General features: G+C 71.7%; 39 protein-coding genes and 1 tRNA gene. 15 read left to right on the top strand and 25 right to left on the bottom strand.

Features of this window, described 5'->3' with window-relative positions; genetic code table 11:
- A partial coding sequence (locus tag J1M38_RS05235; protein WP_241246489.1) for an enoyl-CoA hydratase/isomerase family protein occupies nucleotides 1–786 on the top strand: 786 nt, incomplete at its 5' end.
- Between the two features lie 90 nt (nucleotides 787–876).
- Here the strand turns inward: J1M38_RS05235 and J1M38_RS05230 are convergent.
- From J1M38_RS05230 to J1M38_RS05200, 7 genes are all read right to left on the bottom strand, one after another.
- A complete protein-coding gene (locus tag J1M38_RS05230) occupies nucleotides 877–1,086 on the bottom strand; it encodes a hypothetical protein (RefSeq protein WP_002857973.1) in 210 nt (69 codons plus the stop codon).
- Nucleotides 1,087–1,131: 45 nt separating this feature from the next.
- The gene (locus J1M38_RS05225; RefSeq protein ID WP_060973628.1) at nucleotides 1,132–3,189 is read right to left on the bottom strand and encodes a DUF262 domain-containing protein; all 2,058 of its coding nucleotides are present in this window, start codon (nucleotides 3,187–3,189) and stop codon (nucleotides 1,132–1,134) included.
- Nucleotides 3,179–4,624 (bottom strand): DUF262 domain-containing protein, encoded by a 1,446-nt coding sequence (locus J1M38_RS05220; protein WP_170748087.1) that lies wholly within the window; start codon nucleotides 4,622–4,624, stop codon nucleotides 3,179–3,181. Before J1M38_RS05220 ends, J1M38_RS05225 begins: the two co-directional genes overlap by 11 nt.
- A 95-nt stretch (nucleotides 4,625–4,719) precedes the next feature.
- Nucleotides 4,720–5,646, bottom strand: a complete 927-nt coding sequence (locus J1M38_RS05215; RefSeq protein ID WP_060973626.1) for a GIY-YIG nuclease family protein — start codon at nucleotides 5,644–5,646, stop codon at nucleotides 4,720–4,722.
- A 1-nt stretch (nucleotide 5,647) separates the two neighbouring features.
- Complete coding sequence (locus J1M38_RS05210; protein WP_206481733.1) at nucleotides 5,648–8,914, bottom strand: type I restriction endonuclease subunit R; 3,267 nt, start codon at nucleotides 8,912–8,914, stop codon at nucleotides 5,648–5,650.
- 5 nt (nucleotides 8,915–8,919) lie between these two features.
- A complete protein-coding gene (locus J1M38_RS12230; protein WP_196296755.1) occupies nucleotides 8,920–10,038 on the bottom strand; it encodes a restriction endonuclease subunit S in 1,119 nt (372 codons plus the stop codon).
- Nucleotides 10,039–10,157: 119 nt separating this feature from the next.
- A complete protein-coding gene (locus J1M38_RS05200) occupies nucleotides 10,158–12,158 on the bottom strand; it encodes a class I SAM-dependent DNA methyltransferase (protein WP_052520008.1) in 2,001 nt (666 codons plus the stop codon).
- Between the two features lie 237 nt (nucleotides 12,159–12,395).
- Between J1M38_RS05200 and J1M38_RS05195 the strand changes: the two genes are divergently transcribed.
- Entirely contained in the window at nucleotides 12,396–13,298 is a 903-nt protein-coding gene (locus J1M38_RS05195) for a DUF3800 domain-containing protein (RefSeq protein ID WP_206481731.1), read from the top strand.
- Nucleotides 13,299–13,469: 171 nt separating this feature from the next.
- Here J1M38_RS05195 and J1M38_RS05190 read toward each other — a convergent pair whose 3' ends face one another.
- On the bottom strand, nucleotides 13,470–14,342 hold the full coding sequence (locus tag J1M38_RS05190; RefSeq protein WP_230278086.1) for an Ltp family lipoprotein: 873 nt from the start codon (nucleotides 14,340–14,342) through the stop codon (nucleotides 13,470–13,472).
- Between the two features lie 367 nt (nucleotides 14,343–14,709).
- Nucleotides 14,710–15,036: a type I restriction-modification system subunit M N-terminal domain-containing protein gene (locus tag J1M38_RS05185; protein ID WP_041102640.1), complete on the bottom strand. Its 327-nt coding sequence runs from the start codon at nucleotides 15,034–15,036 to the stop codon at nucleotides 14,710–14,712.
- A 259-nt stretch (nucleotides 15,037–15,295) separates the two neighbouring features.
- On the opposite strand from J1M38_RS05185, the gene J1M38_RS05180 reads away from it, so the two are divergent.
- Entirely contained in the window at nucleotides 15,296–15,523 is a 228-nt protein-coding gene (locus tag J1M38_RS05180; protein ID WP_223247472.1) for a helix-turn-helix domain-containing protein, read from the top strand.
- 90 nt (nucleotides 15,524–15,613) lie between these two features.
- Here J1M38_RS05180 and J1M38_RS05175 read toward each other — a convergent pair whose 3' ends face one another.
- The gene (locus J1M38_RS05175; protein WP_041102639.1) at nucleotides 15,614–16,471 is read right to left on the bottom strand and encodes a transporter substrate-binding domain-containing protein; all 858 of its coding nucleotides are present in this window, start codon (nucleotides 16,469–16,471) and stop codon (nucleotides 15,614–15,616) included.
- Between the two features lie 160 nt (nucleotides 16,472–16,631).
- Between J1M38_RS05175 and J1M38_RS05170 the strand changes: the two genes are divergently transcribed.
- Nucleotides 16,632–17,459 carry a hypothetical protein gene (locus J1M38_RS05170; RefSeq protein WP_206481729.1) on the top strand — a complete coding sequence of 276 codons (828 nt, stop codon included), beginning with the start codon at nucleotides 16,632–16,634 and terminating at the stop codon, nucleotides 17,457–17,459.
- Between the two features lie 9 nt (nucleotides 17,460–17,468).
- Here the strand turns inward: J1M38_RS05170 and J1M38_RS05165 are convergent, their stop codons facing one another.
- Nucleotides 17,469–17,744 (bottom strand): DUF1540 domain-containing protein, encoded by a 276-nt coding sequence (locus J1M38_RS05165; RefSeq protein ID WP_041102637.1) that lies wholly within the window; start codon nucleotides 17,742–17,744, stop codon nucleotides 17,469–17,471.
- 345 nt (nucleotides 17,745–18,089) lie between these two features.
- Here J1M38_RS05165 and J1M38_RS05160 point away from each other — a divergent pair, with 345 nt between their 5' ends.
- A complete protein-coding gene (locus J1M38_RS05160) occupies nucleotides 18,090–18,851 on the top strand; it encodes an OBAP family protein (protein WP_036383211.1) in 762 nt (253 codons plus the stop codon).
- A 170-nt stretch (nucleotides 18,852–19,021) separates the two neighbouring features.
- Here J1M38_RS05160 and J1M38_RS05155 read toward each other — a convergent pair whose 3' ends face one another.
- From J1M38_RS05155 to J1M38_RS05140, 3 genes are all read right to left on the bottom strand, one after another.
- Nucleotides 19,022–20,203 (bottom strand): FAD/NAD(P)-binding oxidoreductase, encoded by a 1,182-nt coding sequence (locus J1M38_RS05155; RefSeq protein WP_206481727.1) that lies wholly within the window; start codon nucleotides 20,201–20,203, stop codon nucleotides 19,022–19,024.
- A 112-nt stretch (nucleotides 20,204–20,315) separates the two neighbouring features.
- Nucleotides 20,316–22,661 (bottom strand): WcbI family polysaccharide biosynthesis putative acetyltransferase, encoded by a 2,346-nt coding sequence (locus J1M38_RS11990; protein ID WP_342356207.1) that lies wholly within the window; start codon nucleotides 22,659–22,661, stop codon nucleotides 20,316–20,318.
- Entirely contained in the window at nucleotides 22,658–23,770 is a 1,113-nt protein-coding gene (locus J1M38_RS05140) for a glycosyltransferase family 4 protein (RefSeq protein WP_144825180.1), read from the bottom strand. The genes J1M38_RS11990 and J1M38_RS05140 overlap by 4 nt, the downstream gene beginning before the upstream one ends.
- Before the next feature lie 165 nt (nucleotides 23,771–23,935).
- Here J1M38_RS05140 and J1M38_RS05135 point away from each other — a divergent pair, with 165 nt between their 5' ends.
- Nucleotides 23,936–25,930 carry a glycosyltransferase gene (locus J1M38_RS05135; protein WP_206481723.1) on the top strand — a complete coding sequence of 665 codons (1,995 nt, stop codon included), beginning with the start codon at nucleotides 23,936–23,938 and terminating at the stop codon, nucleotides 25,928–25,930.
- A gap of 28 nt (nucleotides 25,931–25,958) precedes the next feature.
- Here the strand turns inward: J1M38_RS05135 and J1M38_RS05130 are convergent, their stop codons facing one another.
- From J1M38_RS05130 to J1M38_RS05115, 4 genes are all read right to left on the bottom strand, one after another.
- Nucleotides 25,959–27,047 (bottom strand): glycosyl transferase, encoded by a 1,089-nt coding sequence (locus J1M38_RS05130; RefSeq protein ID WP_206481721.1) that lies wholly within the window; start codon nucleotides 27,045–27,047, stop codon nucleotides 25,959–25,961.
- A complete protein-coding gene (locus J1M38_RS05125; RefSeq protein ID WP_206481719.1) occupies nucleotides 27,047–28,174 on the bottom strand; it encodes a glycosyltransferase in 1,128 nt (375 codons plus the stop codon). The genes J1M38_RS05130 and J1M38_RS05125 overlap by 1 nt, the downstream gene beginning before the upstream one ends.
- A gap of 246 nt (nucleotides 28,175–28,420) precedes the next feature.
- Nucleotides 28,421–28,493 (bottom strand) — tRNA-Ala (locus J1M38_RS05120).
- Between the two features lie 34 nt (nucleotides 28,494–28,527).
- Nucleotides 28,528–28,938, bottom strand: a complete 411-nt coding sequence (locus tag J1M38_RS05115) for a VanZ family protein (RefSeq protein WP_206481717.1) — start codon at nucleotides 28,936–28,938, stop codon at nucleotides 28,528–28,530.
- Nucleotides 28,939–29,290: 352 nt separating this feature from the next.
- On the opposite strand from J1M38_RS05115, the gene J1M38_RS05110 reads away from it, so the two are divergent.
- The 3 genes from J1M38_RS05110 to J1M38_RS05105 are packed head-to-tail and all read left to right on the top strand — an operon-like array spanning nucleotide 29,291 to nucleotide 31,381.
- The gene (locus J1M38_RS05110) at nucleotides 29,291–30,988 is read left to right on the top strand and encodes a sodium:solute symporter family protein (protein WP_060974162.1); all 1,698 of its coding nucleotides are present in this window, start codon (nucleotides 29,291–29,293) and stop codon (nucleotides 30,986–30,988) included.
- A gap of 33 nt (nucleotides 30,989–31,021) precedes the next feature.
- Complete coding sequence (locus J1M38_RS11985) at nucleotides 31,022–31,150, top strand: putative transporter small subunit (protein ID WP_036339645.1); 129 nt, start codon at nucleotides 31,022–31,024, stop codon at nucleotides 31,148–31,150.
- A gap of 21 nt (nucleotides 31,151–31,171) precedes the next feature.
- Entirely contained in the window at nucleotides 31,172–31,381 is a 210-nt protein-coding gene (locus J1M38_RS05105; protein WP_020624127.1) for a hypothetical protein, read from the top strand.
- Between the two features lie 32 nt (nucleotides 31,382–31,413).
- Here J1M38_RS05105 and J1M38_RS05100 read toward each other — a convergent pair whose 3' ends face one another.
- From J1M38_RS05100 to J1M38_RS05090, 3 genes are read right to left on the bottom strand one after another with little or no spacing between them, the layout of a single operon-like run.
- Nucleotides 31,414–32,109: an LUD domain-containing protein gene (locus tag J1M38_RS05100; protein ID WP_206481715.1), complete on the bottom strand. Its 696-nt coding sequence runs from the start codon at nucleotides 32,107–32,109 to the stop codon at nucleotides 31,414–31,416.
- Nucleotides 32,106–33,746 (bottom strand): LutB/LldF family L-lactate oxidation iron-sulfur protein, encoded by a 1,641-nt coding sequence (locus J1M38_RS05095; RefSeq protein WP_206481712.1) that lies wholly within the window; start codon nucleotides 33,744–33,746, stop codon nucleotides 32,106–32,108. The genes J1M38_RS05100 and J1M38_RS05095 overlap by 4 nt, the downstream gene beginning before the upstream one ends.
- Nucleotides 33,743–34,606, bottom strand: a complete 864-nt coding sequence (locus tag J1M38_RS05090; protein WP_036313467.1) for a (Fe-S)-binding protein — start codon at nucleotides 34,604–34,606, stop codon at nucleotides 33,743–33,745. The genes J1M38_RS05095 and J1M38_RS05090 overlap by 4 nt, the downstream gene beginning before the upstream one ends.
- Nucleotides 34,607–34,827: 221 nt before the next feature.
- Here J1M38_RS05090 and J1M38_RS05085 point away from each other — a divergent pair, with 221 nt between their 5' ends.
- The 3 genes from J1M38_RS05085 to J1M38_RS05075 all read left to right on the top strand — a co-directional run bounded on the left by J1M38_RS05085 (nucleotide 34,828) and on the right by J1M38_RS05075 (nucleotide 38,340).
- Complete coding sequence (locus J1M38_RS05085; RefSeq protein ID WP_152744311.1) at nucleotides 34,828–35,787, top strand: ornithine cyclodeaminase family protein; 960 nt, start codon at nucleotides 34,828–34,830, stop codon at nucleotides 35,785–35,787.
- A 41-nt stretch (nucleotides 35,788–35,828) separates the two neighbouring features.
- Nucleotides 35,829–37,172: a tRNA guanosine(34) transglycosylase Tgt gene (gene tgt / locus J1M38_RS05080; RefSeq protein WP_127435580.1), complete on the top strand. Its 1,344-nt coding sequence runs from the start codon at nucleotides 35,829–35,831 to the stop codon at nucleotides 37,170–37,172.
- A gap of 226 nt (nucleotides 37,173–37,398) precedes the next feature.
- Nucleotides 37,399–38,340 carry an endonuclease domain-containing protein gene (locus J1M38_RS05075; RefSeq protein ID WP_036341124.1) on the top strand — a complete coding sequence of 314 codons (942 nt, stop codon included), beginning with the start codon at nucleotides 37,399–37,401 and terminating at the stop codon, nucleotides 38,338–38,340.
- Nucleotides 38,341–38,437: 97 nt separating this feature from the next.
- On the opposite strand, the gene J1M38_RS05070 is transcribed toward J1M38_RS05075, so the two are convergent.
- Nucleotides 38,438–39,652, bottom strand: coding sequence for an acyl-CoA dehydrogenase family protein (locus J1M38_RS05070; RefSeq protein ID WP_036341128.1), 1,215 nt, complete (start codon nucleotides 39,650–39,652; stop codon nucleotides 38,438–38,440).
- Nucleotides 39,653–39,778: 126 nt separating this feature from the next.
- Between J1M38_RS05070 and J1M38_RS05065 the strand changes: the two genes are divergently transcribed.
- A complete protein-coding gene (locus J1M38_RS05065) occupies nucleotides 39,779–40,384 on the top strand; it encodes a TetR/AcrR family transcriptional regulator (RefSeq protein WP_036341145.1) in 606 nt (201 codons plus the stop codon).
- Nucleotides 40,385–40,394: 10 nt separating this feature from the next.
- Here J1M38_RS05065 and J1M38_RS05060 read toward each other — a convergent pair whose 3' ends face one another.
- From J1M38_RS05060 to J1M38_RS05050, 3 genes are all read right to left on the bottom strand, one after another.
- Nucleotides 40,395–41,030 (bottom strand): GNAT family N-acetyltransferase, encoded by a 636-nt coding sequence (locus J1M38_RS05060; RefSeq protein WP_036341130.1) that lies wholly within the window; start codon nucleotides 41,028–41,030, stop codon nucleotides 40,395–40,397.
- 99 nt (nucleotides 41,031–41,129) lie between these two features.
- Nucleotides 41,130–41,453, bottom strand: a complete 324-nt coding sequence (locus J1M38_RS05055) for a putative quinol monooxygenase (RefSeq protein ID WP_010079505.1) — start codon at nucleotides 41,451–41,453, stop codon at nucleotides 41,130–41,132.
- Nucleotides 41,450–41,914 (bottom strand): DUF4126 domain-containing protein, encoded by a 465-nt coding sequence (locus J1M38_RS05050; protein WP_036341133.1) that lies wholly within the window; start codon nucleotides 41,912–41,914, stop codon nucleotides 41,450–41,452. Before J1M38_RS05050 ends, J1M38_RS05055 begins: the two co-directional genes overlap by 4 nt.
- Nucleotides 41,915–42,045: 131 nt before the next feature.
- Between J1M38_RS05050 and J1M38_RS05045 the strand changes: the two genes are divergently transcribed.
- Both J1M38_RS05045 and J1M38_RS05040 read left to right on the top strand, forming a co-directional pair.
- Entirely contained in the window at nucleotides 42,046–42,891 is an 846-nt protein-coding gene (locus J1M38_RS05045; protein WP_036341136.1) for a hydroxymethylpyrimidine/phosphomethylpyrimidine kinase, read from the top strand.
- A gap of 56 nt (nucleotides 42,892–42,947) precedes the next feature.
- On the top strand, nucleotides 42,948–44,003 hold the full coding sequence (locus J1M38_RS05040) for a hypothetical protein (protein WP_036341139.1): 1,056 nt from the start codon (nucleotides 42,948–42,950) through the stop codon (nucleotides 44,001–44,003).
- Nucleotides 44,004–44,094 lie beyond the last annotated feature (91 nt).

Raw genomic sequence — 44,094 nt, 5'->3', positions numbered from 1 at the left:
AAGAGACAGCCCCACGACGACGCCCCCGCCGTCCTCGTCGAGACGCGGCCCGGCGTCGTGCGGCTGACGCTGAACCGGCCCGCGAAGGGCAACGCGCTCGGACTGACGATGGCGCGCGAGGTGCTCGCGGCGATCGCCGCGGCCGAGGCGGACGAGTCCGTGCACGTGCTCACGCTGACCGGCGCGGGGCGGATCTTCTGCGGCGGCGGGGACGTCCAGGCGATGGCCGCCGCGCCTGCCGGGCCGGAGCGGCGCGCGATGATCCAGGAGCTCGGCGAGGCGGCGGGCGAGGTCGCGGTGGCGCTGACGGGCTCTCGCCTGCTGGTGCTGGCCGGCGTCAATGGGACGGCCGCCGGGGCGGGGCTCGGGCTCCTGCTGGGCGGCGACGTCGTGCTGGTGCGCGAGGACGCGCAGCTGGTGACGGCGTTCTCCGCGCTCGGGATGACACCGGACACGGGCGTGTCCTACTGGCTGCCGCGGGTGCTCGGGCCGGTGCGCGCGACGCAGCTGCTCCTCGGCGGGCGGCGCCTGAACGGGACCGAGGCCGTCGAGTGGGGCCTGGCGACCGAGGCGGTGGCCGGCGGCGCGTTCGCGGTACGCCTGGCGGAGCTCGAGGACGATCTGGTGGCCGGTCCGGCGCACACCTATGGGCCGACGAAGGCGCTGGCGCGCGGGGCCGACGTCGAGGCGCTGCGCGCACATGTGCGGCAGGAGGCGGCGTCGATCGCGGCGGCGTCCGAGCACCCGGAGGCCGTGCGGCGGGTGGAGGCGTTCGCGGGCCGGTGAGAGGTGGGCGGCGGCGCGGGCCGTGAGTGGCCAGGCCGGCGGCGCGTGTTCAGCGGGCCGACCCCGGCCGGGTCCGCGAGGGCATGGAGGTCACTTGAACATCTTCAGGACGTCACCCAGGCCGACCGTGGTGCGCCGGTAGACGGCGTTGTAGGCGGCGCGCTTCGGATCGCGCAGCCAGCCCATCCCCTTGCGGCCGTAGCCGGGGATGACCTTGCGCTTGATCGCACGCTTGGCGCGGCCCGTGGTGCGGGCCTTGATGGACTTCTTCAGGCTGGGCTTGCGGAGACCGATCTTCATGGGGCGAGCGTAACGGGGGCCCTGAGGCCAGATCGTCCCGAGGTGTCAGGGCCGCTTGCCCTGCCACTCCTGGATCACCCGCCGCATGCTGTTCCCGTGTTCCTTGATCTGAGGGACGTCCCAGTCGCCCTCGGCGTGAAGGATGCCGGCCATGAGCTGGAACTTGAGGCTCTGCTCGTCCGAAGAGTACTGCTTCACCTTCGATACGGGCATCAGGTTGTTCCGCTGGGAGTTCTCGCGTCGGCCCATGATGCACAGGTTCCCGAAACGGTTGACGTCCTCCGCGGTCAAGGCCTCCTGCTCCTCACCCGGAACCACGGGGTAGAAGTGCTCCACCGAGGTTCGGTACCGGAACCGGAAGGCGTCGGCGCGCCTGCGGAGCACCTCCTGTTCGACATCGCTGAGGGGCTCCCGCAGATGTTCCCGTTCCATGGGCGATGTCCGGCCTGCGTCCCAGAGGATGTAGTCCAGGGCGTTGAAGACGAAGTTGGGGACGTTGACGCCGGCATCCCAGGTCTTGTCCGCCTCATAGGCGCGGAGGCGCTCCCGCGCCAGATCTTCCAGCATGTGCTGGAACGCCACGCCGTCCACACCGTCCTCCGGCTGCGCATCCAGCCATCGCAGGATGCGGTACAGGAAGTACTTGGACGTGCGGCGCGTGTCGGTGACCTGGAACATGGCCTGAAGGTTCCGGACGGCGTCCTGGACCTGCGGATCCTGGAAGGTGTTCTTCACACCCAGCCGCCGGCGCGGAGAGCGCTCGCCGGACTCCGTCTCGAGCTTCTGAGCTCGGCTGAGCACCCAGTTCTCCTCGTCCGCCTGTGTTCCCGTCGTCGCCAGAGTCCTGATCACATAGGTGTCCAGCAGAAGGCGCATACGGAGCAGCGTCACGAGGAACCGCTGAGACCAGGCCGCGTCGCCTTGGCCGTGCTGGGCGAACTGCTCCAGCAGGGAGCCGTCCTCGAGCCGCACGGCCCCCGTCGAGTCCTGGCCCCACCGTGGCAGGCCTGGCTCGGCCCCCTCACCCTTCTCCTGCATCACGCGCAGCACATGCAGCAGCAAGTTCGGGAAGTCGACGATGGTCCCGTAGGCGCCAGTATCGGCGTCGTCCTGGCATTGGTCGGACGAGGGCCCGGACTCCACGGCGGTCTGCCCGGCGGCCAGCAGAACCCCAATGATGGTGCGGGCGCCCGACGCCATCGCGGTCTGGCTCGGCGCGAGAGCTGCCCGCAGCGACGCGAAATCCCGCGTGAGGAGGGCCGACCAGGACCCGCCGAAGACGGCGTCTCTTGCCGCCTCACCGCCATCCTTCGGCCGCTCCGTCGAGAACTGGAGCTGGATGTGGCGGTCCAGAACGGCGCAGGCGTCCCAGACGTGCGCGAACACCTTCCGGTCCGTGGCGTCCTGGAGAGGCCGCATCAATGTGGCCTTCAGGATCTCGTGCTTGGCGAGCTGCTCACCGCGGGTGTTCATCACCTCGAAATAGTGGTTGAGGTCCGTGCCCTTCGGAAGTTCGGTGCGCAGCAACCGGACATGCTTCCAGAGGTACGCGAGGTCGTCGCCGTCGAACATCACCTCCTGATCGTCTGCCGGGGTTTGCCGTTCCAAGGCCCGCCGGCAGGCCGCAGCGATCGTCTCGACGGCCACCCCGATGGCGTCCACCTGGAACGACGTCCCGGCGGGGGCGCCCCGACGACGGAGGGTCGCGAGGTCCTCCCCGGCCTCGGGGCGCCCTTCGTAATCCAGGACGGCCAACGCCCGGGGGTCGAGGACACCGGCACGGATGACACGCTCCGCGACGGCTGCCAGCACCGTCAGCGTGGTCAGGCGCTGCTGCCCGTCGACCACCTCGTCGATCGGCACGCCCTCGGGAGTCGTGGCTCGGTTCACCACCAGCGAGCCGAGGTAGTAGTCGGACGAGGCTCCCTGCGTATCCGGCTTTTCCGAGCGGAGGCGAGCGCGGCGCACGTCCTCGAGGAGTGTCGCGATCTCGACCTGCGTCCAGGCGTAGGCCCGCTGGTAGACCGGCACCCGGTAGTGCCGGGCGGCGGTGAAGACCTCCTCGATCGTCAGCGCCTCAGGCGAGTGCTTCTCAGTCTGCATCGTGGGCTTCCTCCGTGTCCCAGGGCGTGTCCGAGTAGAGACGCTCCACCGGGGAGGCATCGTCCACGTACGGCCCGGGGAGGGCCGCCACGCGCCCGGTGACGGCGGCGGGGTCCAGGCTGCTCCTCATCAGGCGGAACAGGTTGACCCGGTCCTCCAGGTCCGGCGCCCCGTGCTGGCCCAGCGCGTGAAGTTCCACGGAGCGCGGGTAGACCCGCGTCAACCGCGTTCTCAATGCGAAGGCATGCCGTGCGAGCACGAGAGCGGCGCGCTCGATGTCGTGGTCGCCGAACCGGTCCGCGTAGGCCAGCAGCAGCGCTCCGTAGAGCTCCTGTGTGTAGCGGTAGCCAGCGCCGGTACCGGTGGCCCGGACGAGCCGGGTGATCGTCTGGAATCGCCTGTTCTCCCTCCCACGACGGGCGTCGTCCTCGGCGGTCTGCTCCGCGTCCGTCGCGGAGACGCCGAGGTCCCTCGCGAGCCGGGTGTAGTGGCGCACGAGGCGGAAGAACATCTCACCGTCGATGACGGGCTGGGTCAGCTGGAACGGGAATTCCAGCGGAGGAAGGGCACCGTGCGCGATCAGCGTGGCGTTTCGCCCGTTGTAGTCGTCCACGTGGGCCTTGGCCATGAGAAGCCCGTGCGCCCAGGGCAGTCGGCCGAGGCCCGTCGGCCCCGCGGAGATCCCCTTGAACGCTCCGATCCGGGACGCGGTGAAGCCGTCGCGCGGCAGGGACTCACCGGCGCTCCAGCGGAGGATCGGATAGAGCAGACGCGAGAAGAGATGGTGGATCTCGAACGGCGGGGTAGCTTCCCACTCCCGCACGGCCGCGAGGATCGCCGCCCGGTCCGATGTGGCCTCTGCATAGGCGCGGAGGTGGTATGCCTTCAGTAGGTCGGTGGGCAGGAGCGCCCGGCCGCGGGTGTTCTGCGAGTCGAACATCTGGAAGGCCGCGTCGAGGTCGCTGACGATCAGGCGCACCAGCGTGCAACGGTCCAGGAAGTAGTCCGCGAAGTCCTCGACCTCGGTGCTGTCCCAGGACCGGAATGTCTGCAGGATGAGGCGGTGGTTCTCGACGATGTGGCGCTCCGACACGTCCCGGCGGCCCGGCGGCAGCTCGATGGCCGCCGCGCGGTCCAGGGCCGCACGCTGGTGCTCGGCGCGCTCGGCGGTGTCGCCCAGGACCTCCTGCAGTGCGAGCGCGATCAGGGCGAAGGTCATGTACCGCTGCTGGCCGTCGACGATGTCCAGCCAGCCGTCCTCGAGGTGCACGATCATGGTGCCGATCCGGTAGGACGCGGCCGCACGGAAGCGACGGATGTCCTCGACGAGCTGCCCCGTGTTCGTCGTGGACCACGTATAGGGCCGCTGGTACTCGGGGATACGGAGACGAGGGTCGCGCAGTGCGTCCGCGACGGTCAGGACGTTCGCGGTCAACGACCCGGAGCGCCCCGTCCCCGGTCCTTGGGCGTCGCTCTGGGCACCCCGCGGATGGTCGACGGCGGCATCCAAAGCGGTCGGCCGCGTCCTCATCAGGCGTCGTCTTCCATGGGCTCCGGCGCGGCCGAGGCGGCCTCGACCTCGCCGAGGGTGCGCCCATCCGGCGCCCGCCATGAGGACGGCCCGCTCATGCTCCCGCCGGCCACGAATCCGGCCGCGGCCGAGGAGCTGGTGAAGGAGACGTCCTCGGTCAGCACCCCATCGGCACCGATGTGGTCGGCGAAGCGCTCCCGGCCCGCCCGGACACCGGGGGGTGCGCTGGGCCGCAACCCCTCCATGAGGCCGCTGCCCCGCAGGACGACGAACCCGTCCGGCGTGGGGTGTCCCTGGGCTCTGACGCCGTTGACCGTCATGGTGAACAGGGTGCGCTTCGGCGCCGCTTCGGGCGCCTGGGTGGCCCGGCCCGCCGCGGCCGCGGCATGTGAGCCGTCGGCGCTCTCGAAGACGCGGTGCCCCAGGGCGCTGATCAGGAGCTTGGCCTTGTCGGCGTACTCCTCCAGCTCCGCCTTCTTCTCCTGCGTGACGTTGCCCTGGGAGGGTGCCACCGCATTGTCCACGGTGAAGCGCCCGGCCGTGGTGGCCGCCTGGTGGAAGTAGTGCTCCAGGTAGGTCACCTCCGTGGGGCCGAAGGTGTCCCCGAGGGTGGAGAGGAGTATGGCCCGGTTCCAGAAGTCGTGCGCCTCTTTCCGGACGTGCTCCCGGATCCTGCCCACCATGCCGTTGCCGTTGGCCCGCCCGACGGCCTGCCCGACGTAGACGACGTCGTCGCCGGAATCGGCGTCCTGCCCCAGCAGCAGGTACACACCGGTGCCTTCGAACGCCTCGGGGTGCCCGTCCGCGTTGAGACTGGTGCGTGGCACCACGTACACGAGGCCCGTCCAGTTGTCGAGGGTGCACTTCAGCCGACCGGTGGGTGCACCGTCCATCAGGAAGACCTGCAGTGTCTTGGGATGTGCCATCTCAGCTCCCCTTCCGAACGCGCGACGGCGTCGCACTCGCCCTCTCATCGACGGAAGTGCCCTGCGAAGGGGCCGTTTCGTCAGCGAAAACGGCGGACCGTCCATGAGCAACGTCCACCGGCCCGGCCCCCTCGCTCCGCACCTTCCAGTACAGGTACTCCCCGATCGCCGCGACGATCATCTTGGACGGGTCCCCGCCCCTGCCCACGATGTCCGTCATCTTCGCGAAGGCGTCCTCGTTCGCGTACACGGCTCCCATCGCCGACCGTTCCAGGTTCGGGCTCGCGAGGAACTGCTCCAGCGAGTTCGCTCCGGCCTGGCCCAGCAGCTTCTCGTCCTCCATGAGCGGCGCCACGAGGGCACTGACCCATGCCTCCTGCTGGGACGGGGAGGCATCCACGCCTTCGCCGGCGAAGATCTCGTTGATCTTCTCGATCACTTCCTCCAACGGCCCGCGCTGCTTCTCACGCGCCTGCCCGCCTCCCACGGCGGTGGTCCCCTTCAGCGCGGCCCCACCGGTCAGCCCGATGTCCCCCGAGGACGTCTTCTTCTGCCGGATGCTCACCAGTTGCACATCGCTCAGGTCGATCAGCTCCTCACCGCCGGGCTGATCGCCCACGAGCTGCACCAGGTGCCGCAGGAACAGTGCCCGCTTGTAGTGCTCGGTGTCCCCGAACTCGTAGATCTGGGAGAGGAAGTCGTAGAGGCTGACGAAGGACCGCATGTCCTTGCGCGTCAGCACGAGCTCAGTCACGCGCGTCTCGTCCTGGTTCATCCGCGCATGCGCCAGCTCCTTGCGGAACCGGTAGGCCACGGGCTCCAGCGCAGCCTGCAGGCCCTCCTGCCCGCTCCCCGGCTTCCACGCGACCCACACCTCGACGAACGCGTCGACCTCGTCCCAGTCGTACACACCCGCGGCGTCGAGCTTCGTCCCCAGGTCGTGGATCAGGTTCGGGTCCGTCACCGTCTCCAGCTTCGCGCCGGCGTAGTACGGCTCGAAGGCGGCCTGGATGTCGTCTTCGGAGTTCACGAAGTCCAGCACGTAGGTGGTGTCCTTGCCGGGCGCCGCGCGGTTCAGGCGCGACAGCGTCTGCACGGCGAGCACGCCGGAGAGCTTCTTGTCCACGTACAGGGCACAGAGCTTCGGCTGGTCGAAGCCGGTCTGGTACTTGTTGGCCACGATCATCACCTGGTAGCCGTCCCCGTCGAACGCCTTCGCCAGGTTGCCGGTCACGGACGGGTTCATGGACCGTTCGGTGACCTTCTCGAGCCCGAATTCGTCGTCGGTGATCTCGCCGGAGAAGGCCACCAACGTGTCCACGTCCGTGTACCCCATGTCCTGGATGTACTGGTCCATCTGGCGCTTGTACCGGACGGCGGCGGCGCGGGAGTCGGTGACCACCATGGCCTTGGCCTGCCCGTCGAGCAGTCCGGCCACGTTGGCGCGGAAGTGCTCCACGATGATCTTGACCTTCTGGGCGATGTTCGTGGGGTGCAGCTTGACCCACCTCATGAGCTTCTTGCTCGCCTCGGTCTGGTCCACTTCGGTGGTCGGCTTCCCGACGGCGGCCCGGTCGCCTTCCGGGCGGAACTCGCCCTGCTGTCCGGCCAGGGCCAGCTTGAAGGCGGTGCCGTAGTTGGTGAAGTTCTTCAGCACGTCGAGGATGAACTCCTCCTCGATGGCCTGCTGCATGGTGTACCGGTGGAAGGAGGCCGGGATCTCCTGGCCCTTCTCGTCGTACTCGCCGGAGGGGCGGCCGAACATCTGCAGGGTCTTGTCCTTCGGGGTGGCGGTGAAGGCGAAGAAGCTGATGTTCTCCGGGCGTCCGGTGGCGGCGACCTCGGCGGCGAGGATGGACTCGGTGTCCGCCTCTCCCCCGTCGTCGAGGTCGGCCTGCTCGTCCGGGGTGAGCACGCGCTTGAGCTTGGCGGCGGCGGAGCCGGTCTGGGAGGAGTGCGCCTCGTCCGCGATCACCGCGTAGGTGCGGCCGGCGAGCGTCGAGTCACCTTTGAGGAGCTCAAGCACGGCGGGGAAGGTCTGCAGCGTCACCACGATGATCCGATTGCCCTGCAGCAGGGTCTGCTTCACCAGGGCGGACTTGCTGGTGGCCTCTCCCCCGAGGTTCTTGCGGTCCACCGCCACCACGGTGCCGGAGGTCCGCTCGATCTGCCGGACAGCCTCCTGAAGCTGGTCGTCCAACACGGTGCGGTCGGTGACCACGATGACCGAGTCGAACACCCGCTGCTCGTCCACCCCGTAGGTGGAGAGCAGCCGGTGGGCGCTCCAGGCGATGGTGTTGGTCTTGCCGGAGCCCGCGGAGTGCTCGATCAGGTAGGACTTGCCGGCGCCCTCCTCACGGACGGCGGCGAGCATTTGCGTGACGGCTTCCCACTGGTGGAAGCGCGGGAAGATCAGCGTGGACTTCCGGCGCGAGCGGCCGTGCTCGTCCTCCACGGTCTCCCTCTTGAGAAAGACGAACTTCTGGAGGATCTCGAGCCAGGTGTCCCTCTGGAGAATCCGCTCCCACAGGTAGGCGGTGGAGGACCCGCCGTTCGGGTTGAGGGGGTTGCCGGCGTGGCCGTCGTCGCCCTGGTTGAAGGGCAGGAAGAAGGTGTCCTTCCCGGCCAGCTTGGTGGTCATCCAGACCTCGCGGTTGGAGACGGCGAAGTGGACCACGGCGCGGGTGCCGAACCCGAACAGCGGTGTGGCCTTCGGGTTGCGCTCGCGGTACTGCTTCTTCGCGTGGCCGATGGACTGGGTGGAGTCGGTCTTCAGCTCGATCGTCGCCACGGGCAGGCCGTTGACGAACAGCACCAGGTCCACGGACTGGTTGGTGGCCGGATTGAAGTGCACCTGACGCATCACGCGCAGCCGCATGCGTTCGTAGGAGGCGACGGCGGCCGGGTTCAGGTTCGTGGCCGGCCGCGGCTCGGCCATGCGCAGGGTGGCGGAGGTGCCGACCTTGAAGCCCTTGCGGAGCACGTTGAGGGTGCCGCCGACGCCGGTGTCCTGCGGCTTGTTCAGCACGTCGATCAGGCGGGTGGTGATCTGGTCCCGCTGTGCCTGCTGGGCAGAGGCCGGGGCATCGGCCTTCACGAGGCGCCCGTAGTCCTCCGGCTGGTTCTCGGCCAGCCAGGCGTGAACGTCCTCCGGGAAGATCGCGTTCTTGCGGTCGTAACCGTCATCGTTGGGCGAGTAGAGCCAGCCGTGCTGCTCCAGGTACTCGCAGATGAAGGTCTCGAGCTCGCTCTCGTTGTGGATGGCCATGGCGGTCAGTCCTCCGTGGGGATCTCGATCTGGCCGGTGACGGCGGCAGTGATCAGCGCGGCCCGGCGCTCCTGGGCGAGCTCAATGAACCGTTCCGCCTTGGCGATGAGCGCGTCGATCTTTGCGGTCTCGCGGTCGAGGTGGTCGGCGATTTCTCGTTGCTCGTCGAGGGGAGGGACAGGGAATAGTTCTGACATGAATGACGCCATGTCGAGGTTCTGGATCCCCGTGGTCTGGTTCACTGACTTCCAGGTCAGCCCAGACGTGTATGCCCCGTTGAGTGCGTAAAGCCAAAAGCGTGCGTGTTGATCGGGACGAGGCCGCAGCCGAACGATGAAATTGGCGAAGATCGACTCCTCATCCGATTCGTAGCTGACCACGAAGCCCACCGGGTTGATACCGGTGCCGCCAGACTTCTCCATCAGGAGATCGCCACGCCGAAGCGCGGCTTTGGCCCTCTCCGACGGAGTGACGCTCCGAATCGTCGGTGCCGTTCCGACGCTGAGGGTGGGGCGGTCAAAGTCCGCAACCCGGACGACTCGCACGTCGGTGCCATCGCCGACCTCATCGGAGCCCCAATAGCCGGATTGCACATCGGTCAAGATGCGCTTGATCGGCAACTCCGACCAGTGTGCCGGCATATACTTGAGCCACGAGGATGCGGACTCTCCACGGTCTCCATTCGCCTGCATCCCTGAGGTGGCCGCGACGATGGCGGCTACACGCCGACGGCGCAGGCCCGCGACGAGGGCACGCTGTTTCTCGATCAGGGCGTCGATCCTGGCGGTCTCGCGGTCGAGGTAGTCCGCGATGCGCCGCTGCGTGTCGAAGTCAGGCGCCCAGACTTCGATGGTCTTGATGAAGTCCCAGTTTGCCCTCGGCATCTTGGTTCCATACGTGGACGCGTTCACCTGTTCCAGGAAGAAGGAACTCAGCACTAGGTACCCGAGGTAGCGAGAACACATTTCATCGACCGGACGGTACACATGGATGTCCCCGAGGGCCTCACCGTCACGATTAGCAACCCACGACTTCGCCAAGTACGGGCGCAGCTTGCTGAAGAGGAGATCACCGGCTCGGAACGAAGTGCCGCGCCCCTCCGAGTCGATTTGATGATCGGTCACGAGCCGACCGGTATGCCCGACCATTGATTCAGCTGCGACGCGGAACTCCGACTCCTCGGGCGCATTGTCTGAAACGAGGTCAACGCACCACCCGAACTTCCTGGATGAGGATCGAGCTGTCACCGCTCCACCTCCTGCAGCAGCTCGATGATCTCGGCCGTGAGCTGCTTGAGCTCGGCGTCGATCTCCTCGAGGGGGCGCGGCGGCACGTACGTGTAGAACAGCCGGGTGAAGGGGATCTCGTAGCCGATCTTCGTCTTCGCTTCGTCGATCCAGGCGCCGGGCACGTGCGGGGCCACCTCGGCCTCAAAGTACTCGTGAATGTCCCGGCCGAAGGGCACCAGTTCGGTGTCCCGCAGCGAGGTGTCCGGCTCCGGCTCGCCCTTCTTGTTCTTCACCACCTCCGCCTCGGGATCGTGCACGCCGATCGCCCCGGTCAGGGCCTTCACCAGCGGGGCACCGGCGGTCACGCCGTGCTCCTTCAACGCCTTCTTCAGCTCCAGTACGAAGGTGGGCTGGTGGTCCCAGACCCGGCCACGCAGGGAAGCGAGGGCGGCCTCGAGAGCCGAGCGGCCGTCGTCGGGAAGCTTGTCCACCGGCTTGGTGGCGAGCGCCGCCGCGATGGTGGCGTCCTCCACCTCGAAACGCAGCTGCAGCGGGCGCTCCACGGTGATCTCCCGGTAGCCGAAATCCTGCGGGGTGAGGACCTTGGAGAACTCGGCATTGTCCTCGGACTGGGCGTCGAAGTCCCGGTAGATGTCCAGCACGCGCTGGCGGTCCGCCTTGGACAGCTCCTTGTTCTTCGAGCCCACGTTGCGGCGCAGCTTGGTGAAGAACGTGCGGGCGTCGATCAGCTGCACCGTGCCGCGGCGGTCTGCCGGCTTGTTGTTGTCCAACACCCACACATAGGTGGCAATGCCGGTGTTGTAGAACATGTCCGTGGGCAGCGCGACGATCGCGTCCACCAGGTCCGACTCCAGCAGCCAGCGGCGGATCTCGGACGGGCCCGAGCCGGCCCCGCCCGTGAACAGCGGGGAGCCGTTGAGAACGATGCCGGCCCGGCCGCCACCCTCCGAGACCGGGCGGAGCTTCGAGGCGACGAGCTGCAGGAACAGCATCTGGCCATCGCTGATGGCGGGGGTGCCGCCGGGGAAGCGGTTCGTGGCGCCGCCAGCGGCGATCTCCTTCTCCACCGCGGTGCGGGAGGCCTTCCAGTCGCCGCCGTAGGGCGGGTTGGAGAGGACGTAGTCGAAGCGCTCGGTCAGGTGGGCGTCGTTCTTGAGGGTGTCCCCGCGGGCGATGCCGTCCGCGTCCTGGCCCTTGCCGAGCAGCTCGGACTTGCAGATCGCATAGGACTGGTCGTTGAGCTCCTGCCCGAAGAGGCGGACCTCCGCGTTCGGGTTCATGCGGCGCAGGCGCTCGTCCAGCAGGGACAGCATGCCGCCGGTGCCGGCCGTGGGGTCATAGACGGTGCGGACCGGGTAGCCGGTGAGGACGTCGTCGTCGTTGGCGGTGAGCAGGTCCACGAGGAGCTTCACCGCGTCGCGCGGGGTGAAGTGCTCACCGGCGGTCTCGTTGGAGGCGGCGGCGAAGCGGCGGATCAGGTCCTCGAAGAGGGTCCCCATCTCCGCGTTGGAGACGGTGTCCGGGGAGAGGTCGATGGAGGCGAACTGCTGCAGGACCAGGAAGAGGCGGTCGTGCTCGTCCAGCTTGGCGACCGTCTTGTCGAACTCGTAGTAGGTGAACAGGTCCGCCACGTTCTGGGAGAACCCGTCCACGTAGGCCAGCAGGTTCGTGCGGAGCAGGTCCGGCTCCTGCAGGATGCGGTCCAGGGTGAAGGGGCTGAGGTTGTAGAACGTCAGGCCCGTGCGGGACTCCACCAGGTTGTCCAGGACGAAGTCCGGATGACCCTTGGCCGCCAGGTCCGCGAAGAACTCCCGGTGCGGGGCCATGACCGCCTCCATGCGGCGCAGGATGGTGAGCGGAAGGACGAGCGTGCCGTACTGGTTCGGCTTGAACACGCCCCGGAGCTGATCCGCGATCCCCCACACGAAGTTCGAGAGGTTCTGGGGAGAGCGGTGGGGCGCCGAGGCAGCGCCGCGCGTGGCGGGGGTGGTCATGGGGTCCTTCGAATGGTGGGGGCGGGCCGCTGGACGGGACCCATTCCGACCCCGCAGCGACCCGACAGGGCGACGGATCATACACAACCACACTTGCCTATGCTCTGCGCGCGCGAGTATACTCGCGTGTGGTAGCTAGGGCTGAGACAGTGCCCCGAGCACCAATTCGAGAGGCCCACGCTTGCGTGGGCCTCTGCGCTTGTCTGCAGTGTCCGCTGTGTCCTGCACAATGGTCAGATGCTGCTGGCGTACATCGACGAGATCGGCGAGCCGGGCGCCTACGTCGGCCCGGACCATCCTCGCTTCCGGACAAGCCCAGCCTTCGGTTATGCCGGATTCGTCATGCCGGAGTCTGCCGCACGAGGCTTTGGAGCGAAGTTCACCGCACTGAAGCGTCAGCTGTTCGCCTCGGAGATCGACCGAGCGAAACACCCCGGACGGTGGGAGTTCAAGGGGGCCAATCTGTTCCGGCCGGATACCCCCGCGCGCTTTCCGCAGCAGCTCCGCGTGTTCGATGCGCTCGTGCGGTCCGTCGTCGTCGACCACAGCGGCAAGCTGTTCTACTACGCCGACGAGAAGCAGCGTGGGACGCCCAAGCAGATCGGCCTCGACGTCGAGAAACGCGAAGCCGACGCCATGCGAGAGACTCTGAACCGTCTGGCCCGCCATGCCCACCATCATGGACATAACCTCATGGTGATCATCGATCAAATCAATGAGAAGACGCGAGTCGAACGCGTTGCATCGATGTATGCCCACATCTTCAGCCGAGCCGGCGACTTTCCGGAGATGCGGTGCATCGTGGAACCGCCCATGCACGTGGACAGTTCGCTGAGCTCCAACGTGCAGTTCGCCGACTGGGTCGCCGCCGCCGTCACACGCGCTGTCGATCACCAGCTCAACGACTCGTCCAAGTACGCCTGGGTCACCGACCCCCAGCGGCTGGCATCCATGAGGGGCAGCTTCACCTACGAGTCCAAACTGCACCTGTGGAACCGCGGCGTGCAGGACATCAACCACTCTGAGCTGTTCCACCGCGAACGGCGACTTGCCCCGACCCCGCATGGACAGCTTCTGGGGGCCTCGGTGGACCCCGCGGCGGCGGAGAAGATGGCGAAGATCTGGCGCTCGGGACGCTAAGACCTGGCGCCGCTGCTAGAGATCACCCCGGCCCTGCGTCAGGCGGAACACAGCCCCGCATATTCTGGTCCTCCGCGGGCTGCGGAGGACCAGAATATGCGGGCGGCGGGTGGACCACCTGGCGACACCGTTGCCGACGCGTTCATTCAACGCGCCGGGCATGGCCGGGCGTCACTGGGACAGGTTGTCGATCGCGTACTGCGCCTGGTCGGGCGTGAACTCCTCGCCGTACTCCGAGACCAGTTGGTCGTAGATCGCAGACGGCGACATGTCCATCATCTCCTGATAGCTCTTCGCTTTGGCCAGCGCATTGGCATTCCAGTCCACGTCCGTCATGTTGTCGATCGCGTACTGCGCCGCTTCTGGTGAGAACTGCTCACCGTACTCGGAGACCAGCTGGCCATAGATGCCCATCTTGGACATGTCCATGTTCTCTTCGTAGCTGTACGCCTTGCGAAGCGCCGACTGGTACTCCATCGGCACATCCCCGGCCTCATGCTCGGCTGCCGCTTCCGTCTCCTCCGAGAGCGTCGGCGTGGGCTCAGGGGTGGGCGTGGGCTCCGATGCAGGAGCAGACCCCGCAGTAGGGGTCGAGGTCGACGATGCAGCCGGCGTGGAGGATGCGCCCCCGGACGCGCCGTCCACCTCCAGCGCCGCATACTCCGGGATGCGGTTAATGATGGGCGTCATGTTCTCAACGAACCTGTTGAGTTCCTCACCGGGCTGGTAGCAGTCGGTGGCTGCACCGGTCACAGACTGCACGATGTCCTGCATTGGCATCGTGTACCTGCCACCGCCCGACTTCACAATGCGCTGGATCTCCTCAGGCTCGGCCATCAGACGGTCCAAGGTGTCGTGATACTTGGGATGGGCGACCGCGCGCAGCTGATCGCCCTGCTCCACCAACCCCGCCACGCGACGATCCCTATCGCTCATGACGAGGTCTTCCATGTAGAAGTCCACGCTGAAGTCCAGGACGTCTAACGCCAGACCACCGCGGTTGCCTGCCAGCTGTTCGCACGTCTCGGTGGCCGTCAGCTGCATGGGGCTCTCCGAGGCTGCGGGCGTCGGCGACACCGCCGAAGAAGACGAGGACGATGAGGATTGGGAGCTAGACGGCCCCGGTCCCTCCTGACCGGAACAGCCGGTGGCCACGAGCAGGAGGGGCAGGAAGAGGAGGAGTCGCTGAGCGCGCATGAGAAAACTCTCCGTGACTGATGTGCGAGCCTCGAACCAAGCGCTCTTGCGGCTGGAATGGGTGCCAGTGAGAGTCTGTCGAGGAAGGGTGAGAAGGCCCTCAACTGCATATTGTGCACAGCAACGCACCCATTGAGCGACACGCCGAGGACATGTGAGAGTCGAGCAGGAATGCTCATGTCGCGTTTCCGCGTCGGAAGGGTGAACGGCCACTTCACCTGCCACAGCCGCACTTCACAGCCCGCGGCTGGAGGGGTGCTGCTCGCAGCCCTGCGAAGGGGGTCATCTCGTGATTTCTCGCACCCCCACCCCGGACGATGTCGAGTCGGTGCTCGCCGCCGTCGAGACCATCCCGCCAAGCCTGTTCGATCACTACGAGGGATCCCGCGAGAACGAGCCGGTGCGGGGCCATGACCGCCTCCATGCGGCGCAGGATGGTGAGCGGAAGGACGAGCGTGCCGTACTGATTCGGCTTGAACACGCCCCGGAGCTGATCCGCGATCCCCCACACGAAGTTCGAGAGGTTCTGGGGAGAGAGCATGGTGGCGGAGCCTTTCGGAGCACGGCGGTGTGGCAGTCGGCCTCATTCTGGCACTGAGAAGTCGCACGCCTGATGCCTGAGAGCCGGGTTCCGAAGAATTCTTCGGATGAGGAGGCCGGCACCTTTTCGACCGACCTCTGGAGGCTCGAATCCGAAGTCTTCTTCGGTTTCCCATGTCGACTCGTCACCGCAGCAGTCGAACGTCACCGATTCCGAAGAATCCTTCGGATTTCAGCTGCTCATCTGCCACGCTGGGGCTGTGGCCACCACACGCGCAGTCTCCTCCGCCGCGGCGCTGATGAAGATCAGCGACCGCGTCCGCGCCATGCGTAAAGAGCTCCTGCTGACCCAGCAGCAGCTCGCAGACCTGGCAGGAGTCTCGGATGCGACCGTCCGCCAGATCGAGCGCGGCACCGGCAAGAGCACCCTGAAGTCAGTGCTCTCCGTCATGGAGGTGCTCGGCCTCGAGCTCGAGGTCACCGGTTGACGACTCCCGCACTCGAGGACCTGAAGCGCGTCACCGCCACGGACGTCTACAAGGGCGGCGACCCAGCGGGGACGGGATCGCCCTTGCGGCTCAGTCCTCCAGGCTCAGCTCGACGTCCCCGACCCACGGCTCCGCGAATCCTTCGTACGTCCCGTCCTTGAGCGCGATGGCCAGCCACTGGTCCACGTAGTGCTTGAACACCTCGTCGCCCTGCGGGAGCATGTACCCCTTCTGGAAGTAGTCGAAGGGCTCGTCCGGGTTCGCGGCGCACAGCTCGGGGTACTCGTGGTCGATGTAGAGCACCTCGGAGCGGTCCGTGGTCATCACGTCCGCCTCGCCGGCCGCGAGAGCGTCGAACACCGTGAGGTTGTCGTGCGTCAGCAGCTCGCCCTGCGGGTAGTGCTCCCGCGCGAACTTCTCGTTGGTGCCGCCCTCCGGGAAGATCGACCGCACACCCGGCTGATTGATCTCCGCCACGGTGTCGTACTTCTCGACGTCCTCGCAGCGGGTGATCGGCGTCTTGCCGTCCTCCTGCGTGGGCACGGTGAAGTACACCTGCTCGGCGCGTTCCGGGTTCAGGGAGATGCCCCCGACGGCGACGTCGCACGCCCCCGACGTGTAGTCGTCCATGAGCGTCTTCCAGCTGGTCTTCACGAACTCCGGCTCCACGCCCATGGTCTCGGCCAGGTCGCGGGCCATGTCCACATCGATGCCCTTCCAGTCGCCGCTCTCGGTCTGCTCGGTGAAGGGCGGATAGTCACCGGTGGAGCAGACGCGCAACGTGCCGACCTCCTTGATGCGGGTGAGTGCGGAGTCGACGACGGTGGCGGTGGCGGGTTCCGATGAGCTGCCCGCATCCTGCGCCGTGCCGCAGGAGGTGAGGGTGAGCGTCAGGACGACGCCGAAGGCCGCCGTCGCGAGTCGGCAGCGGGTGGGGCGGAAGGTCATGATCGGCTGGCTCCCTCGACGACGGCACGTGAGTCCCGTCACCGTAGCCCAGCACCACACGCCCCCACCGCCCCGCGTACGGCAAATACATAACACTTGCCTTGCGTATCTCACTGAGGTGTGCCTTACTGGTTCTCGGACCCCCGCCGGAAGGACCCCCATGGCCCACGCCTCCACGCACCCCGCTTATCCGCTGCCGCCCGTGGCATCCCGTCGTCTGCTGCTGGCCCAGCGGCTGCTCCGCGGCGAGGGATCCGTCGAGGTCGCGGCCTTCCGCGCCGGCGAGACGCTCACCACGGCCGTACACGGCGTGAGCGTGGACGGCCGCCTCGTGGTCGCCTACGTCCCCAACCTCCTCGATTCGCTCGGCGCGTTCCACACGCTCGCGCCGCTGGACGTGCGCGTGGACGTCCTGCGCGACGCCCTGGACCTCACGGTCCCCACCCGCCTGGCGTCAGTGCATCTGCTCGGCACCCTGCGCTGGTGCCGGGACTCGGCCGAGGTCGCGGAGCTGGGGTTGCGCGGTCGCGTCGCGGACCTCGTGGCCGACGTCGGCCCGCGGGTGCGCGTGGGCGTGGTCGAGACCCAGCGGATCCTGTTGCACGACGTCGACGGCGTCGCCGTGTTCTGCAGCCACACCCTGCCGCTCACGTCGCGCGGGCTCGTCGACCAGGCCGAGCTCGCAGACCTGGCGGACGACGTGCTGGGCACCGCCCCCGAGGTGCTCGCGGACCTGGCCGACGCCGTCGCCCTGGGCCTGCTGCCGGGCGAGAGCACCCCGTTGCAGGTCGGCACCGGATCCCTGCCCGAGTCTCCCGCCCACGCCCTCGACGCGGACGAAGCCGGGGTGACCCTGCTGCGCGTCCGCGACGGCGAGAGCACCGCGGTGCATGTGGCCCTGCCCGGCGCAGGCCGACTCGACCACAGCCCCCGGCACGCCTGGCGGCGACTGCTGGACGCGATCCCGACGCGGGTCGCCCACCCCTGAGGGGCGGCGTCAGTCGATCGTGTAGGTGGCGCAGGTGGCCACGTCCGTGACCTCGATACCCTCGGCGGTGCAGGCGAGGTCGGCGTTGTAGGTGCACTCGAGGCGGTGGCACGCACCGACGGTCGAGGCGCCCTCGGTCACCGGGCGGCGGACGTCGAGCTGGACGAAGGTGCCGCAGCCGGGCGTACGGTCGGAGCCGGCGACGGTGATGGCCAGGGCGTTGCAGGACGACTCGGCGTTGAAGGCGCAGGCGCTGGCGGCGCAGGTGCGGACGGCGGTGGTCATGGCGTGATCCTCCCGGTTCGGGCCCGCCCCGGGCTGGGACGGTGCTGCTGGAATAGAGATTACTCCGGCCCACGAATAGCACAAGAGGGGTGATCCTTAGTCGATAGACGATTAGCGCAAATGCATTTTGCGCATTGTCGTGTGTCGTATGGACCGACGTCATGCCCGCCGGCCGCCCGGAATCTTCTGCATCTCTGGCCCTTCTGGCGACCACGCGCCCACTCAGAAGGGTCAGATGCGCAGACGATCCGCCGTCCCCGCCTCCTGAGCAGCCCCGGCAGCCCCGGCAGCCCCGGCAGCTCCACCACCCTGGCCGAGTCCGCCCCGCGCTCCTAGCGTGAGGCCATGAGCACCCATCGCCTGTCCTCCACCGCCCTCGGGTTCGCCGCCGGACTGGGCACCGCGGCCGCTGTCACCGCAGCCCGCAAGATCGCCCTCATGGGCGCCGTCGGGAAGGGCCACCCGCTCAAGCACCGCCTCCTGGACGCGGCATCCGGCCTGGTCCAGCCGAAGTACCCCATGGGCGCGATGAGCACCTATCTCAACGGACTGCACTTCTACGCCGACGACCTCGGCCGACAGGTCGAAGCCAGCCACTTCTGCATCCACCTGCGCCACGACCTGCACCAGTGCGTGATCTTCGACCGCAATGCGCCGGACGCACGGCTGATCGGCATCGAGTACATCATCAGCGAGGAGCGGTTCCGCAGCCTCCCCGACGAGGAGCGGCGGCTGTGGCACAGCCACCACTACGAGGTGAGCTCCGGCGCCCTCACGGCCCCCGGGGTGCCCGAGCTGGCCGAGCACAGTTACTTCGAAGACCTCATCCACACCTACGGGAAGACGTTCCACACCTGGCAGTACGACCGGGACGACTTCCCGTACGGCATCCCCCAGCTGATGATGGGCCTCACCGGCGACGGCCAGGTGGACGAGGCCCTCCTGCGCGCCCGGGACGAGCGCGTGGGCGTGGACACCGCGGCCAAGCGGCGCAACCGCGCGGACATCCCGGTCCCGGACGTGGTGCCGGGGGCGAACAGCTGGGAGCGCGGGCGGGTCGTGCAGACCACGCTCGAGGAGCGCCCGGTGCGGGGCCGCGACGACTGAGGGCGGCGTCGTCGGCAGGGCGCCGTTTCCCGAACGACAGCGGTGCGACACGCCGCCGTTTCCCGAACGAAAACGCTCGGCGGGCCGGCGCCGTCATCCGGATCGGGCGGGGGCGCCCCGCGAGGGACAGTACGTCCGCCGCACGTGTCGCGGCAGCGAGAACGCTGGGCTCAGACCTTGCCCTTGAGCAGTCGGTGCCAGTAGATCCGGGGCTGGCCGAAGCGGTCGAAGGCCGCCGTGCTCTTCCGCGGCTTCGTCAGGTCCACGCCGGGGATCGACCGGTCCTCGGAGCCGTCGCGGACGTGCTCGTCCAGGACCAGCTCGTCCCGGCTGACCATCACGGGGATCACGGTGTAGCCGTCGTACTTCTGGAGCGGCTTCCCCGCGTCCGCAGCCTGGATGTTCTGGGTCAGGATCTTGACCTGCCGGCGCAGGGCTCCGCCGGAGGGCCGTGTGCCCAGGGCGGCGGCGTCGCCCAGCGCCCACACGTGCGGGTGCACGGGATGCCGCAGGGTCGCGGGATCCACGGCCGCCAGGCCGGCCTCGCCGTCGTCCGCCAGGCCTGCCTCGGCGATGAACTCCGGGGCCCGCACCACGGGCGTGATGTACGCGGCCGCGACGTCGGTGATCCGCTCACCGGTGTTGAGCACCACCTCGCGGGCCTCGTGGTCCACGGCGTTCACCTCTGCGCCGGCGTGCACATGGATGCCGTACCTCGCCACGGCCTCGGCCAGAGCGGGGTCGATGGTCTGCCGGTCCAGGATCCGGCCGTAGGGGGTCACCAGGTGGACGTCCACGTCCGGCAGGATCCCCGTGCGCTCCCACGCCGCGCAGGCCAGGAACAGCGCCTTGAGCACGGTGCCGCCGCACGAGGAGGGCTCAGCCGGCACATTCGCCACCACACGGTCCCCCGCGGCCACACGCGACAGCAGCGCCCGGGCGGCGTCCATGTGCTCGGGCACGTGCGCACTCGCCGCCCATCCGGCGGCGTAGGCCTCACGCAGCCCGTCGATCGCACCCCACCACGGGGTCAGCCCCGGGCAGAGCACGAGGTGGCGGAAGCCCACGGTCAGCCCGGTGCTCGTCACCGCGGTCCGTTCCTCGGCGTCCACGGCCACGACGTGGTCCGGGATCCATTCGACCCCGTCCGGGATGACGGCCCGCATCGGCCGTTCGAACCGGGCCATGTCCGCCTGCCCGCCCGCCGCGTAGTTCAGCATCGGCCGGTAGCGGTGCAGCTGTTGGCCGTCGGCGATGGCGACCCGACCCTGCCGCTTCCGCCGCAGTGCGGCGGCCAAGGACACGCCGGCGTTGCCGCCGCCGACGATCAGGATGTCGTACTGCTCGGTCACGTGGTCCTCCGTGGGGTGACGGGGTCAAGGAAACGGTACGGCCGCCCCCGCAGACGTGCTCCGCGGCAGACGGGACGTGCCGCCCATCCTCCACTGGTGGCCGGGGCCGGCGCTAGCCCGCGAGGCCCAGCAGCCGCAGCTGGTCGGCGTACTTGCGCATCCCGACCTCCACGGCCTGCGGGTTCTGCGCGTACCAGTCCAGGTGGGTCTGTCGCAGCTGCTCGGCCGGGACGGTCTGTCCGGCCACGGTCCAGTCCTCGGTCGGCTCGGCGTCGAGGTCGAGGGCCTCCACCACGACCGCCTCGAGGGGCGCGCGCACCCCGCCGAGGAGCACGCGGGAGGCGGGCACGGGCTGGACGGCGACGGCGCCCGGCAGGTGCCCGGCCACGCGCTCGGCCACGCGGGTCAGCAGCATGTTGGTCGGGTGGTTCACGGTGTAGAAGCCGACGCCCCGCTCCGCCGCCACCAGATCCGCCATGGACAGCGTCCCCTTCGCCTCCTCCCGCGCCCGCAGCGCCTGCACGGACGCGGCCGCGGCCTCGCGGATCGCCGCCGGCGCCACCTCCCGACGACGGCCCGTCGCCGCCTCGGCCAGCACGCGCAGGTCGTGGTACGGCACGACGGGCGGGTCCTCCCCCGGCCGCTCGGCCTCCCCGGGCGCGAACTTCCAGTTGCGGAGGGTGACCTGCCAGGGAAAGCGCGAGACGTCGTACACCACGGGGATCCGCACCACGGCGGCGTCCTTCGGCAACCGGGCCACGAGCTGGTCCGTGCCGATGGGCATGCCCCGGTAGTCGTGCGGGATCGGCTGGGTGACGAGGGCCTTCACGCGGGGCAGCAGCCGCTCCAGGTGCTCGACCTCGTCCGGCTGGGCCTCGAAGGCGGGCGGCACGCGGACGCTCACCAGGTCCGCCCCGTGCAGCGGTGTGCCGGGCTCCCCGCCGAGCAGCCGCCGGTACGACTCGCCCTGGCAGTTGCCCCACACCAGCAGCAGGTCACCCTCGGGCAGGTCCTCGAGCCCGTAGAAGTGGCCGTAGTGCCGGCGTCGTCCCTCGTCCTCGTGCACGCCTGCGTCCTCTCTCCTCAGCCGTCCTCGCGACGGATCCAGTCGACGCCCGTCTTCCCGAACCACCAGGCCAGGAACGCGGAGAGCGCCGCGAAGTCCAGTTCGTCCAGCTCGCTCATCGGTCCTCCCGTGCTCCGTCCTGTCCGCGATTGTGCCAGCCCCGCGGACACCGGCCCGCTCGCCCGGCTCGCCCAGCACCTCCACGCGCTCGACGCCGGCCCGTTCCAGGCGCAGCAGCCACGCGGCGACGGCGTCCGCGTCAGGCCGGGCTCCGGCCGCGGCGGGCCGCAGCGGCACGTGCACGTCCACGGACCAGTCGGGCACCGACCGCACGGCGTCGAGGTCGCCGCGCGCCGGCGTCGGCGGCAGGTCCTGGGACGCCGCCGCGCCGCCGTCGGGCTCGCCCAGCAGCCGCACGCGGGGGTCGCCGAGCGCCCGCGCCGCCGCCTCGTCGAGGCCGCCCACGACGCCGACCCGCGCCCCCGGTGCCGCGCGCAGCACGGCGTCCACCGCCACCACGGCCGCCGCCGCGCCGTCCGCGCCCTCCGGCACCCGCACGCGCGCCTCGACCCGCAGCGGGCCGGCCAGGGACAGGCCGTGGCCGCGGGCCGTCGTCGCGGGGATGCGCGAGGCGAGCACGAGCGCCTCGCGGGCCTTCACCCGGGCGGCCTCGGCGGTGTCGCCGCGTCCGCCGAAGTCGGCGCCGGCCTGCCACGCCACGGCGTCCGGCGCGTGGCGCAGGGCCGCCCCCACGCGCCACAGCCGGTGCGCCAGCTCCCAGTCCTCCCCGCCGTAGCCCACGAACGCGGGGTCGAAGCCGCCGGCGTCCTCGTAGACCTCGCGCGCCATCGTGAGCACGGCCGAGATGACGTACCGGTAGCCGGTGGAGTCGGCGCGGCGCAGGTCGTCCGTCGCGCGGTACCCGTCACCCAGCCACGCCGGCTCAGCCAGGCGGGAGCTCTCCGGCACCTCGTCCCCGGGCCGCCAGCCGTCCGCCCAGGCCCGCTCCAGCCAGGCCTCGGCCAGGTGCCGCCGCCGACCCACCACCGCGGCGTCCCGGGGCGCCGTGGCCACCGCCGCCAGCGCCGCGGCGAGGTACCCGGGCTCGGGGAGCATGTCCCCGTCGAGGAAGGCGAGCACGTCGCCGTCGGCCGCCTCCGCCCCGAGCGCCCGGGCCGCCGAGGCGCGGAACCCGCGGTCCCGCTGGCGCACGGTCACCACGTCGAACGGCAGGCCCGGGTCCACCCGGGGCGGGACGGGCGAGCCGTCGTCGGCCACCACGAGCTGCAGCCCGCCGGTCAGGCCGCGCTGGGCCGCGAGCGCGGCCGTGAGCCGGTCGAGGTCCGCCTGGGCCCGGTAGTAGGGCACCACCACGGAGACGGCAGCGCTCACGTCCACCTGTGCACGCGGCGGAGCACGTCGAAGAGCATCCGCGCGCAGTCCTCGGCCCCGGGCGAGAGGTCCACGGCGGGGTCGAGCCACGTGCGCTCGGGGTCCTCGACCGCCTCGGCGATCGCCTCGGCCAGCGCGAAGGCCGGCGACCCGTTCGGGTGCACGAGCCGCAGGGTGCCCGGGCGCAGGCGCTCCATCTCCTCCGTGTAGCGGCCCGCGGAGGCGATCGCCCGCCGCCCCACCGAGGTCCACGCCGCCAGGGACCCGGACGCGGACACGTTGCGGTGCGCCGCGAACGGGATGCCCGCCGAGAGCAGGGCCGCGTCCGCGAACTCGTCCGGCACGAACCCGGTGACGCGGAACTCCAGGCCGCGCGCCTCGGCGTCGCGGGTCAGCTCCGCCACGAGGTCGTCATGCCCGATGCTGACGGGTCCGAGCGCCGTCAGCCGGCGCGGCGCCCCGGAATCCGGGCCCCACTGGCGGTGCAGCTCGGTGAGGGCCTCCAGGGCGAGGGCGTGCCCCTTGCCCGGGTAGACGAAGCCGAAGAGCACGAGGTCCCGGTCGAGGCCGGCCATGCTCTCCGGCACCACCGGCTCGGCGCGGGCGGCCGCGGCCCGGCGGTCCTCCACGGGCAGCGGGACCACGTCCGCGGCCACGTCCACCAGGTCCGCCAGCAGCGCCCGCTCGTGCTGCGAGGAGACCACGACGCCGTCCACCGCCTGGGCGAGCCGCGCGTATGCCTCGCCGCGGCGGCGGTAGCGGCCGTCGCCCTCGGCGGGCTGCGGGATGTCGTGCAGGGTGAGCGTGGTGCCCTCGGGCAGGACGTCGACGAGCAGGTCCGCAGCGGCGGTCGCGGTGGGGCCGAACAGCGCGTCCGTGACGTCCAGGTGCACGGCGGCGCCCAGCGCGCGCGCCTCCTCCAGCACGGGCACGAGGCCCCGGAACGCCGCGACGTCCTCCGCCGTGAGCAGCTCCACCTCGGCGCCCACCCGACGGAGGGCGGCGGCGGTCTGCCGGCCATGGCGCACCACGCCGTGCTCCGGCGCGCCCACGGTCACGTACAGCACACGCCCCTGCGGCTGCGAGTCCACGTCCACGATCCCCTTCACCTGCGGCGGCGCTCCTCGACGCGGCGGCGCGCCGGAACGGACAGGATGCCGCTGCTCCGATTCTCCGATCCTGCCCTGACAGACTAGATTTCGCGACCCCCGACCCGGGACGGGGACACGCCGCCCGCGCGGCATCGCATCCCCCAGGTCAGGAGGCCCTCCCCCGTGAGCATCACCGTCCAGCACGTGCCCGCGCAGCACCCGTACACCCGCGCGATCCGCCCCCTCGACCCGGGCGCCGCGCCGGACGTGGAGTTCCTGCCGGACCCGCCGGTGCCGGGCGCGCCCGCGCACCAGTGGTGGCCGCCCCGGGCCCTGCACGCGGAGTGGCTGGCCGAGCACCGCCCGGACGTGCTGCACGTGCACTTCGGCTTCGAGCACTTCAGCCCCGCCCAGCTGGCCGCCGCCCTGGACGCGCAGCACGCGCACGGGGGCGCCGTCGTCGTGACCGTGCACGACCTCGAGAACCCGCACCTGACGGACCAGGGCCCCCACCGAGACCGCCTGGCCGTGCTGCTGGGCCGCGCGGACGCCGTGCTCACGCTCACCCCCGGCGCCGCGGCGACCCTCGCCCGCGACTACGGCGTGCGCGCCCTCGTGGTCCCCCACCCGCACATCGTCCCGCTCGAGGACCTCGTGGCGCAGGGCGACGACGACGCCCCCGGCGCGCTGCCCCCCGACGCGTCCGACGACGGCGACGGCGCGGCCGCCCCCGCCCGCCTGCTGGTGCACGCCAAGGACCTGCGGGCCCAGGTGGCCCCGGTGGCGCTGCTGCCGGTGCTCGCCGCCGCCGTCGCGACGCTGGCCGACCGCGGCGTCGACGCGCGGGTGACCGTGGAGGTCCAGGACACCGTGCAGGACGAGGACGCCCTGGCCGCGCTGCGCGCGGGCTGTGCCCACCACGGCTTCGAGCTGTGGCAGCACGACCGGCTCGACGACCCCGCCCTGTACGCGCTGCTGCGCGACGTGGACGTGTCCGTGCTGCCGTACCGCATCGGCACCCACTCGGGCTGGGTGGAGATGTGCCGGGACCTGGGGGTGCCGGTGGCCGTCGCGGACATCGGGCACATCGCGGACCAGTCCGGCGCCTGGTTGACCCCCGACTCGCTCGCCGCGTTCGACCCGGAGGACCCCGACTCCCTCGCCGACGCGCTCGAGACGCTGGTGCGCGCCCGCGCGCGCACGGCCCCCGCCGACCCGGCCGCCCGGGCCCGGCAGCGTCGTCGCGTGGCCGCCGCCCACGTGGCCGTCTACCGCGAGGCCCTCGCCCGGGCGCGCGGGGCGTTGCCGGGCGTGTCCGTGCTGGTCATCACGGGGCACCGGGACGAGCACCTGTCCCGCGTGATCGCCGGGCTGGAACGCTCCCACCGCCGCCCGGACCAGGTGGTCGTGGTGTTCATGGGCCAGCCGGACGGGCGCGTCCCGGCCACGGACCTGCCCGTCACCGTGGGGCACGTGGCCGCCGACGCCGGGCTGCCCCTGGCGCAGGCCCGCAACCGCGCGGCCGAGCTCGCCACCGGCGAGATCCTCGTCTTCCTCGACGTGGACTGCATCCCGGCCGCCGAGACCGTCGGCGTGCTGGCCACCGAGGTCGCGGCCCACCCCGGGTCCGTGGTGATGGGCCGGCCCCGCTACCTGCGGCCGGGCTGGACCCGCGACGTCGGGGAGGCCGACCTGACCTCGCATCGCGCGGACGCCCTGCTACGCCGCCTCTCCGTGCCCCACCGGGCGCGCGCGCACCTGACCGCCGGCCCCTCGGACGAGTGGCACCTCGTGTGGACGCTGATCCTGGCGCTGCGCCGCGCGGACCTGGCCCGCATCGGCGGTTTCGACGCGGGCTTCACCGGCTACGGCGCCGAGGACACGGACCTGGCCTTCCGAGCCCGAGCCGCCGGCCTGACGCTGCGGTTCAGCCCCGCCGAGGCGTTCCACCAGCACCACGGCGTGATGACCCCGCCGCTGCACCACCTCGAGGACATCCTGATCAACGCCCGCCGCTTCCGGCAGGTGCACGGCCGATGGGCCATGGAGGGGTGGCTGCGCGCGTTCGCGGACGCGGGGCTGATCGCGTGGGACCCCGAGGGCGAGCGGCTCGAGCTGCTGCGTCACCCCACGGAGGCGGAGCTGACGGCCGCCCGCCGCGACGACGCCGCGTACTGAGGGGCGACGCGCCGGGGGCGATCGGGGCTCAGCCCAGGGCGCCCTCGATCGCCGCCTCCCAGCGCCGCCGGTACTCGTCCGGCGCCACGAGCAGCAGGCCCGCGAGCCGATCGGCGGCGGCCGGGTCCGCGAGGGCGCCGCGCACCGCGCCGGCCCAGTCCGCGTCCGGGTCCTCCCACGCGCACCACGGCACGCCCGCGGCCCGGTGGATCTCGCGGACGAACACGCGCTGCTCGTCGAACGGCCGCGGCTCGGGGGCGAGCACCACGGGGCGGCCGGAGCGGGCGGCGTCCACCACGGCGTTGTGCCCGGCCGAGACCACCACGACGTCGGCGTCCGCGGCCCGGCGGGCCGGCGCCTGGACCCAGCCGTGCAGCGTCACGGTGGCGGGCATCGCCTCCGCCGCGAGCCCGCCCGGCGCCTCCGGCTCGCCCACCCCGGCGATCGGGCCGTACACCTCCCACGTCGCCTCCGGCACGGCGGATGCCGCCCGGGCCAGGTCCGCGGCCCGCACCCCGCCGCCGCCCGTCCCGGCGATCACGGCGACGCGCGGGGCGCCGGCGGACGCCGTCGTCGTGGCGCGGGTGCCGAGCCGGCCGGTGACGTCCGCGACCCCGAGGTAGGCGACCCGGTCCGCGTGGGCGGCGCGCCAGGCGGGGACCTCGAGCTCGGCGGCGTAGTGGGCGAAGAGGCCGTCGGCCTCGGCGTAGACGAGGGCGTGCGCGGGGTCGGTGCGCTCGCCGTGCATGCGGCGGTGCAGCACGGGCCAGCCCGCCAGGCGCAGGAACAGGGCCGCCTCCACGGACACGTCCACCACGCACACGTCCGGGTCCACCCGCTGCGCCGCCGCGTGGAGGGCGTCGAAGCGAGCCCGGATCTCGGTCCCCACCGGGGACCAGTGCAGGGGCGAGCGCGCCGGCTGCTCGTGGCCGGGCACGAGGTCCGAAGGCAGCGGGATGACGGGGACGTCCGCGGGCAGCAGTGCGGCCGCCCGGGGGTGGGCGGTCACGACCGTCACGTCGAACGCCCCGGTCGACGCCAGGCCCGCGGCGTGCCGCAGGTGCCCCGCCCCGTGCTGGTGGGCGTAGTAGAGGACCCGCCTGCGGGCCGGGGCCATCAGAGGGACTCCAGGTCTGCCGCGTCGGCGGACGGGCGCGGGACCTCCCGGGGGTCGAACCCGTACGCGTCCTCGGCGGCGGCGAGGTCGCGGGCGTCCTCGGCGGCCTGCTCGAGCAGGTCCACGTAGCCCTCCACCATGGTCTCCGCGCTGAACCGGCAGGCCCACGCACGCACGCGTCCCCGGTCCTTGCGGCGGGCGTGGCGGATCGAGACCGCGAGCTCCTGCGCCGTGTGGTGCACGGCCAGCGCGCCGGCCTGCGGGGCGACGATCTCCCCCATCGCGCCGCTGAGCAGCGCGGCCACCGGCACGCCGAGCGCCATGGCCTCGACCACGGCGAGCCCGAACGGCTCGGCCCACAGGGGGGTGGCCAGGAAGACCTCGCCCGTGGCGAGCATGTGCGGCAGCGCGTGGTGGTCGAGGTGGCCGTGGTAGACGGTGTCCGGGCCGAGCCGCGGCACGACCTCGCGGGCGTGGTACTCCTCGTCCGAGATCGGCCCGGCGAAGTGCAGCTCCATGCCCGCGATCCGGGCGGCGTCGATCGCCACGTGCAGGCCCTTCTCCGCCGTGATCCGGCCCGACCACACGGCGCGGCCGCGCACGGGGACGGCGTCGGAGACCCACTGGTGCAGCTCGATCCCGTTGGGCACCACGTCCACCCGCGGCAGCCGGTGCTGCCAGGCCAGCGCGTTCGACGCGGACACCGAGGCCCACCGATGGTGGTCGGGGGCCGTCCAGCCCGAGGCGTCGACGACGGCCAGCACCTCCGCCAGCGTGGCCGGCGTGTGCAGGACGGTGACCACGGGGCGGGCGCGCAGCAGCTCGAGCGGCGCCGGGGAGAGGGAGTTGTTCAGGACGGCGTCGGAGTCGTCATCGAGGATCAACGCGCAGGCCCGGCGGGCGGCCTCCTCGCGCACGCGGGCGCCCGCGCGGCCCGGGCCGGCGCCCTCGGCGGGCAGCACGGCGACGACGTCGCCCGGCACCCGGGTGCCCTCCCGCGCGTAGACGGTGACGTCGTGGCCCCGGCGCACGAGGTGCTCCACGGTCATGGCCGTGTGCATCTCCAGCCCGCCCTCGTAGGGCGAACGAATGGGGTGGAGCATGTGGGTGAGCACGCTGATGCGCATCGGCGTCCCCTTCCCGGCCCGGGCCGGGCCGAACGGCCCCGTGCGGGGCGGCAGAAGCGCGACTGACCTGCGGTGACACGACCGCATCACGTCCGCGCTGACGTACCCCGGCACTGTAGACACCCGGGGGGTCCCCCCGGAAGCGCCGGCCCCCCTCCCGGGGGTGAGGGCAGGGCAGGCGCACACGCCCCCGTCACGAGAAAGTCCCGGCCCGCGACCTCGAGGATCGCGGACCGGGACGGTCCGTGGAGCTAAGGGGAATTGAACCCCTGACCTTTTCATTGCGAACGAAACGCTCTACCAACTGAGCTATAGCCCCAGGTCATGCCCTCCCGCAGGAGTGCACCGGACCATCATACGCCCGACGCCCCCGATCCTCCAATCCGGCGGCGCCCCGCGGCGACCACGCCGAGCACCACACCCGCCAGATCCGCGACGACATCCACCGGGTCCCCCGTCCGCAGCGGCACCCACGCGTGCTGCACGAGCTCGCTCACCGGCGCGTGCACCGCGAACGGCAGCGCCCACCACGCGCTCCGCCCCCGCCCCACGGCGAGGAACGCGGGCAGCGCGAACACGGCCACGTGGATCGCCTTGTCCAGCCCCGGCACGGCGAACCCGGCCTCCGGCACCTGCTCGCCCGGCAGGTACAGCACCACCAGCTGCACCGCGACGGCGACGACCAGCGCCGCCGCCAGGGCGCGGCGCCGTCGTGGGGAAGCGGGGGCGGAGGGAGCGGCCGGGGAGCCGGAAGGAACGGTCATCCGCCCATTCTGTCCGGCTTCTGCGCCGGGCACTCATGGTCCCCGCCCTGCTGAAAAGGATCTATGTTTTTGCCATTTCTGCGCCGATCATGTGATGATCACCCCATCCGGGTGGGCTCGTTCCGCCAGGATGCCGGTGTTGACAGCGCCGCCCAGGGCCGAGGGACCGCGATGGCTTGAGCAGAGAGCTCGCCGTTCGTGGACTCGGGACCCGGCGGGATGCCCTCCACCTCCCCGGCCCCCTGGCCGCGACGTGATCGGTACGCCACCTTCCGCCCTGCGGAGCCGTGCCCTGACCGGACCGCGCCGGGGGATCGGGACGTCCACAGTCACTCGTGCGAAAGGAAGTCCGATGCCGCCCTCCCAGGACGCAGCATCCCTGACCCAGCTCGGCGTGATCGGGGTGATCCTGCTCGTCGCGCTGTTCTACGGCGGGACCATGATCATGTCCGTGGCCATCTCCAAGAAGAAGGAGAACGCCGACGCCTACATGACGGCCGGCAATCGGATCGGCTTCGGCGTGTCCGCCGCCTCCATGACGGCCACCTGGATCTGGGCCGCCTCCATGTACGCCTCCGTGACCGCCGGCTACACGTACGGCGTCTCCGGCCCCCTCCACTACGGCCTCTGGGGCGCCCTGATGATCCTGTTCATCTACCCGTTCGGCCGCCGCATCCGCGCGGTCGCGCCGCGCGCCCACACCCTCGCCGAGGTCATGTACGCCCGGCACGGCCGCTCGTCGCAGCTCATGCTGGCCGGCTCCAACGTGCTCGGCTCCGTCATCTCCCTGACCTCCAACTTCATCGCCGGCGGCGCCCTGATCTCCCTGCTGTCCCCGCTGTCCTTCGGCGCGGGCATCCTGATCGTGGCCGCGGGCGTGCTGCTGTACACCCTGTGGTCCGGCTTCCGCGCCTCCGTGCTCACCGACTTCGCCCAGGTGATGGCCATGCTCGGCGCGACCGTCATCATCATCCCCGCCGTGTTCTTCGCCGCGGGCGGCCCGGGCATGTTCCAGGCCGGCGTCGAGGCCGGCCACGTCACGGCCCAGCAGCAAAGCTTCTTCTCCTCCGAGGCGTTCATGAACCAGGGGGCGCCGTACATCGCCGCCGTGCTGGCCTACGCGATCGGCAACCAGACCATCGCCCAGCGCCTCTTCGCCGTGCGTGAGGACCTCATCAAGCCCACCTTCATCACGGCCACCCTCGGCTACGGCGGCACCGTGATCGGCGTCGGCATGCTCGGCGTCATGGCGCTCTACCTGGGCGTCGAGCCGCTCGACGGCGACGTCAACAACCTCCTGCCGCAGATGGTCGCCGACCACCTGCCGCTGGCGCTCGTGGCCCTGGCGTTCCTGATGATCATCGGCTCGCTGTCCTCCACCGCCGACTCGGACCTGTCCGCCCTCTCGTCGATCGTGATGACGGACGTCTACGGCCAGTCGGTCGGCCGCAAGAACGCCGACCCGAAGACCATGCTGCTGATCGGCCGCATCACCATGATCGTGGCGACGGCGGCGGCCCTGTACTTCGCCACCGCCAAGTTCGACATCCTCGACCTGCTGGTCTTCGTGGGCGCCCTGTGGGGCTGCCTCGTGTTCCCCGTGATCGCGTCCTTCTACTGGGGCAGGATCACCAACGTCGCGTTCACGGTGTCCGTGCTCGCCGCGCTGGCCGTGTTCCTGCCCGTGCGCTTCGAGTGGATCCCGATCGAGGGAGCCTGGGCGTTCGTGGTGGAGACCCTCGCGATCCTCGGCGTGGGCGTCGTGCTGGGCATCATGTGCTTCGGCTTCTTCGGCCTGCGTCCGGCGGTCGTGGTCGGCGCGATCGCCTCGGTCGTGATGCTGTTCCTCGGCTACGGCTTCCTGCGGGACTACGCCACCCTCACGGGCTCGCTCGTGGCCTACGCCGTGTCCTTCCTCGTGTGCTGGGGGCTGTCCGTCCGCTCCGGGCAGGACTTCGACTTCGACCGGATCGCGCGCGTGACCGGCGACTTCGACCCCGCGACCGAGGACCTGCCGCAGGTCGAGCGCGCCTCGGCCCCCGTGTCCTGATCCCCCGTCCACCGACTCACAAGGAGCATCCGCATGACCGTCGGTCTCACCCTGTACGTCCTGATGTGGCCCGTCCTCGTGCTGGCCGTCCTCGTCGCGATCGCCCGCGGCTTCGTCGCCGACTGGGCCGCGGCCCGCCGCGAGGGCCGCTCGATCATCTGAGGCCTCCGCCGGGGGCGGCCCGTGACCCTGGTGGTCCTCGCCCTCGACACGGTCTTCCGCCTGACGCCCGCCGAGACCTCGGCCGCCATCCCGGGCATCGCCGGGCTCGAACACTTGCTCGTGACCGCCGGTCTCGCGCTGCTGTTCGTCGCCCTGTACGGCGGCGTGCGGGAGCGTCAGGCCCACCTCGAGACGGGCCGCGCCGGCGGCGCCGTCGTCGAGGGGGCCTGACCCGCTCGATCCCCTGCTATACCGCGCCCGCGTCAGCGAGCGCGGTCGAGCAGGATCACGTCCAGGCGGCGCGGCCCGTGCACGCCTTCGACGCGCTCGAGCTCGATGTCGCTCGTGGCCGAGGGACCGGAGATCATGGTGATCGGCGCCGTCGCCTCCACGCGGGCCAGCGCCTCCGGGAAGAGCTCCACCACGGAGTCCAGCGGCACGATGCACACGTGGTGGTCCGGGACCAGGGTGATCGCCCGGCGGCCCTCGTCGGGGCGGCCGCTGAGGAAGATCGTCCCGGTCTCCGCGCAGGAGACCGTCGAGGACGTCACCACCGCGTCCACCTCGTTCAGCGCGTCCACGCTGAGGGGCTCGCGCTCGCCGTCGTGGGCGCCGCGGACCGCGGCCCGCTCCCCCGTGTGGCCCACCGCGGGCTCCGTGATGCGCTCCCGGCCTGCCCCGCGGGAGTCCGTGGGGAGCCAGTCCGGCTCCAGGCCGGCCGGCACCACGTACCGGGCGTCCGGGCCGAGCAGCTCGGCGGTGGCCGCGGCCACCGTCTCCTCGGTCTCGTCCCGCACGGAGGCCCGGTAGTCGATCAGCCGATCGCGCAGCAACTCCACCACCTCGGCCCGGTCCCGGGAGGAGGTCCGCCGGTAGGTGCGCTGCACCGGGTCCGCGACCGGCCCGTCCGCCGTCGCCTCGCGGATGCGCCGCAGGATCTCGGCCTTCGCCTCGCTCATCGTCCGTCCTCCTCGACGTGCTCGTCCTCCTGGCGGTCCAGCCCGGCGACGCCGTCCAGGGCGGTCCGGTGCTCGGTCTCATCCTTGTGGCGGGCCCACCAGTTGCGGAAGGACTCCCGCGGGGGCGCCGGCACGTCACGCTCGTGGGTCCACCCGCCGGCGATGCCCGGCAGCCAGCCGAGCACCCGGTCCGGCCCGGCCGCGACCCGGCCCAACCCCAGGCCCCGCTCGGCCAGCGACATGCGCCGACCCGAGGACATCACCACGGAGGCGCCCTTCATCGCCACGTCCATCTGCGAGGGCGTGACGGACTCCACCGCCGCCTTGGCGCGGGCCAGGGGGCCGGCAGCGGCGTCCTTCTCCGTGCGCAGGGCCTTCCGGGCGGCGTGGGTGGCCTGCACGTCCTCGTCCCGGAGGTGGATGAGGATCGAGGGGATGTCGATGGCCACGGGGCAGACGTCGTAGCACGCGCCGCACAGCGTGGAGGCGTAGGGCAGGGTGCCGTTCTCCCCCGCGTCCACACCGGTGAGCTGCGGGGAGAGGATCGCGCCGATCGGGCCCGGGTAGACCGAGCCGTAGGCGTGGCCGCCGGTCTGCTCGTACACGGGGCACACGTTCATGCACGCCGAGCAGCGGATGCAGTGCAGCGCGGAACGGCCCTTCGGGTCGGACAGCACCGCGGAGCGGCCGTTGTCCAGCAGGACCAGGTGGAACTCCTGAGGACCGTCGCCCTCGGTGACGCCCGTCCACATGGAGGTGTACGGGTTCATCCGCTCGCCCGTGGACGAGCGCGGCAGCAGCTGCAGGAACACCTCGAGGTCCTCGAAGGTGGGCACGAGCTTCTCGATGCCCATCACGGTGATCAGCGTCTCCGGCAGGGTCAGGCACATGCGGCCGTTGCCCTCCGACTCGACGACGGAGAGCGTGCCCGTCTCGGCGACGCCGAAGTTCGCCCCGGAGATCGCCACCTTCGTGCTCAGGAACTTCTCGCGCAGGTGCCGGCGTGCGGCCTCGGCCAGATCGGCCGGCTCGGAGGTGAGGCTCTCGTCCGTGTCCGGCATCTCCCGGAGGAAGATATCCCGGATCTCCCGGCGATTGCGATGGATCGCCGGGACGAGGATGTGGCTGGGCCGGTCGTGGCCGAGCTGGACGATGAGCTCGGCCAGGTCCGTCTCGACGGCGGCCACGCCGGCATGCTCGAGCGCGGCGTCCAGGCCGATCTCCTGGGTGGCCATGGACTTGACCTTGATCACCTCGTCCACGCCCTTGGCGGTGACGAGCTCCGTGATGATGCGGTTGGCCTCGGCCGCGTCCCGGGCCCAGTGCACGACGCCGCCGCGCGCGGTGACCTCGGACTCGAGCCGCTCCAGGAGCGCGGGCAGGTCCGCCATGACGGACTGCTTCAGCGCGGAGCCGGCGGCGCGCAGCTCCTGCCAGTCCGGCAGCTCCTCGACGACGCCGGCACGCTTGGCACGGATGGTGTGCGTGGCCCGGCGGATGTTGGCGCGCATCTGGCCGTTCCCCAGCTGCTCGCGGGCAGACTCGGGGAACGGGGTGTTCAGCAGGATCTCGCCCTCGCCGTGGACGGGGCGGACGGTGGGCATTCCCAGGCGCACGCGGGTGGGTGCGGTGCTCATCGGCGGGCCTCCTCAACACGGGCGGACGGTCCGCGGCGGGCGCCGGCGGACGCGGGGATGGACAGTTCGACGGGGCCGTCGACCTCGAGCGGGTTCTCCCGGGTGGCCGCGAGGATCTCGGCGAGGTGCACGGTGCGCAGCGGGCGGCCGTCCTGGCCGCGCGCCTCGCGACGGTGCATGGCCCCGTCCAGGTGGAGCAGGCAGGAGGCGTCGCCGCCCGTGCAGAGGGAGGCGCCGGACGCGGTGACCTTCTCGATCTTCTCCTCCGCGATGGCGGCGGAGACGTCCGGGTTCTTCAGGGAGAAGGTGCCGCCGAAGCCGCAGCACTCCTCGGCGTCCGGCAGCGGGCGCAGGTCGATGTCCGCGACGGTGCGCAGCAGGTCCTCCTGGCGCGAGCCCAGGCGCAGCAGGCGCATGCCGTGGCAGGAGGGGTGGTAGGTCACGGTGTGCGGGAACCAGGAGCCGAGCTGGGCCCCGGCGTCCGTCACCCCGAGGACGTCCGTGAGCAGCTGCGACAGCTCGAGGGTGCGGGAGGCGACGACCTCGGCGTCGCGGGCCAGACCCTCGTCCCCGCCGGAGCGGGCGACGTCCGGCTGCTGGTGGCCGAGCGAGGCCACGCAGGAGGCGGAGGGGGCGACGGCGAGGTCGTAGTCGGCCTTCATGAAGGTGCGGACGTGGTTGCGCACCACGGGCAGGGCGTCCTTCACGTACCCGCTGTTGACGTGCATCTGCGAGCAGCAGACCTGGCCGGGCGGGAAGACCACCTCATGGCCGAGCCGCTCGAGGATGCGGACGGTGGCGAGGGCCACCTTGGGGTACATCGCGTCCACGATGCACGTGGCGAACAGGGCGATTCTCATGCCGGTCTCCGTTCCGGACGGGGCGCCTGGGGCGCCGTGCGGTGCGCCAGCACACGGGTGCCGTAGTGGTCAGACCATATCATGCCAGCCTCTTGCAAGGTGACCACCCTCACAGTACGCTCCTTGGTCTGACCACAGTGGTCCGACCATCACCGGCCCGACCGGATCCCGCCCCGTCCCCTCGCCCACCGGGCGCCCGGCCCACCCCGTAGCGTGGCCGCATGGACACGCACCGCGCCACCGCTTCCCTGCCCTGGATCGACGGCCCCGCCGTGCGCGCCGCCCTGAGCCCGCGCGCCGCCGTCGACGCGCTGGAGGCGGCCCTCGCCGCCGGCCTGGACCCGGAGGCCGACGCCCCCCGCACCCGCGTGTCCACCGCCGCCGGGCAGCTGCTGCAGATGCCCTCGACGCGCGGGAGCGAGGTCGGCACCAAGCTGCTCACCCTCACGCCGGACAACCCGGAGCGCGGACTGCCGGTCATCCAGGGCGTCTACGTGCTGTTCGGCGCCCCGGGCACCCCCGGCCAGGCACCGCGGGCCGTGCTGGACGGCGTCGAGCTGACGGGCCTGCGCACCTCCGCGGTGTCCGCGCTCGGGGTGCGGCTGCTCGCGGACGCCTCGCCCCGGCACCTGGTCGTGTTCGGCACGGGCGTGCAGGCGTGGGAGCACGCGCTCACCTTCCAGGACGTGTTCGGGCTGGAGTGGGTGTCCGTGGTGGGCCGCGACGCCGACCGGGCCGCCGCCCTGGCCGCGCGCATCGAAGCGGAGCTGGGCGTGACCGCGAGCGCCGCGGGCCCGGAGGCCGTGGCGGAGGCGGACGTCGTGGTGACGTGCACGGCCGCGACGGCCCCGCTGTTCGACGGGACGCTCGTGCCGGAGCACGCGACGGTCGTGGCGATGGGCTCGCACACCACGGACGCCCGCGAGACCGACGACGCCCTGGCCCGCCGCGCGACCGTGGCGGTGGAGTCGCGGGACTCGGCCGCCCGCGAGGCCGGGGACGTGACCCTCGCGATCGACTCCGGCGCGCTGGCCGGGATCGAGGACACGGTGACGCTGGCCGAGCTCGTGGCCGGGACCGCGCGTCGTCGGGAGGGCGCGCCCGCCCTGTTCGTCACCACGGGCATGCCCTGGCAGGACCTGGTGGTGGCGAGCGCGGTGGCGCGGGAGGTGCTGGGCTGAGCCGGGGCGGCCTGCGGTGCCTGCGCACTACCCTGGGTCCCATGCCTGAGACCCCCGCCGCCCCGACGCCGCAGCCCGCCTCCGGTGCCCCCGCGCATCCCTCGCAGTTCGGCTTCGAGGTGACGCACCGGCTGGAGACCGGCGGTGCGGACGGCGCCCCGCTCGGGCGCACCGGTGTGATCACCACGCCGCACGGGCGGATCCAGACGCCGGCGTTCATCCCCGTCGCGACGCAGGCCTCGGTGAAGGCGGTGCTGCCCGAGTCCATGGCGGAGCTCGGCGCGCAGGCGCTGCTGGCCAACGCGTATCACCTGTACCTGCAGCCCGGTGACGACCTCCTGGACGAGGCCGGCGGCCTCGGCGCGTTCATGAACTGGCCCGGGCCGACCTTCACGGACTCGGGCGGCTTCCAGGTGATGAGCCTCGGCTCGGGCTTCAAGAAGGTCATCGACATGAAGGGCCCCGGCGCGCCTGAGGGGCAGGGCGCCGACGACGCCGTCGCCCCCGGAAAGGAGCGCCTGGCCAACGTCGACGACGACGGCGTCTGGTTCAAGTCCCACCTCACCGGGGACCGGCACCGGTTCACCCCCGAGGTGTCCGTGGGCATCCAGCACAACCTCGGCGCGGACATCATGTTCGCCTTCGACGAGCTGACCACCCTGCACAACTCCCGCGGCTACCAGGAGGAGGCGCTCGAGCGCACCCGCCGCTGGGCCCAGCGCTGCCTCGACGAGCACGCCCGCCTCACCGGGGTCCGCGCGGCGCGGCCGTACCAGGCGCTGTTCGGCGTGATCCAGGGCGCCCAGTACGAGGACCTGCGCCGCAAGGCCTGCCGCGACCTCGCGGCGATGCGGGCCGAGTTCCCGGCCGCGGGGGAGCTCGACGGCGTGACGTCCGGCTTCGACGGCTACGGCGTCGGCGGGGCCCTGGAGAAGGAGAACCTCGGGACCATCGTGGGCTGGTGCGCGCAGGAGCTGCCCGAGGACAAGCCGCGCCACCTGCTGGGCATCTCCGAACCCGACGACCTGTTCACCGCCGTCGAGAACGGCGCCGACACCTTCGACTGCGTCTCCCCCACCCGGGTGGCCCGCACCGGTGCGTTCTACACCCGCGACGGGCGCTACAACCTGCCCGGGGTGAAGTACCGCCGCGACTTCGGCCCGCTGGACCCCGAGTGCGACTGCTACACGTGCGCCCACTACTCCCGCGCGTACCTGCGGCACCTGTTCAAGGCGAAGGAGATGGTGGCGCACACGCTCCTCTCCATCCACAACGAGCGGTTCACGGTCTCGCTCGTGGACCGGATCCGCGCGGCCATGCAGGACGGCACGCTCGCCGAGCTCAAGGCCGAGACCCTCGGCCGGTACTACGCCCCGAAGGGCTGAGGGGTGCTGGGTCCGCCGGCACGCTGCGACGGGCGCGAGCCAGACGTTTCTGCTGTTCTGAGGGGGCTGTCTCGACCGATTCGTCTGGCTCAGCGCCGCTCGGACGCGTGGGGGACGTGAGCCAGACGATTCGGCGGCTCCTGCACAGGGCCGCGGGCGCAGCTCACCCTCCACGGCCCTCGCGGTCGCGGCACCGTGTCCGCCCATGGAAGGAGAGGGTGGCGGCATGGTCGCCCCTCCTCCGCACGACGACGCCGTCCTCAGCCCCGTCTTCCCGGTCGCCGCGGGGCTGCAGGCCGGCCTGACGGCCTCGCAGCTGCGCGGCCCCCGGTTCGACGCCCCGCACCACGGGCTGCGGCACACCGCCGGGGGTCAGCCCTCACTGGCCGACGTCGTCCGCGCCCTCCAGCGGACGAACCCCGGCACCGCGGCCACCCACGCCACCGCCGCTCGCCTCTGGGAGATGTGGCTGCCGCGGCAGTGGGAGCGCGGCCCCATCCATCTGGCGCGCACGCGGGCCGAGGGCGGGGCGCCGCGCCGCAGCGGCGTCGTCGGGCATGAGCTGCACCCGCAGGACCCCGTGCTGGTGCGTGCCGGGGTGCGGATCACGACGCCGGCCGCCACCTGGGCGGCGCTGGCGCAGCTGGGTCTGCCGTTGGCCGACGTCGTCGCCGCCGGGGACAGCCTGCTGCAACGGGCTGACGGCCCGGCGGGCCGGCGTCGTCCCGGCGAGCATCCGCGGTGCACCGTGCGTGATCTGGAGGCGGAGGTGCTGCGGGTGCGAGGGAGGCGAGGGACGCGGACCCTGCGAGCGGCCCTGCCGCTGCTCAGGAACGGCGCGGATTCGAGGGCCGAGACGCTCCTCCGACTGGCGCTGGCCGACGCGGGTGTGCCGGAGCCGGAGGTGAATCCGCTGCTGCTGCTGAGCGACGGGTCCACCGTCCGGCCGGACCTGGTGTGGCGCGAGGCCCACGTCTGCGTGCAGTACGAGGGCGATCATCACCGGACGGACCCGCAGCAGTGGCGCCGTGACATCGAGCGCGACCGCCGGATGCAGGCCGAGGGGTGGATCGTGCTGCGCGTGACCGCCAGCGTCTTCACTCGGCGCGGCCTCACCGCCCTGCTGCGCGACCTCGCCGCCCACCTGCGGCTCCCTCTGCCTGCGTGAGCCAGACGATTCGGCCGCCGAGCCAGACGAATCGGCGGCAGGGGGGCGTGCGTACCAGCAGAAATCTCTGGCTCACGCCGCCCCCGCTCGCGTCATCTCACACGAACGCGCCGACCCCCGTGATCTCGCGGCCGATGATCAGCCCCTGCACGGTCTCGGTGCCCTCGTAGGTGTGGATCGCCTCGATGTCCGCGAAGTGGCGAGCCACCTCGTTCTGGATGAGGATGCCGTTGCCACCGAGCAGGTCGCGCGCGTTCGCGGCGATGGACCGCGCGGCGCGCGTCGCCGAGTACTTGGCCATGGACGCCATCGGCCCGGTGAGCCGGCCCTCGTCCTCGAGCCGGGTCGCACGCAGCACGAGCAGCTGCACCTGGGTGAGCTGGGAGAGCATCTCGGCCAGGCGGGTCTGCACGCTCTGGGCGGCGGCCAGCGGCCGGCCGAACTGGATGCGCTGCCCCGCGTACTGCACCGCCGCCTCGTAGCAGCCCACGGCCTTCCCGAGGGCGGACCACGCGACGCCCACGCGCGTGGCGAAGAGGACGCGGGAGGTGTCCTTGAAGGAGCGGGCCTCGGGCAGGACGTCGGCGTCGGGCACGAAGACGCCGTCGAGGGTGATGTGGGCCTGGTCGATGGCCCGCAGCGCGACCTTGCCCTTGATGACCTCGGCCGTGTAGCCCTCGGACTCCTGGCGCACGATGAACCCGCGGACCTTCTCGTCCTCGGCGCTGCGCGCCCACACCACGGTCACGCCGCCGGCGGCCCCGTTGCCGATCCACTTCTTGTGCCCGTGCAGCCGCCAGCCGCCGTCGACGCGCTCGGCGCGGGTCTCCAGCGAGACGGAGTCGGAGCCGTGGGTCGGCTCCGTGAGCGCGAAGGCGCCGTAGAGCTCGCCGCGCGCCATGGCCGGCAGGTGCTCGGCACGCTGCTCCTCGCTGCCGCACAGCTGGATCGAGCGCATGGCCAGACCGCCCTGCACGCCCGTCATCGTGGCGATCGAGCCGTCCAGGCGCGAGAGCTCCATCATGGCCAGGCCCGCTGCAACGCGGGAGACGTCGGGCAGCCCGTCCACGGGGACGCCGTCGCGCAGCAGGTCGGCCTGCCCCAGGCGGGCCACGAGGTCCAGCGGGTACTCGTGGCGGTCCCACGCCTCCCGGATCCGGGGCAGCACGTCCGGCTCGAGCGCGAAGGCGCGGGCCCGACGCCACACATCCTTCTCGGCGTCGGAGACGTCCGCGAGCGCGAGGTAGAAGTCGGTGTCCAGCGGCGTGGCGACGTCGTACTCGGGCTCGACGGTGGGCAGGGTCTCGGTCATGGTGGCCTCCCGGGCGGGGTCGGAGAGATGGGTGTGTCCGCCATCACCCTACACCGACTGACACGCCATCTCACAGAATCAGACGCAGTCTCACCTCCTCTCCGCGCCCGTGGCACCATGGCCCGCATGACGACGCCCGCCGAGGACACCCTCACCGCCCTGATCCACCTGCTGGACCGCGAGGGCTACGACGCCGTCACGGCCGACCAGCTCGCCCGCCAGGCCGGCATGAGCCGGGCCAGCTTCTTCCGCCACCTCGGCGGGAAGGAGGAGGTGGTCTTCGCCGACCACGCGGCGCTGCTCGCCCGCCTGGACGACTTCCTGCGCGGCACCTCCCTCGGCGTGCGGGAGGCCCTGGAGGAGGCGGTCCTCCAGGTCTTCCGGCATCACACCGCCGATCCGGACCGGGCCCGGGCGCGCTCCCGCCTGCTGCGCGGCTCCCAGGCGCTGCGCACGCGCGAGCTGCTCACCTCGCACCGCTACACGGAGCTGTTCTCCGGCTGGCTCGCCACGGCCCTGCCGGACACGCCCGCGCGCGGCGGGGTCGCCGTCGGGCTGGCGGCGGCCGTGGTGGCCGTCCACAACCGCGCCCTGCGGGCGTGGCTCCACGCCCCGGCCGACGACGCCGAGGCCGGCCTGCGCGCGGACCTCGCGGAGGTCATCGCGCGGCTCACGGCCGAGCCGGCCGAGGCCGAACGAACGCTCGCCGCCGTGCGCCGACTCGTGGGCTGACGCCCCGCCCTCAGCGGCCGGCGACCTGCGCGTTCTCCGCCCCGAACGCGGGCGGGTAGCGGAACTCGCCGGCCGGCACCTCGGCCCCGTCCTGGAGCGTGAGGACCTGCAGCGCCTCGGGCTGCCGGGCGAAGGCCGCGTGCACGCCGTGCTCGGAGGCCTGGTGGAAGCCGAACTTCGCGTAGTACTCGGGCCAGCCGTAGACCACCACGACCTCCTCGCCGTCGGCCTGGGCCTTCTGGAGCAGGGCGTTGACGAGCGCGGTGCCGGCGCCCTCGCCCTGGTGCTCGGGCAGGACGCCGTGCGGGGCGAGGGCGATCACCTCGGCGTGGTCGATGTGGGCCCGGACCAGGGTGCCGTAGCCCATCGGGTCCGACTGCAGGTCCGTGCCGGGGATCGCGGCGGTCATGGCCACGAGGGAGTACTGGGGCAGCCAGCCCTCCGCGCCGCCGGCGAGCGCCTCGACGAGGTCGGCCTCGGCCGTGGACGCGAAGGCGAGCTCGGCGATCTGGCGGACGGTGCGGCGGTCGGCCGGATCGTCGTGATCGGCCTCGCGGGTGGACCAGCGGTGGCCGAGATCCTGGCCGGCAGGGACGTGGGCGGCGCGGTGGCCGGGGGTCTGGGTGCTGTTCTGCTCGCCGCTCATGCGCTCACCGTAGCCAGGGTGTGACCCCGGATACAGAGACGGCGCCCTGCGTCACGCTCGTGACGCGGGCGCCGTCGCCTCCTCTGGCCGGGGGCGGGCTCAGTCGATCTGCAGCTCGCCCATCGGGCCGAAGCCCTCCGCACCGACCTGCTCGGAGATGATCTGGGGCGTGCTCGCCAGCAGCGGGCGCATCGCGTCCAGGCCCTCCTGGAAGTGCGGGGACGCGACGTGGGCCTGCGCACCCTCGTCCGTGAACCCCTCGAGCAGGAAGTACTCGTTCGGGCCGCCCTCCACCGGGCGGTACCACTCGAAGAACAGGTTGCCGGGCTCAGAGCGCACGTCCGCGGTGTACTTCGCGACGGCGTCCATCCACTCGTCGGCACGCTCGGGCTGGACGGTGAACTTCAGGTTGATGAGGATCATGCCGTCCATTCTGGCCCACCCGGGACGGCCGCGGCACGGCCTCGCGTCCGCCGGTCGCGGAACCGCCGGGCCAGCAGCCACAGGCCCACGACGACGGCGACCACCAGCACGGCGACCAGCACCGGCAGGAACAGCGCGGCCGCGACGAGGCCGGCCGCCGAGACGTCCTCGGCCGCCGAGAGCACGGGCGCGGCGGCCCCCACCGTGACCGTGTCGGCTCCCACGACCGTCTGGACGACGTCGTTGACCGCGTCCACCCCGGGGATCTTGTCCGCGACGAGCTCGAGCGCGAGCAGGACGCCGAGGATCCAGAGGGAGGCGTCGGCGGCGAGCCACGTCCAGCCCGCGGGCAGGTCGACGAGCCCCGTGAACCGGTCCAGCAGACCCAGGGCGAGCAGGGGGATGTAGGCGTTGAGCCCGGCCGAGGTGGCCAGGCCCGTGCCGGTGAGGAACTCGAGCACGTCCGTCCCCGTCCTTCGCGGGTCGCTCGGGGCGCCCGGGCGGACGCTCCGGGTCCGAGGACCCTCGTTCCCCGGTGAACACCGCCGGCCGTCGGGCGCTTCCCGTCCGGGGTCGGTCCTACCATGGGCGCATGCCCCAGACCGCTCACTCCCCCCAGCACTCCGCCTCCGCCCCCGCGCTCGCCCTGACCATCGCCGGGTCCGAGGCCACCGGCGGCGCCGGCGCCCAGGCCGACCTCAAGACGTTCCAGGAACTCGGCGTCTTCGGCATCGTGGCGCTGACCTGCATCGTCTCCTTCGACCCGGAGGACGACTGGAACCACCGCTTCTTCCCCGTGCCCACCGAGATCCTCCAGCAGCAGCTCGACGCCATCCAGGGTGACTACCCGGAGCGGCTGCGCACCGTGAAGCTGGGCATGCAGGGCTCCCCGGAGGTCATCCGCACCTCGGCCGCGGCCCTGCGCCGCGCCGAGTGGGACCACGTGGTCCTGGACCCCGTGCTCATCTGCAAGGGCCAGGAGCCGGGCCACGCCCTGGACACGGACCAGGCGCTCAAGGCCGAGCTGCTGCCGCTGGCCACGTTCACCACCCCGAACCACTTCGAGACGGAGCAGCTCTCCGGCATGACCGTGCGCTCGGTCGAGGACCTGACGGCGGCCGCTCGGCGCATCCACGAGATCTCCGGCGCGGCCGTCCTGGCCAAGGGCGGGATGCACCTGCCCGGCCCGGACGCCGTGGACGTGTTCGTGGACGGGGACACCGTGGAGGTGCTCTCCGCCCCGAAGATCGGCCAGTCCGGCGTCTCTGGTGCGGGCTGCTCGCTCGCCGCGGCCGTCACCGCCGAGTTGGCCAAGGGTGCCACCACGCTCGAGGCCGCGCGCCGCGCCAAGGAGTTCGTGGGAGCCGGCATCGCGCAGGCGGTGGAGGGCCGCACGCCGTTCGCCGCCCTGTGGCAGGGCGGCCTGCGCTCCGCGTGAGCGCGCACGTGGGCCGCTGACTCGTCCTGAGCCGGGCGGTGCGCCACACTGGGGGCATGAAGCTCCCCTCCCCCGCCCCTTCCGTCCCCGGCGAGGTCCACCACTCGGCGTCGTCCGTTCCCGTCGACGACGCGGAGGCCGTCTTCCCCGCGTTGCGCCAGCGCGCCCTCGCCCCGGGCGGCCGGCTCTACGGGCTGGCGGCGGCGGCCGCGGTCGGCGGGCTCACCCTGCTGGATCCGCACGCCCGCCGAGGGCGCGAGCGTCGGGCCCTCGCAGAGCTCGAGGCCGCCGTCAGCGGCACGTTCCTCGCGGCCGAGACCGCCGGCGCCCTCCACACCGCCGCGATCGCCGAGGGCGAGGTGGCCCCCTCCCCCGCCGCACGTGCCCTGCGCGGGCTCGGCGGACTGGCCGTCGGCGGCGCGGTCGCGGCGGTCGCGCTGCGTGCCACCGGCCTGAACGACCGGATCGACGGCGCCGTGGTGCGCGGGCTCCAGCGGGTCGGCGTCCCCGCCCCGCGCGTCGCGCTGGCCGCAGCGGCCTCCCTGGCGATGCTGCTGGCCAACGAGGACGCCCGCCGGACCCGCCGCGACGCCGTCGAACTCGCCGTCACCGGCCCCGCCGGCCTGGACGAGGACACGGTCGACGAGGTCGAGCCCGAGGCCACCGCCGAGCTGCCGGTGGAGGTGCGCGTGCTGCTCGAGACCCTGCTCGACCCGGCGCTGGCCGAGGGCCGGGACCTGCCCGGGGCTGAGGCGCTGCGCTCCCAGCTGCCGCACGCGCGCACCGTCACCTCGGTGGCCGAGGCCATCCGTGAAGCCGGCGAGGTCCCGGACTGGGTGCCGCTCGTCGTCGAGACCGACGACGACATCCGTCGCGCGGTGCCGAACGACTGCGTCTGGCCTGTCCGCGGCCGCTTCGCCTCCGGCTCCGCGGGAGGACACGAGCTCGAGCTGCGCCTGCAGGTGATCGACGGGGAGATCGGCGCCCTGACGGTGACCCTGCCCGCGGACGCCGAGGCGGACAGCGACGCCTGGGACGCGTTCCAGGAGATCGAGTCCTTCCCCGGCGTCGAAGACCTGACCTTCCACGTGGACGGCGACCGGCGCGCCTGACCGGGAATTCTCCCGGGGCCCGTCCAGCCCGGCCCACTACAGTGGGGACCCGCCCGACGTCGTCGATCCCCCTCCCGGAGAGTTCCCGCCA

Source organism: Micrococcus sp. KRD070, assembly GCF_017168435.1.
Lineage (GTDB): Bacteria > Actinomycetota > Actinomycetes > Actinomycetales > Micrococcaceae > Micrococcus > Micrococcus luteus.
This window is presented reverse-complemented; position numbering and strand designations above follow the sequence as displayed.

Bases quoted from the DNA above. Each gene is read 5' to 3' on its own strand.
- J1M38_RS05165 (WP_041102637.1), bottom strand. From the start codon at position 17,744: ATGACCACCGCCGTCCGCACCTGCGCCGCCAGCGCCTGCGCCTTCAAC.
- J1M38_RS05190 (WP_230278086.1), bottom strand. From the start codon at position 14,342: ATGCAGCTGACGGCCACCGAGACGTGCGAACAGCTGGCAGGCAACCGC.
- tgt (WP_127435580.1), top strand. From the start codon at position 35,829: ATGCCTGAGACCCCCGCCGCCCCGACGCCGCAGCCCGCCTCCGGTGCC.
- J1M38_RS05055 (WP_010079505.1), bottom strand. From the start codon at position 41,453: ATGATCCTCATCAACCTGAAGTTCACCGTCCAGCCCGAGCGTGCCGAC.
- J1M38_RS05195 (WP_206481731.1), top strand. From the start codon at position 12,396: ATGCTGCTGGCGTACATCGACGAGATCGGCGAGCCGGGCGCCTACGTC.
- J1M38_RS05160 (WP_036383211.1), top strand. From the start codon at position 18,090: ATGAGCACCCATCGCCTGTCCTCCACCGCCCTCGGGTTCGCCGCCGGA.
- J1M38_RS05070 (WP_036341128.1), bottom strand. From the start codon at position 39,652: ATGACCGAGACCCTGCCCACCGTCGAGCCCGAGTACGACGTCGCCACG.
- J1M38_RS05110 (WP_060974162.1), top strand. From the start codon at position 29,291: ATGCCGCCCTCCCAGGACGCAGCATCCCTGACCCAGCTCGGCGTGATC.
- J1M38_RS05085 (WP_152744311.1), top strand. From the start codon at position 34,828: ATGGACACGCACCGCGCCACCGCTTCCCTGCCCTGGATCGACGGCCCC.
- J1M38_RS05045 (WP_036341136.1), top strand. From the start codon at position 42,046: ATGCCCCAGACCGCTCACTCCCCCCAGCACTCCGCCTCCGCCCCCGCG.
- J1M38_RS05125 (WP_206481719.1), bottom strand. From the start codon at position 28,174: ATGCGCATCAGCGTGCTCACCCACATGCTCCACCCCATTCGTTCGCCC.
- J1M38_RS05090 (WP_036313467.1), bottom strand. From the start codon at position 34,606: ATGAGAATCGCCCTGTTCGCCACGTGCATCGTGGACGCGATGTACCCC.
- J1M38_RS05185 (WP_041102640.1), bottom strand. From the start codon at position 15,036: ATGCTCTCTCCCCAGAACCTCTCGAACTTCGTGTGGGGGATCGCGGAT.
- J1M38_RS05200 (WP_052520008.1), bottom strand. From the start codon at position 12,158: ATGACCACCCCCGCCACGCGCGGCGCTGCCTCGGCGCCCCACCGCTCT.
- J1M38_RS05095 (WP_206481712.1), bottom strand. From the start codon at position 33,746: ATGAGCACCGCACCCACCCGCGTGCGCCTGGGAATGCCCACCGTCCGC.
- J1M38_RS05170 (WP_206481729.1), top strand. From the start codon at position 16,632: ATGGCCCACGCCTCCACGCACCCCGCTTATCCGCTGCCGCCCGTGGCA.
- J1M38_RS05130 (WP_206481721.1), bottom strand. From the start codon at position 27,047: ATGGCCCCGGCCCGCAGGCGGGTCCTCTACTACGCCCACCAGCACGGG.
- J1M38_RS05175 (WP_041102639.1), bottom strand. From the start codon at position 16,471: ATGACCTTCCGCCCCACCCGCTGCCGACTCGCGACGGCGGCCTTCGGC.
- J1M38_RS05230 (WP_002857973.1), bottom strand. From the start codon at position 1,086: ATGAAGATCGGTCTCCGCAAGCCCAGCCTGAAGAAGTCCATCAAGGCC.
- J1M38_RS05075 (WP_036341124.1), top strand. From the start codon at position 37,399: ATGGTCGCCCCTCCTCCGCACGACGACGCCGTCCTCAGCCCCGTCTTC.
- J1M38_RS11985 (WP_036339645.1), top strand. From the start codon at position 31,022: ATGACCGTCGGTCTCACCCTGTACGTCCTGATGTGGCCCGTCCTCGTG.
- J1M38_RS05060 (WP_036341130.1), bottom strand. From the start codon at position 41,030: ATGAGCGGCGAGCAGAACAGCACCCAGACCCCCGGCCACCGCGCCGCC.
- J1M38_RS05040 (WP_036341139.1), top strand. From the start codon at position 42,948: ATGAAGCTCCCCTCCCCCGCCCCTTCCGTCCCCGGCGAGGTCCACCAC.
- J1M38_RS05115 (WP_206481717.1), bottom strand. From the start codon at position 28,938: ATGACCGTTCCTTCCGGCTCCCCGGCCGCTCCCTCCGCCCCCGCTTCC.
- J1M38_RS05065 (WP_036341145.1), top strand. From the start codon at position 39,779: ATGACGACGCCCGCCGAGGACACCCTCACCGCCCTGATCCACCTGCTG.
- J1M38_RS05100 (WP_206481715.1), bottom strand. From the start codon at position 32,109: ATGAGCGAGGCGAAGGCCGAGATCCTGCGGCGCATCCGCGAGGCGACG.
- J1M38_RS05215 (WP_060973626.1), bottom strand. From the start codon at position 5,646: ATGGCACATCCCAAGACACTGCAGGTCTTCCTGATGGACGGTGCACCC.
- J1M38_RS05225 (WP_060973628.1), bottom strand. From the start codon at position 3,189: ATGCAGACTGAGAAGCACTCGCCTGAGGCGCTGACGATCGAGGAGGTC.
- J1M38_RS05210 (WP_206481733.1), bottom strand. From the start codon at position 8,914: ATGGCCATCCACAACGAGAGCGAGCTCGAGACCTTCATCTGCGAGTAC.